The sequence below is a fragment of the Photorhabdus kayaii genome (assembly GCF_025384895.1).
Classification (GTDB): Bacteria; Pseudomonadota; Gammaproteobacteria; order Enterobacterales; family Enterobacteriaceae; genus Photorhabdus; species Photorhabdus kayaii.
Map to the genome: position 1 here is coordinate 1 of NZ_JAJAFZ010000032.1, position 52461 is coordinate 52461.

Genomic DNA, 52461 nt, shown 5'->3' on the forward strand with positions numbered 1-52461 from the left:
AAAACTAAATATGACCCGACCAGACAAATGATTCAGGAATTTCAGTGCCTGAAAGTGGCCTTTGATGGCTGGCGGCCAGCGTATTGTTTATTTCTAGAGGCCAAAGCGCGGTATGACCAGTTTTTTAAGGATAATAAACCTAAAAGATGGTGGAGAGGACGTTATTCAGCTAGAAATCAAGCAGAAAGGCATCAAACGGTTTGTGATGTACTAGAGGGGACACCTCACGTGGAATGGCACTTTTTGCAACCAATCAGTTATGGATATTTTAAGGTACTGTTTAGTAAACATAAAAATATTAATGTCCACTATACCCCCTGCGACAGTTTAGTTTAATCCGAGGTCAACATGGCGATAATCCGTTTAGAAATCAATGTGTATTACCAACAGCAGGAAACCATTACCGCGAATACGGTATTAATGGACTTGTTTAATATCACACGGCAAATTGATATCTTTTTTGGGCAGAAGAAGACTTGGTATTTAACAGGTTACTCTAGAAAACTAGCTCTGCAACATGTCGTGTTTGATGAGCAGGGGCCAACTGAAGCTGCTATAAAAAGTTTCGAAAAAGATTACAAAAAAAACTTTCCGGCGCTTATTACTGGCATATGGGATGGTGAAAAGGATGAATTATCTAGCGGCATAGATTATAGCAAAATGCCAAGTGTTCGTCCTAACTGGGTTTGGCTGCAATTGAGTCTAAATATTGACAGTCATCAACTTGATGTATTGCGGTTAATTAATTTGGTTAGCTATTTGGCCTTAAGCCGCAATTTACCCAATATTCAGGTAGAGTCGAATGAATATACCTTAAAAAGCAAACAGGTTTTCCCTGATCGCTTAAGCGTCGGTTGGATGCTTTACCAGCCCCGTATTATTGATAAATCTTACTTGCCTATGGCGGAAGATGTGCTTCCTGTGTATCAAAATAATGAACAGATAGGAACTCTGATTATTACCAAAAAAGGCATTTTTGATGGAAGAAATCAGGATGATATTGATAAGTCTAATGATGTTGAAATACAGTTGGTCAATTTGGGATTACTGCCATTAATTACCGAGGTTTAATGGGGATATTATTTACAATTGAAAAACGATGGAGAACTTTCATGTTAAAAGCAGTTATTCTGTTAGGTGATACGACAGATCATGGCGGTAAAGTTATTACCGCTATTGATGAATATACTCACAATGGTATTCCTATAGCAGGTAAAGAAGATTTGGTCGCGTGTCCCCAATGCAAAGGTGTTTTTCCTATTATTCAGGGTGCTGATTCTTTAAAATATAAAGGAAAACCTATTGCGCTTGAAGGAATGCAAACAGCTTGTAGAGCAAAATTGATTGCCAGTCAGAGTAACGGCCTATCCCAATAGGGCTATTTTATTTGCCATTTTGAACCTGGGCAGTGCTCAAAATCCTCACGTACTACGTGTACGCTCCGGTTTTTCCGCGCTGTCCGTGTTCAAACTGTCTGCAACAATTACTCCTATTGGGATAGGCGCTAAATTTACCCATGACTTTTGAAATCAATGGAGCTGACGTCCAATAAGACGGGCTCCACGATAAGCAAACTCCATAAGATCTCTAGAATAGTGATGAATTGGTTTTTTCAGTCACACTAATCACGTTCAATACACATGAATATTGAATATCGGAGCCCATAAATTAAAGATAGTGTCTGTTCAGTTCACTTTATTGGCTATTATCACCGTAATATGAAGTTGAAAATTTAAATCACTTTATGTGGGCCAAAACATTCATAGTGAATAAATTGTTCATCTATTCCCATATCCAATAACTGTTTCGCTACATATTGCATAAAGGGAACTGGACCACAGAAATAGAAGTGCATTCCTTCTGTTTTCAATGCCTCATTCAGAACTGCCAGATCCATAAAACCTTTGTATTGATAATGGATACCTTGTTGATCTTCATCCCTTGGTTCGCGATACCAAATTATGCTGTCGAAATTCGGCATTGCTTGCGCAATCGCGGCGACTTCATTACTAAACGCGTGATGGCCGCCGTGTTCTGCCGCATGTAACCAGTTAATTTGGCTATTATGGTTTTGCTGGTGGAGGTGATGCAACATGCTCATCATGGGAGTCAGGCCAACGCCCGCAGAAATCAAAGTAACCGGCATTTCTGATTTAATATCAAGGAAAAAATCGCCGCGTGGGGCGGCCAGCCAGACGGTATCGCCTTGTTGCATCTTATCGTGCATATGGTTGGAAACGATTCCTTGTGGCTCACGTTTAATCGCAATCCGGTAGCTGGAACCGTTTGGGGCTGCCGTCAGTGAATACTGGCGAATTTCTCGGTTAGCAAAACTATCATCTGCCAGATAAATGCTCAGATACTGACCAGGTTTGTAATCCATCACTTTCCCGCCATCCTGTGGCACAAATTCAAAGCTGCAAATTACCTCACTTTTTACCTCTTTCCGGCTGATACGGAATGGACGTAAGCCACGCCAGCCACCATCTGTTGATTCTCCGCTATGATAAATTTGCTCTTCACGATTGATAAAAACATCAGCGAGCACGCCGTAAGCTTTTCCCCAAGCATCCAGAATCTCATTTCCTGGCTGGAACATTTCATCCAGCGTTGCCAATAGGTGCGTACCGACAATCTGATAATGCGCTGGTTGGATATTCAAACTGGCGTGTTTATGAGCAATTTTTTCCACTGCCGGCAGTAGTACTTCTAGGTTATCAATATTGGCTGCATAGGCGCAGATCGCATTGAACAGAGCTTCACGTTGATCGCCATTAAGTTGATGACTCATATTAAAAATGTTTTTCAACTCAGGATTGTGTTTGAACATCCGCTCGTAAAAATGAGCAGTCAGTTTTGGGCCAGTAGCAGAAAGTAAGGGAATAGTGGATTTGACAGTGGCAATAGTTTGGCTATCCAGCATGGTGAAGCTCCTGAATTTCTTTCAAGTGGGTAATGAAATTTATAACATGTAATTTAAATGCAACTTATACCTTTTTGGGGATCTTGTAAATATAGAATGTGGTCTTTATGGTAAAAAAATAGTCATAATGGATATTTGTACTAAGGGAGGGACTTCTTTAGGCCGTAAATTCTGACAAAGAGGAAAAATGGAGCGTAATTTTCATTACCCTACTTTAGAGCAGATACTTTGCTTGCAATCGATATGCAATCGTTTGCGTAAAATATTTTGTCAAGACTATCTCATTAGGTGAAAAGGGTTTACACTGTGTGCCATTCGGCCCCTTGGGGTGTTGTTTGAAGAGAAGTTAGCTGAGTCAGGAGAACCCAATGTTAAAGCGTGAAATGAATATTGCTAGTTATGATCCCGAACTATGGCAGGCGATGGAGCAAGAAGTTGTTCGTCAAGAAGAACATATCGAATTAATTGCCTCTGAAAACTATACCAGCCCAAGAGTTATGCAGGCACAGGGCTCTCAACTCACTAACAAATATGCCGAAGGTTATCCGGGTAAACGCTATTACGGTGGTTGTGAATATGTAGACGTTGTTGAACAATTAGCTATCGATCGTGCTAAGGCGCTGTTTGGTGCTGATTATGCCAACGTTCAGCCACATTCTGGTTCTCAAGCAAATGCGGCAGTTTATATGGCTTTGTTGCAACCGGGCGATACGGTTCTGGGGATGAATTTGGCACATGGCGGTCATTTGACCCACGGCTCTCCGGTTAACTTCTCTGGTAAGTTATATAACGTTGTGCCTTACGGCATCGATGAAAACGGTAAAATCGATTATGACGATATCGCGGCACAAGCTCAAAAACATCAGCCAAAAATGATTATCGGCGGTTTCTCGGCTTATTCCGGTGTGGTTGACTGGGCAAAAATGCGTGAAATTGCAGACAGCATTGGTGCTTATTTGTTCGTTGATATGGCACACGTTGCCGGCCTGATTGCCGCAGGAGTATATCCTAACCCAGTTCCTCATGCTCACATCGTGACTACCACGACGCACAAAACATTGGCGGGTCCACGCGGTGGTTTGATCTTGGCGAAAGGCGGCGACGAAGATCTGTATAAGAAGCTGAACTCTTCAGTGTTCCCTGGCTGTCAGGGTGGGCCCCTGATGCATGTGATTGCAGGCAAAGCGGTGGCATTGAAAGAAGCAATGGAACCAGAGTTCAAAGCGTATCAACATCAGGTTGCTGATAACGCGAAAGCGATGGTTGAAGTGTTTTTGGCACGTGGTTACAAAGTCGTTTCTGGCGGTACAGAGAACCATTTGTTCCTGCTGGATCTGGTTGATAAAGACATCACTGGTAAAGATGCCGATGCTGCGTTGGGTCGAGCTAACATTACGGTAAACAAAAATAGCGTGCCTAATGATCCGAAGAGCCCATTTGTAACTTCTGGTGTGCGTATCGGTACGCCTGCGATTACCCGCCGTGGCTTTAAACAAGCAGAAGCGCGTGAATTGGCTGGCTGGATGTGTGATGTATTGGACAACATCAATGATGAAGCGACTATTGAAACAACTAAGCAGAAAGTTCTGTCTATTTGCGCAAGATATCCGGTTTACGCATAAATTAAAATTTCAATAAGTCTTACAAAACCTGCTCCGGCTAACATTGTTTGCTTAAGTGGGATATTGAGGAGTGATGCGTGGATTTTCCCCCGGGGAATATCTACTTCAAGATAACTCTCAGTATCTTAATTTCTTGAGCTAATCAAGTTAGGTAAGGGCGGGTTTTTTGCATTTTTTACCAGGGAGGACTAATGGTTATTCGATCGACGCGCTGGCTAGCGTTAGATTACTTCACATATTTCTTTTCTTACGGGATATTTTTACCTTTCTGGGCAACCTGGCTACAGGGTGAAGGTATAGAGCACGATATGATAGGGGTTCTATTGGGTGCAGGTTTGATTTCCCGTTTCTTGGGCAGTTTATTAATCGCACCTACAGTTAAAGATCCCGCAAAACTTATTTTTGCGCTACGTATATCAGCATTGATAACCTTTATTTTCATCGTTGGCTTTACATTAGGAAATCATTGGGCGTGGCTTCTGTTCGTCATGGTTGGCTTCAATCTATTTTTTTCGCCGATGATGCCATTGAGTGATGCGCTGGCGGGAACATGGCAAAAACAATTTCCTTTTGATTACGGCAAGATACGAGTTTGGGGTTCAATTGCCTTTATTATCAGCTCAGCATTAACCGGGGAATTGATCTCTGTCTGGGGACATCGTGCCATCCTCATCACGATATTGTTTAGCGTCTTCTCTACGTTGTTGGTGACATTACTTAGGCCCTCTATCATGCCTGTTGGTGAAGTCAAATCCGCCAAAGTGGATGTTGTGTCATTTAAGCAGTTGTTGTCTGAAAAACCGGTATGTCGGTTCCTGTTATGTGTCGCTTTATTGCAGGCGGCTCATGCGGGATATTACAGCTTCAGTGCGATTTACTGGAAAAATGCAGGCTATTCTGCCTCGGTAGTCGGTTATCTCTGGTCATTGGGCGTAGTGGCTGAAGTTATTATTTTTACTTTGAGTAATAAATTATTTCGGCGTTGGAATGCTCGTAATCTTTTGCTGCTTTCTGGTATATGTGGCGTTGTTCGCTGGGGATTGATGGGAACATTCACCTCATTACCGGTGTTAATTATCGTTCAAATTTTGCATTGTGGTACGTTCACTGTCTGCCATTTGGCAGCGATGCGTTTTATCGGTGCGAGAAGAGAAGGGGAAATTGTGCGTTTACAGGCGGCTTATTCTGCGTTGGCAATGGGGGGAGGTATCGCTGTCATGACGGTAATTGCTGGATTTATGTATGATTATCTGCACAGTGGCATTTTCTGGATGATGGCTTTGGTTGCTTTTCCTGCTATTTTCTTACGACCACAGGTTAAAGCTCATAATTATTAACAATATACATTTAGTTTCTTACAATATTTTTGTAAGAAACTAAATACCTCAATAAGATTTTTATGAGATATCATGTTGAATAAATTAACAATAAAAGATATCGCGCGCTTGGCTAATGTCAGTAAATCAACTGTCTCGCGAGTCTTAAACAATGAGAATAGTGTAAGCCCACAAGCACGTGAAAGAGTTGAAATGATTATCCAACAGAATAATTTTGTTCCATCTAAATCAGCAAGAGCGATGCGAATAAAGAGTGACAAAATCATTGCCTTAATTGTGTCGCGTCTGGGATCTTTCTCAGAGAATTTATCGATAAGTACCATGTTACCCTTGTTTTACCAGCGTGGTTACGACCCCATTATTATGGAAAGCAATTTTGATCCACAGCTTTTACAGGAACATCTACGTCAGTTGGCATTACGTCATGCAGATGGCATTATTTTGTTCGGTTTTACTGGATTGTCAGAAGAGTCCCTCTTCCCTTGGCGTGACAAAATAGTGGTATTTGCCCGTGAATATACAGGTTTTTCTTCTGTATGTTATGACGATATTGGAGCTGTCCGTTTATTGATGAATGAATTCTATCGGCGGGGGCACAGAGATATTAGTTTTCTTGGCGTAGATGATAGTGATACCACGACAGGTTTTCTTCGCCATCAATCTTATCTAACTTGTTGTGAACAGCAAGATTTGCGTCCGCTTGCTGTTCAATGTGATTTAAGCTATCAGAGTGGGTTTCAGCATGTTAATAAGGTATTGAGAGAGAAAACGACAGCTTTAATCTGTGCAACCGATAGTTTGGCATTAGGTGCATATAAATATTTGCAGCAAAATAATCGGGAAGATATACAAATAGGTAGCATTGGTAATACACCTTTATTGAAATTTTTATACCCTAACACGCTTTCTATTGATTTGGGTTATGGTGAGGCGGGTAAATATGCGGTTGGTCAATTAATTGCTCAAATAAATCGTCAATACCCAAAACAACAAGTAATCATTCCGAGTAAGTTGGCTTAAAAATAAGAAATATTTTCGTCTCAATGTGATCTTCAACCCACTTTTGGGAACGTTCCCATGACAAGCATAACCAAATGATATTAGGATAAAATTAGTTTACTAAGCATGCTAATTAGTAATTGATACTAACTTATGATGACTGGCTATTATGAAAAACAAAATAAATTCTAAAGATATAGAAAAACTAATTACATTAATCGGTGGTTGTGAAAATATAGCCAGTGTAACTCATTGTATTACCCGATTGAGGTTTATATTAGTTGAACCAGTTAAAGCCAAGCCGGATGAGATAAAGAATTTATCGATGGTTAAAGGCTGTTTTACCAATGCAGGGCAATTCCAGGTAGTGATAGGTACGAATGTTGGTGATTATTATCAGGTTTTAAATCGTTATCTTGGTCAATCTGAATTGAATAAAAAAGATAAACAGCAGGTTGAGAAGAAAAACATGAAATGGCAAGAGCGCTTCATTTCTAAGTTTGCGGAAATATTTTTTCCTCTCTTACCAGCATTAATTAGCGGTGGGCTTATTCTAGGTTTCCGTAACATTATTGGTGATATTCCTTTTAGTGAAGGCAAAACTTTAGCTCAAATATATCCTATTTGGAAAACGATATATGATTTTTTATGGCTGCTAGGAGAGGCAATATTTTTCTATCTGCCAGTGGGTATTTGTTGGTCGGCGGTTAGGATGATGGGTGGAACACCGATATTAGGCATTGTATTGGGAATAACACTGGTCTCGCCGCAATTAATGAACTCTTATTACTTAGGGCAACAAATCCCTGATATATGGAATTTCGGCCTGTTCACGATTGGAAAAGTGGGTTATCAGACGCAGGTTATTCCGTCACTTTTGGCGGGTATTACTTTGGGGTGGATTGAAATTCAGTTAAAACGGGTGGTTCCTAGTTATCTCTATTTGGTGATTGTTCCAGTAGTCTCGTTAATATTGGCAACCTTTTTAGCACATAGTCTTATTGGGCCATTTGGTCGGTTACTTGGTGATGGAGTAGCTTGGGTTGTTAAGGCGTTGATGACCGGAAGTTTTGCTCCTATTGGTGCAGCTTTATTTGGATTCCTTTACGCGCCGTTGGTGATTACCGGTATACATCAGACCACATTAGCCATAGATATGCAGATGGTTCAAAGTATAGGTGGAACACCGATCTGGCCTATTATTGCATTATCCAATATTGCTCAGGGATCGGCGGTTGTTGGTATTATTTTAGTCAGTAAGAAGCATAATGAACGTGAATTATCCGTACCTGCGGCTATCTCCGCTTATTTGGGCGTTACTGAGCCGGCAATGTACGGTATTAACATTAAATATCGATTTCCTATGTTCTGTGCCATGATTGGTTCCGGTTTAGCTGGGTTGATTTGTGGGTTGAGTGGTGTATTGGCAAACGGTATTGGCGTGGGTGGGCTGCCAGGTATTCTTTCGATCAAACCGCAATTTTGGCTAATTTACGCATTAGCTATGCTTGTCGCCATCATTGTTCCGTTGATTCTCACGACCGTTGTTTATCGAAAGAAGAATATGACCGGTATGTTAGCTGTTGAATAATGCTGTTAAATCTTCACAAGTAACAGATATAAAAATATACCCTATGGATTTCAAGATGGATCGCGACGGCAAGGGAGCGAATCCCCGGGAGCATAGAGAACTATGTGACCGGGGTGAGTGAGTGCAGCCAACAAAGAGGCAACTTGAAAGATGACGGGTATAACCATGTGGTTATTCAATTCAGGAAATATATTAATAAGGTGTTTTTGATGGACAAAATCATTCCGTGGTGGTTACAAGGCGTCATCTATCAGATATATCCTAAGAGTTTCCAGGATACTACGGGTAGCGGAACAGGCGATCTTAATGGCATTACTTACCGGCTTGATTATTTGAAGAAACTGGGCGTAGATGCTATTTGGGTGACGCCTTTTTACCTCTCACCACAGGTAGATAACGGTTATGATGTCGCTGATTATTATGCGATTGATCCGGCTTACGGCTCAATGGATGATTTTAAGCGTTTGGTTGATGAGGCACATCAACGTGATATCCGTGTCATCGTGGATATTGTTTTCAACCATACCTCGACTCAACATCCTTGGTTTAAACAAGCGCAAGATATTGATAGCCCTTATCGGCAATATTACATTTGGCGGGATGGGATACCTGGAACCCCGCCTAATAATTGGTTATCGAAATTTGGTGGTAATGCTTGGGCGTGGCATGAAGCAAGCAAGCAGTATTATTTGCACCTGTTTGCTGTTGAGCAGGCTGATCTAAACTGGGAACATGAACCCGTACGGGCTGAACTGAAAAAGATCTGCGAATTCTGGGCTGGCCTTGGTGTTGATGGTTTCCGTCTGGATGTCATTAACTTGGTTTCTAAGCAGCAAGACTTCCCTGAATCAACTCAGGGGGATGGGCGTCAGTTCTACACTGATGGCCCGCGTATTCATGAATTTCTGCAAGAAATGAACAGAGAGGTATTCCAGCCTGCCGGAGTGATGACCGTCGGGGAAATGTCTTCTACTTCACTGGAACATTGTCATCGCTATTCTTCATTAGATGGTGAAGAGTTGTCGATGGTTTTTGCTTTTCATCACTTAAAAATCGATTACCCTAATGGTGAAAAATGGGTTGCAGCGCCACCCGATTTTATTGAATTGAAGAAAATTTTTGCCAAGTGGCAGCAAGGCATGTACGAATGGGCATGGAATGCGCTGTTCTGGTGTAATCACGATCAACCCCGTATTGTTTCACGCTTTGGCGGTGAAGGTGTTTGGCGGGTGCCGTCCGCTAAAATGTTAGCAATGGTACTGCATGGTATGCAGGGAACCCCTTATATCTATCAAGGGGAAGAGCTGGGAATGACTAACCCTCACTTTTCTCATATTGAAGAGTACCGGGATATAGAAAGTTTAAATATTTATCAAGAGAAGATTGAGCAGGGCAATGATAAACAACAAATCTTATCGGTCTTAGCGAAGAAATCTCGTGATAATGGGCGAACGCCAATGCAGTGGGATACGACTGCTAATGCAGGGTTTACTCAAGGGGAGCCGTGGATAGCGCTGAATAGTGATTACCAGGATGTGAATGCTGAAAACGCTATGCAGGATGATGATTCAGTTTTTCATTGTTATGCCCGTTTAATCAAGCTGCGTAAGGAATATCCTGTATTGACTTATGGCAGCTATGAAGACTTATTACCATCTCATCCTTCTCTTTGGTGCTATGTGCGTCGTTGGGAAAATCAGACGTTGTTGGTTATTGCTAATCTCAGTGTTGAAGTGCAGGAATGGTCGCTGGACGCTTCTTTATCCGATTGCTCATGGGTTAAATTGATGGGGAACTATCCTGAAAACCATTTACCTGCAAAAGATATGCAGCTACAGCCTTATGAAGCTGTTTACTGGTTAGTGGAGTAACAACGGTCTTTGTTGCTATACCCGTCATCTTTCAAGTTGCCTCTTTGTTGGCTGCACTCGCTCACCCCGGTCACATAGTTTGCTATGCTCCCGGGGATTCGCTCCCTTGCCGTCGCGATGCATCTTGAAATCTTTAGGGTATAGAATTTACTGGAATTAACGTTTCAATGCTTCTGATAATTCATCACGCATTTCAGCCAGAATATCTTTAACAACGCGTGGATTACCTGCAACAATGTTGCCGGAATGAATATAATTATGACCGCCAACGAAATCAGTTACGATACCGCCAGATTCACGAACTAACAGTTCGCCACCCATAAAATCCCACGGTTTTAGGCCAATTTCAAAGTAACCATCCACCCGACCAGCCGCAACATAAGCCAGATCCAGTGCAGCGGAGCCTGTACGACGGAAGTCAGCACAACGAACAAATAATTTACCTAAGGTATTAATAAAAACAGTGGAATGATGTTTTGCTTTAAATGGGAAACCTGTTGCCAGAATGGTGCCATCCAGATCACGGGCATTGGTACCACGTAGACGGTAGCCATTCAACTGTGCCCCTTGACCGCGGGTTGTGGTGAAAAGCTCATTACGCATTGGGTCATAAACAACTGCAACTTCAGTACGGCCTTTAATGCGTACCGCAATAGAGACGGCGAAGTGAGGGAGGCGTTTGATAAAGTTAGTCGTGCCATCCAGTGGATCGATTACCCATTGAATATCAGCCTCTTCGCCTAAAAGCTCGCCACTCTCTTCGGTAATCATCGAGTGTTTAGGATAAGATTTGCGAATAACGTCGATAATGAGTGCTTCTGCGGCTTTGTCAACGTTGGTAACAAAGTCGTTACTGCCTTTTTGGCTAGCTTCAACCGCATCGGGAGTTTCATAATTTTTGGCAATTAAGTTGCCGGCTTTACGCGCTGCGCGTATAGCGATAGTCAGCATCGGATGCATGGGATATCTTCCACCAGGATGTTAAAGAACGGGTAATTAATCGGCGCATAGTATAGCAGTAATTCGGAAAAATGACTAATGCTGTGTTAAGATATTTGGCTCTTATAACTATCCAGACTATTCAGAAGTTGTCATGTTAGAAAATATCCGCATTATCCTGGTTGAAACTTCCCACACTGGAAATATGGGGTCAACCGCCCGGGCAATGAAAACAATGGGATTAACCAATCTTTATCTGGTTAATCCTTTGGTTCTGCCAGACTCTCATGCGATTGCGCTTTCTGCGGGTGCTAGTGATGTTATTGGTCATGCGACGATTGTCGATAGTTTGGATAAAGCGCTGGCGGGTTGCGGCTTGGTGATTGGTACCAGCGCCCGTTCCAGAACGTTATCATGGCCGGTGGTCGAGCCTCGTGAATGTGGTGAGCGTAGTGTTCAGGAGGCTGCACATGCGTCGGTTGCCATTGTTTTTGGCCGTGAGCGGGTAGGGTTGACCAATGAAGAATTGCAGAAGTGCCATTATCATCTGAATATTCCAACTAACCCGGAGTATGGTTCATTAAATCTGGCAATGGCGGTTCAACTTGTCAGTTATGAAATCCGTATGGCCTATTTGGCGCGTCAGGATAAAAATGAGCAAAAAACCGATGAAGTGGAATATCCATTAACTGATGATATGGAACGCTTTTATCATCATCTCGAATCTGTGTTAAATGATTCTGGTTTCATTCGAAAAGCACACCCAGGCCAAATAATGAATAGATTAAGGCGGCTTTTTACCCGTGCCCGGCCTGAAGCGCAGGAACTGAATATTTTGCGTGGTATTTTGTCTTCCGTTGAAAAATGGGCGAAGAAATAGTTGAGTAAATTACTAGGTTAAATAGTTGACTAAAACACTCAGGAATGACACAATTTCTTCATATTTCACCACGGGGTAATTCATTTATGAGATTGACATCTAAAGGGCGTTATGCGGTAACTGCTATGCTTGATGTGGCGTTGCACTCACAAGAAGGCCCGGTACCATTGGCCGACATTTCTGAACGTCAGGGTATTTCCCTCTCCTATCTTGAACAGTTATTTTCTCGCCTGCGCAAAAATGGTCTGGTTTCAAGTGTCCGTGGTCCGGGTGGCGGTTATTTATTGGGCAAAGATTCCAGTGAAATTGTTGTTTCCGAAGTGATTTTTGCTGTTGATGAATCGGTAGATGCTACCCGTTGTCAGGGTAGGGAAGGGTGTCAGGGCGGCGATCGTTGTCTGACTCATACTTTATGGCGCGATTTAAGTGATCGTATTACCGGTTTCCTGAGCAGTATCAGTTTAGAAGAATTAGTCAATAACCAAGAAGTATTGGACGTTGCTGATCGCCAGGATAACGATAAACGCCGTGCACCTAACGGCAGAGCACAAGAAACAATTAATGTCAATCTGCGCCCATAAGCAGAACTTGTGATGAATTGAAGTATTAGAAGTAGGGAGCATGTGAGTAATGAAATTACCAATTTATTTAGACTACTCAGCAACGACACCGGTTGATCCGTGTGTTGCTGAAAAGATGATGAACTATCTGACTAGGGACGGGATATTTGGTAACCCCGCTTCTCGTTCACACCGTTTTGGCTGGCAGGCTGAAGAAGCGGTTGATATTGCCCGTAATCAGATAGCTGATTTAGTGGGGGCGGATCCGCGAGAAATTGTTTTTACTTCTGGCGCAACGGAATCTGACAATCTTGCCATTAAAGGGGCGGCTAATTTTTACCAGAAAAAGGGTAAACACATCATTACCAGCAAAACCGAACATAAAGCGGTGCTGGATACTTGCCGTCAATTGGAACGTGAAGGATTTGAAGTCACTTATTTGGCACCTCAGAGCAACGGGTTGATTGATTTAAACGATCTGGAAGCCGCGGTGCGTGATGACACCATTCTGATTTCTATCATGCATGTTAACAATGAAATTGGCGTGGTACAGGATATTACCGCTATCGGTGAAATGTGTCGCAGCCGCGGAATCATTTTCCATGTTGATGCCACTCAGAGCGTAGGCAAACTGCCAATTGACTTAACCAAACTGAAAGTTGATTTGATGTCTTTCTCGGCCCATAAGATTTATGGGCCGATGGGGATTGGCGCACTGTACGTTCGCCGTAAACCCCGCATTCGCATTGAAGCACAACAACATGGTGGCGGTCATGAACGTGGGATGCGTTCTGGTACTTTGCCTGTTCATCAAATTGTGGGTATGGGTGAAGCTTACCGTATTGCCAAGCAGGAAATGGAGAGTGAATCTCAGCGTCTGCGTGGTCTGCGGTTGCGTCTGTGGCAGGGTATCAAAGATATCGAAGAGGTCTTCCTTAACGGAGATTTAGAGCACGGTGCACCGCATATTCTGAATGTCAGCTTCAACTATGTTGAAGGTGAATCACTGATGATGTCATTAAAAGATCTGGCGGTTTCTTCGGGTTCTGCATGTACTTCTGCCAGCTTGGAGCCTTCCTACGTATTGCGTGCGTTGGGGATGAATGACGAACTGGCTCACAGCTCTATCCGTTTCTCTTTAGGGCGCTTTACGACAGAAGAAGAGATCGACTACGCCATTGAATTGATTCACAAATCTATTGGCCGCCTGCGTGAACTTTCTCCACTGTGGGAAATGTTTAGACAAGGTGTGGATCTAAATAGTATCGAATGGTCTCATCATTAATCAGAGGGTTTCAGGAGTAATAACATGGCTTACAGCGAAAAAGTAATTGATCACTATGAAAATCCACGTAACGTCGGTTCTTTCGATAGTGAAGATCCAATGGTTGGCAGCGGCATGGTCGGTGCCCCTGCGTGTGGTGATGTGATGAAACTGCAAATCAAAGTCAATAATGAAGGCATTATTGAAGATGCGCGTTTCAAAACTTACGGTTGCGGTTCTGCGATTGCTTCCAGCTCTTTAGTCACTGAATGGATGAAGGGCAAATCCCTGGAGCAGGCAGAAGCGATTAAAAATACTGAAATTGCAGATGAATTAGAACTGCCGCCAGTGAAAATCCACTGTTCTATTCTGGCAGAAGATGCGATTAAAGCAGCGATTGCGGATTACAAAAGTAAATGCCAGGGCAAATAATTGCCCTTGATAATAAGAAAATAGAAAAAAATTTGGTGGATACGGGCTGTTACATACCATCCGGTATCCGCCTTTGCTGGTTTTAATAAGTGAGGTTGTTGTATGTCAATTTCCCTTACAGAAAGTGCCGCACAACGCGTTTCGTCATTCCTGAGTCACCGTGGAAAAGGTGTTGGTTTGCGTCTGGGCGTCAGAACATCAGGCTGCTCAGGTATGGCCTATCTGCTTGAATTTGCCGATATGATTAACGAAGATGACACCGTGTTTGAAGATAAGGGTGTCAAAGTTATCATAGATGGCAAGAGCATGGTCTATCTCGACGGTACGGAACTGGATTTTGTTAAAGAGGGCCTTAATGAAGGCTTTAAATTCAACAACCCAAATGTTTCCAGCGAATGTGGTTGTGGAGAGAGTTTTAACGTTTAATTCCGTTTTTCGGCCAAATCCAGAGTAAGTTTAGATTATGGACTATTTCACTTTATTTGGGCTGCCGGCTCGTTATGCTGTTGATCGAGAACAACTGGCAAGCTGTTATCAAGAATTGCAGCGTCAGTTTCATCCGGATCGCTTTGCTAGTCAGCCAGAGCGTGAAAAAACGCTGGCATTGCAGCAGGCAGTGACTATCAATGACGGTTATCAAACGCTTAAACATCCACTGAAACGCGCTGAATATATGCTCTCTCTGCATGGTTTTGATTTAGCCAATGAACAGCACACCATGAATGACAATGCTTTCCTGATGGAACAGCTTATGTTGCGGGAAGAATTGGAATGTATTGCCAGTGAAACCAATGCAGAAGTGGCATTGGCTGATTTTGCTACTCGCCTGAATGGGATGATTAAAACCCGTAATCAGCTAATGGTGCAGCAATTGGATGAACAGCAGTGGGAGCAAGCAGCCGATACGGTGCGTAAATTACGTTTTTTGGATAAATTGCAACAGCAGGTTGAGCAACTAGAAGAACGTTTATTGGACGACTTTTAAGGAAAGCGTATATGGCTTTATTACAAATTAGCGAGCCGGGTTTATCCGCTGCACCACATCAACGTCGTTTAGCTGTTGGTATTGATTTAGGCACGACACATTCATTAGTTGCCACTGTTCGCGGTGGGCAAGCGAAAACATTGACGGATAGTGAAGATCGTGACCTGCTTCCTTCGGTTGTTCGCTACCATGAAAAGGGCCTTGAAATTGGTTGGCAGGCCCGTCAACAGGCTGCGTGTGATCCTGCGAATACCATCAGCTCAGTAAAACGTATGATGGGACGCTCTCTGGCTGACATTCAGCAACGTTATCCAAATCTTCCTTATCAATTTCAAGCGAGTGAAAACGGGTTGCCGTTAATCAACACCGCAACGGGTTTGGTCGATCCTATTCAGGTTTCTTCTGAAATTCTTAAATCGTTGGCGCAGCGTGCAGAAGAAACACTGGATGGTAAGCTTGACGGTGTTGTGATCACGGTTCCTGCCTACTTTGATGATGCACAGCGTCAGGGAACAAAAGATGCGGCGCGTTTAGCCGGATTGCACGTTCTGCGTTTGCTTAATGAACCGACTGCGGCTGCGATTGCTTATGGACTGGATTCTGGTCAAGAAGGTGTGATTGCGGTTTATGATTTAGGCGGCGGAACATTTGACATTTCTATTCTTCGGTTAAGCCGTGGTGTCTTTGAAGTACTGGCAACCGGTGGTGACACCGCACTGGGTGGTGATGATTTCGATTTGATACTGGCTGACTGGATACGTGAACAGGCAGGGATTGATAATCGAGATGACCATAGTCTGCAACGTCAGCTACTGGATATGGCTACTCAGGTAAAAATCGCCTTGAGTGATGCTGATATTGCAGAGATAAACATTGCCGGTTGGCAGGGTAAAATCACCCGTTGCGAATTTGAAGCCCTGATAACCCCATTGATAAAACGGACTTTACTGGCAAGCCGCCGGGCATTGAAAGATGCAGAAGTCTCTGCGGATGAAGTTTTACAGGTGGTTATGGTGGGTGGTTCAACCCGTGTACCGCTGGTTCGTCATAGAGTTAGCGAATTTTTTGGCCGCGAACCGCTGACTTCCATTGATCCAGATAAAGTGGTGGCTGTGGGGGCTTCGATTCAGGCGGATATTCTGGTGGGTAACAAGCCAGATAGCGACATGTTGTTGTTGGATGTGATTCCTCTTTCACTTGGGTTGGAAACGATGGGGAGCTTGGTTGAAAAAGTTATCCCACGTAACACGACCATTCCGGTTGCTAAAGCGCAGGAATTCACCACCTTCAAAGACGGCCAGAGTGCAATGAGTATTCATGTAGTGCAAGGGGAAAGAGAATTGGTAAGTGATTGCCGTTCACTGGCCCGTTTTACCCTACGTGGTATTCCGCCATTACCGGCTGGTGGGGCCCATATCCGGGTCACTTTCCAGGTCGATGCTGATGGCTTGCTGAATGTCAGTGCGTTGGAGAAATCCACTGGCGTCGAAGCTTCTATTCAGGTGAAGCCTTCCTATGGCTTATCTGATGAAGAAATTGCTCGTATGATAAAAGATTCTATGGCAAATGCTCAGGAAGATATCAGTGCGCGCCAACTGGCAGAACAAAAAGTGGAAGCGGCACGGGTACTGGAAAGTGTCACCAGTGCGTTAGAAAAAGATGCTGATCTACTGAATGAACAAGAACAGGCGGCAATTGATGCGGCCGTAGAAACACTTATAAAAAGCGTTCAGGGCAATGATCCTGAAATTATTGAAAACGCAATTAAACAACTGGATAAGCAAACGCAGGAATTCGCTGCACGCCGGATGGATTCATCTATTCGTCGGGCGTTGGCGGGCCATTCTGTGGACGAGATTTAATTATGCCGAAAATTGTATTTTTACCTCATAACGATCTTTGCCCTGATGGCGCAGTTCTGGAAGCCAAAGAGGGGGAATCCATTCTGAATGTTGCATTGCGCAATGGAATTGAAATTGAGCATGCTTGTGAAAAATCCTGTGCTTGCACAACTTGCCATTGCATTGTTCGTGAAGGTTTCGATTCACTGGAAGAGAGCTCTGAACTGGAAGATGACATGCTGGATAAAGCTTGGGGGCTAGAGCCGGAAAGTCGTCTGAGTTGTCAAGCTAGAGTCTCTGATGAAGATTTAGTGGTAGAAATTCCCAAATACACCATTAACCATGCCCGTGAGCACTGATTGGCAGGAGAAAAATAAATGAGCCTGAAATGGTCCAATAGCCGTGAAATCGGTGAAGCGCTATATGACAAATTTCCTGAGGTAGATCCAAAAACGGTTCGCTTTACTGATATGCACCAGTGGGTTTGCGAGCTGGACGATTTTGATGATGTGCCTGAGAAATCCAATGAAAAGATTTTAGAAGCGATTCTGCTCGTTTGGTTGGATGAATTTGAATAACAAATAGCATTAATTTGTTATTTATCTGTCATCGTTTTAAGTTAGGCTGAACTTCTGAAAAACTGGCTTTGGCCGGTTTTTTTGTAGGATGAATATCGGGCAGGCGAAGAATTATGTAGGTAATACCCAATGGATTTCAAGATGGATCGCGACGGCAAGGGAGCGAATCCCCGGGAGCATAGGTAACTATGTGACCGGGGTGAGTGAGTGCAGCCAACAAAGAGGCAACTTGAAAGATAACGGGTATAGAAGCTTGAATAAGCTCCTTACTGCCATTAAGCGGTAATAATAAGAGGTGAGAAAAGAATGACCAAACAAATCATGCCAATAACACTGTCTTATGAACCAGCAGCAGCTTGCTGGGGTGAAAAAGCGCTGATTAGTTCCAGTGAGCAAGGGGTGATGATTCACCTGGTTGGTAAAGGTAAATTAGGGGCGGTTCAATGTGCCGGGCGTAAAATTGACGGGCAGGGAATTCGTCATGTGGCTCTGGTTGGCGAAGGTTGGGACTTGGAGAAAAGTTGGGCTTTCTGGCAAGGGTTCCGTGCGCCAAAAGGTAATCGCTCTATCGAATGGCCTCAATTGCCCGCGGCTGAAAAACAGGAGCTGGAAAGCAGAATTAAAATTATTGATTGGGTGCGTGACACCATCAATATGTCAGCGGAAGAGCTTGGGCCGGAACAATTGGCGAAGCGTGCGATTGATCTGATGTGTGGTATGGCTGGTGAGTCAGTCAGTTATCGCATCATTAAAGGCGAAGATTTACGTGAACAGGGTTATATGGGTATTCACACCGTTGGCCGTGGTTCTTCTCGTGATCCGATCTTATTGGCGTTGGATTACAACCCAACTGACAACCCACAAGCGCCGGTATTTGCCTGCCTGGTAGGTAAAGGCGTCACATTTGATACTGGCGGCTACAGCCTGAAACAATCTTCCTTTATGGATTCCATGAAATCGGATATGGGGGGAGCAGCCACTCTGACAGGTGCATTGGCACTGGCAATCAGTCGTGGCTTGAAACAACGGGTTAAACTGTTCCTCTGCATAGCGGATAACATGGTCAGTGGTAACGCCTTTAAACTGGGTGATATTATTCGTTACCGCAATGGCAAATCTGTTGAAGTGATGAATACCGATGCAGAAGGTCGTCTGGTGTTGGCTGATGGTTTAATTGATGCCAGCAGAGAAAAAGCGAAGTTAATCATTGATGCGGCAACCTTGACCGGAGCGGCGAAAACGGCTGTGGGTAATGACTACCACTCTGTACTCAGCTTTGATGACAAACTGGCGGCTGATCTGTTGACGGCGGCTGCATCTGAGAATGAACTATTCTGGCGTTTACCATTGGCTGAATTCCATCGTAGCCAACTGCCATCGAATTTTGCTGACTTGAACAACGTTGCTGGGTCATCGCATACTGCGGGTGCCAGTACTGCGGCGGCTTTCCTGTCTCATTTTGTGGAAGAATACCAAAAAGGTTGGATTCACATTGATTGCTCGGCAACTTATCGTAAATCTGCGGTAGAACATTGGTCCGCTGGTGCAACGGGTTATGGGGTTCGTTCGATTGCTAATTTGCTGTTGGCGAAGGCGAAATAAATTTATTTTATCTAAAAAACTGATTGGAGATTTTTATGGGTTCATTAAGTGAATTAGTTTCGGTTGAGATTGATGTTCCAAGTGGTAGTAAAATAACACTTAGCCAACCGGAAGAATATCCTTCGCAGCTCATTGAAGCTTTGGTCAGTTTATTTAGCCAACGTAAACCTGTTCGCCGTGCTTTTATCATACAAACTCATGATAAAAATGTGGATGAAAACCCCAATTTATTAATTGGACTGGAAATAAATGGCACCGCAGACGAAATTGAACAACTGATCCATGAAGCGGGCACTATTGCTTGTGAATACACATCGGAAGAAGAGCCGATTGACTTCTGTTTGGTTGATGAAAAAGAGCGTGGCATCAGCCATTATTTGATTCAGCATACGCAGCCATTTTACCAGCGTAAATTAGGCAGTTGGTTACGTGGAAGCATTCCGGTTATGAATAAGTGACTATTTAGCGAGTGATAATATACCCGTCATCTTTCAAGTTGCCTCTTTGTTGGCTGCACTCACTCACCCCGGTCACATCGTTATCTATGCTCCCGGGGATTCGTTCCCTTGCCGTCGCGATGCATCTTGAAATCCATAGGGTATAAATAGTAATTTTAGCTAACAACTGAGTTTATTGTTTATATCTAGATATTACCACAACCATTACTGATTCAAGTAAAAATTAGAGAGTCTGAGTCCAGTAAAATACAGGGCTCAGACCTTGATGATCGCGTGATTTAATTACTCTTATTAAATATTTTTTTGCAAAAAATAATTTTAATAATTACTTTATAAATTTTTCTTTTAACTCGAATGGATAAAATAAACTAAAAATCATAAAGATATAATTACAATCTAGTTTTATTTTTTATATATAATAAGACAATATTAAATCGGTAATTGCAAATAATAAACTAAAAATCAAAAGAATAATATGAAATAGAGATATTTTTTATAAAGAAAATGATAGTAAAATTCAATACCAAAGATAATAACGAAACAAATAAACTCAAATCCTGATAACCTGTAAATAACTCAGTGCCTCCATCATATATTAACTTCTTGTCTTTTAAATAAATCAAATTATTCTCAATTGACATTTCCATTTTTTACAATAAATATAATTTAATTCTCTCAGGGAAAAACTTTACATAATAGATAAAGTATTATCTGATAATACTTGTTTTCTTTGTTTTCTTTGTTTTCTTTGTTTTCTTTGTTTTCTTTGTTTTCTTTGTTTTCTTTGTTTTCGACTTGTTCCAATAGTTACTTAATAAAATTATTAATAAATGATTTTATAAAATTTTTGAAATTCACCACATAAATAGTTAAATAGATAATAATTTTAAAAGAAAATATTGTTAAAAATTAGCAATATTTTCTGTCTTAAATAGCTATGTTATATAAAACAATTGTTTATTTGTTTTATGCTATTTTTATCACGTTTATATTAAAAAAATATGTTAATTATTTTTTACGTAATTAGCTTTAGTGTTACTTTTATGGGTAGGGATTTTTAATTGCGTGGCCGGGATAGCCCATTGTGTATAGGTTTTATTGACAGGTGTTTAATTAAATAGAAAGGTTTTATACCCTATGGATTTCAAGATGCATCGCGACGGCAAGGGAGCGAATCCTAGGGAGCATAGGTAATTATGTGACCGGGGTGAGCGAGTGCAGCCAACAAAGAGGCAACTTGAAGGATAACGGGTATATATCTAAGCTTTGAACTTATGGAGAAATATATGTCTGTAAAGAGGAAAGTTTCATATTTGGAAGAAGTTAGTGGTTCAGCAAAGGTAAACGAGGTATTGACCTGGCTACAGGCTTATATTCCAGGTAAAGATCCTAATATTGTCGTTAGGCATGAGCCCAGTAAAGATGCGGCGAAAGAATTAATCCGCAGTGATTACCGTTGGGGGCATCAGAGTGATGACAAATCTGAAACTTTCCAATTAACGTATAACTTCCTGGAGAGTGAACCAGATGATATGCCGTGGATTATTTCTGGATTTTCAGCATTTAATGAAGAACAGAAAGCTGCTGCAAAGCTGTCAATTCAATCTTGGGCTGATGTCGCGAATATTAAATTCACCGAAACCTATGATATCAAGGAAGCGAATATCACTTTTGGTTTCTTTGATTTTAGTTTAACAGATGATTATGCGTTTGCTGAGATGCCGAATTCAGGTTTTAAACAAGTAGGAACTTGGTATAACGCGGAAAGCCGTACTTTCTTAAAAAATGATATTGGAGTGAATGGTTATGGTCGCCATACATTTACTCATGAGATCGGCCATACACTGGGGTTGGATCATCCGGCTGATTATGATGCATCTGATAAGATAATTCCGACTTACAAGAAAAGCGCTACCTATTTTGAAGATAGTAGTGCTTATACCGTCATGGGTTATTTCAGTGAAAAAAATACCGGGCAAGATTTTAAAGGTATTTATTCCGCCACGCCATTACTTAACGATATTTCTGCCATTCAGTCGGTGTATGGCGTGAATAATACTACCCGTACCGATGACACGGTATATGGTTTTAATTCCAACACAGATCGCGATTTCTTTACGGCAAAAGATGCCAATAGCAAACTCGTGTTCACTGCCTGGGATGCGGGTGGTAATGATACCTTTGATTTCTCTGGTTTTACTCAAGATCAACGTATTAACTTGAATGAAGCCTCTTTCTCGGATGTGGGTGGTCTGAAAGGAAACATCTCTGTCGCCCGTGGTGTCACGATTGAAAATGCGATGGGTGGCAGTGGTAATGACATTCTGATAGGGAATGATGCCAATAATACTCTGAAGGGTGGTGCAGGTGATGACATCATCTACGGTGGGCTGGGAGCAGATCATCTTTGGGGTGGGGAAGGCAAAGATACATTTGTCTACTTGAACGCCAAGGAGTCACCTTTCCTTGAGCGTGATTGGATTCATGACTTTGTTTCCGGTGAGGACAAGATTGATGTGTCATTGTTCGATCTGGATGAAGTAGGAAAAGGCACTATTAAGTTTGTCGAGGAATTCACTGGCGCTATTGGGGAAGCCGTGATCAGCTATGATAGCGTTAACAAGGTAAATGATTTCGTTATTAATATGGGGGGAGAATTATCTCAAGATGGTTTTGGGGTGAAGATCGTTGGAGAGCCGCTGACAGAGGCTGATTTCATCCTTTCATAACACAAAAACACAACCGCATCTGACTGGATGCGGTTATTCGTTCAATGTGCACTTTCCTCTCTTCTGGTTGACGTCAAACCCTTTCAAGCTGGCGATAGATATTGTGAGAAATATCGTCAGTATCCGGGATCAGGATATGTTGGCAATATTTTTGGAAATAAATTTGGCATTAATGGCAATATTAGTTTTACGAATAACCTGATTTTTGGGGAAACCATATCAGTCTGAGCTGATTTAACTAGTGGTTGGAGTTCCTAATTTACTATTTTTCTATTATACCCGTCATCTTTCAAGTTGCCTCTTTGTTGGCTGTACTCGCTCACCCCGGTCACATAGTTACCTATGCTCCCGGGGATTCACTCCCTTGCCGTCGCGATGCATCTTGAAATCCATAGGGTATATATAATAAGTCAAATACATTTGAATAAGTAATTAATGGTGTGATTTTTTTATTTTGGAACAATAAACAAATAATCTATTTTTAATTTAAAATTATTTATTGATGATATTGGGTGTAATTAATGTATACATTGTTCGTATTATTTCATTATGACAAAACAATATATGTGGAAGTTAGTTTTGGTTTGAAATTGTTTCATGTCGGTGTTAAATGTAATTAACGTTTACATTAGTTGTATAATATGATTATTATAAAATAATATGTAATCAGACTAGTTGATAGTTTTTATGTGTATAAATATACATTAATCAATGTAACCAAATGATAAATAATGTCTTTTTATGGTGAAATCTGTTTCCTATTGGAATGCGGATAGGTCCATTTTTCAAAGAATTATCAAAGTAAATTCGGTGTTAATTGGGGAACAGGAGGTTTAGTTTGTCTTGCTAATTACTTAATTATTTGTGAAATAATTTACATTGGATATTAATTCAAAATGGACAAAATACAGCAGGGATTTAGCATTCATGCCAGTGAATATATTCAATAAATCCATTTTCATTTAGTTGTGAAATTCAGTGTAGGCCAATAAAAAATTGCACAAAATCAAAGGCGCTTATTAAAAAACAGGAACAAAAATGGAATATCTTTTGCCGGTTCACTTGGTGAATCGTTTATTCCGTTATCAGGAAAATAATTGTCGAAGAATTGCTAATTATACGGCTATTAACCGGGCTATTACCGCCGGCGTCCAAGAGAATGTGCTGTCTGAGGATTTTAATTGATGCTTGGTGTGTGCCCGTTTTTATTTCTTGGAGGGAAGAAATAAGGGCAAAACATTTGTGATGACTGTTGAGAATGACAGTTTTCAAATAACTAACAGATTCGTTGAGGTAGTAAGTAGATGAAAGATAGCATGGCTAAAAAGGAAATTATCTTTGACGCTGGATTAGTGCAAGTACCGTCAGACAAGGTCGGTGACGACATATCTGCTCAGAAACTTAATTTGTTATCAGAGGCTGAACGTACACTGTTGTTGGAAACTTGGAATGCCACTGAAACCGTCTATCCTGACCAGTTAGGTATCCATCAATTGTTTGAACGACAAGTGGAGAAAACCCCGACCGCGACGGCGTTAATCGCAGGAGATAAGACCCTGAGTTATGCGGAATTGAATGCTTGTGCTAACCGACTGACTCATCAACTGATTAAACAGGGGATTTGCCAGAATGATCATGTGGCAATCCTGTTAGAGCGATCTATCGAATTGGTGGTAGCTCAATTGGCTATTCTCAAGGCGGGGGCGGTTTATGTTCCTATCGATACCGGCATGCCGGACGAGAGAAAAAATGGGTTGATAAACGATTGCTTAGCCAAATTGTTGCTCACCGACGCACAAGCGAATATCCCGACTAATCTGGATGTCCCGCTAATTCGTCTCTCTGATGAGACAGGCGCGAACAAGGCGGAAGAGAGTTTCAATCCTGACTTACTTTATTCCAGTACTGCGCCAGCGTATATCATGTACACCTCCGGCTCGACTGGCACCCCAAAAGGGGTGATCGTGCCTCACCGCGCTGTGGTCCGACTCGTTATTAATAATGGTTATGTTGAAATTGAACCCAATGATCGGGTTGCTTTCGCGGCTAACCCGGCTTTCGATGCCAGTACTTTTGAAGTGTGGGCACCTTTACTCAATGGCGGGGCATTGGTGGTTATCGACCACACCACTTTGTTGACGCCGCCGGAATTTGTACAGGCATTAGACCGTTATCAAATTAATCTCTTATGGTTAAGCGTCGGCCTGTTTAACCGGCTAGCGGCGGAATTGTCCCCAGTGTTGCCACAGTTGAAAAATCTGATTATCGGCGGCGATATTCTTGACTCCCATGTGATTTCCCAGGTTTTACGCAAGAACCCGCCTCAGCAGTTATTGAATGCCTATGGGCCGACCGAGGGCACCACCTTTACCACCACATACCGGATTGAAACGTTATCCCCAGGAACAACCAACATTCCTATTGGTCGACCCATTGCCAATACGCGGGTTTACTTACTGGATGAGCAGGGCCAGCCCGTGCCATTGGGGAGGATGGGCGAGATTTATGTTGGTGGCGACGGGGTGGCCTGTGGTTATCTCAATCGCCCTGAATTGACCACTGAACGCTTTTTGGTTGATCCATTTAGTGATGCACCGGATGCGCGAATGTACCGGACCGGCGATTTAGCTCGCTACCTGCCGGATGGCAATCTGGAATTTTTGGGCCGCAACGATCAGCAAGTGAAAATCCGCGGGTTTCGGATTGAACCGGGAGAAATTGAAGCCCGATTGGTGGAGTATTCCGCAGTACGTGAAGCGGTGGTATTAGCGTTAGGTGAGGGGCAGGACAAGCAGTTAGTTGCTTATGTGTTGGCAGAGTCGGATAACGAATTGCCTACCCACTTGCGTGAACACCTAAGTGCGCGGTTGCCTGATTATATGGTGCCGGTGGCCTTTGTGCGGTTGGATGAATTCCCGTTAACTCCTAATGGCAAACTGGATCGTCGGGCATTACCGGCACCGGGGGAAGACGCCTTTGCTCGTCAGGTTTACGCCGCACCGCAAGGGGAGCGGGAAATTGCATTGGCGACTATCTGGCGTGAGTTACTGGGTATTGAGCAGATAAGTCGGCATGACAGCTTCTTTGCCTTGGGCGGCCATTCACTGCTCGGCGTGCGCATGATTGAACAGCTACGCCATTTAGGGCTGACATTGGCTGCCCGCGACCTGTTTCAATTGCCAATACTGGCAGAGTTGGCCCAAACATTGGGGCAGCATCAGATTGTGACAGTGCCGCCGAATGTCATTACCCCGGCGACCATTGAATTGACGCCAGCGATGTTGCCGTTAATTGATTTGACTCAGCCTGATATTGATTACATCGTCGGGCAGGTACCGGGTGGAGTGGTCAATATTCAGGATATTTATGCGCTGTCACCGTTGCAGGACGGTATCTTGTTTCACCATCTACTGGCGAAAGAAGGTGATCCTTACTTGCTGGCCTATCCAATGATCTTTGCTGACCGTGGTTTGCTAGACCGCTATTTATTTGCGGTACAACAGGTGGTTGACCGTCATGATATTTTGCGTACCGCTTTTATCTGGCAAGGATTATCCGTTCCGGCGCAGGTGGTTTGGCGTCAGGCCCCATTGTCAGTCACTGAACTGACGCTGAACCCGGCTGACGGACCGGTTGGTGATCAACTGGCGCAACGTTTTGATCCGCGGCAATACCGTTTCGATTTAAGTCAGGCACCGTTGTTACGCTTTGTGATAGCACAGGAAGAAGATGGCCGCTGGTACGTACTGCAATTACAACATCACCTGATTGGCGACCATACCACGCTGGAAGTCATGAACCTCGAAGTTCGGGCCTATCTTGAGGGACAGGGCGATAACCTGCCGACACCGGTACCGTTCCGTAATCTGGTGGCTCAGGCTCGGCAAGGGGTTGACCAGACAGAACATCACCGATTCTTTACCGACATGTTGGCAGAAGTGGATGAACCGACGTTACCGTTTGGGCTGACCGAGGTACATCGTGATGGTTCTCAGGTCACACAAGCGCACCGGATGTTGTCTCCCATGCTGAATGATCGTTTACGTGCTCAGGCGAGACGTATAGGTGTCAGTCTGGCAACCCTGTGCCATCTGGCTTGGGCACAGGTGCTGTCGCGTACCAGCGGACAAGAGAAAGTGGTGTTCGGCACCGTGCTATTTGGGCGTATGGCCGCCGGGGAAGGGGCCGACAGCGGTATGGGGCTGTTTATCAATACATTACCATTGCGGCTGGATATCGATGATACCCCGGTACACAATAGCGTCAGGGTAGCGCATACCCGGTTAGCCGGATTACTGGATTATGAGCATGCTTCATTGGCGTTGGCTCAACGTTGCAGTGGGGTACAGGGCGGCACACCGCTTTTTAGTGCCCTGTTGAATTACCGGCATAATGAGCAACCGATGGTCCCGCATGAGATGGTGCCGGGTATTGAATTTCTCGGCGAACAGGAGCGGACCAACTACCCGTTTGTGCTGTCGGTGGAGGATGGTGGCGATACACTGGGGCTGACTGCTCAGGTAGTACAACCGTTTGATTCAGAACGAGTATGCGGTTACATGCAACAGGCGCTGGAAAGTCTGGCGGATGCCCTTGAACAGGCGCCGGAAACGCCGGTACGGGCGCTAAACGTTTTGCCTGCATCGGAACGCACGTTATTGCTGGAAAACTGGAACGCGACTGAAACACCGTATCCTGAGCAACTCTGTATTCATCAGTTGATTGAACATCAGGTGGAAAAAAAACCGGAAGCCACGGCGCTGGTGTATGAAAATCAAACGCTCAGCTATGGACAATTGAATATCAGCGCTAACCGGCTTGCTCATCAACTGATTGCCTTGGGCGTCGTGCCAGATCAACCAGTGGCGATTTGCATGGCAAGTTCACTGGCGCGGGTAATAGCGGTGCTGGCGGTGCTGAAAGCGGGCGGAGCCTATGTGCCGTTGGACCCGGCTTATCCGGGAGAACGACTGTCACATATCCTGACCGATGTAGCCCCGGCTAGGGGGTTGAAGGTAATGGAGGTGAGGACAATAGTGCTGGCGGATAGTACCGGGCGGGCTGCATTGGGTGAGCAAACGCTTGCGGGACTGACGGTACTAGACCCGAATATCTTACCTGACCAGCCGGACAACAATCCGCAGGTTTCTGCCTTAACTTCTCGCCATCTGGCCTACGTGATTTACACTTCTGGATCGACCGGGATACCCAAAGGGGTAATGATTGAGCATCGTGGGCTAGTCAATCTTATCCGGGATAAAATCACCCAATTCGACATTCGCCCTGTTAGCCGGATGTTACAGTTTGCTTCATTTGGCTTTGATGCCGGTGTCTGGGAAACCATGATGGCATTAGGCAGTGGAGCCTGTCTGGTTATTCCGGCCGAAACTGTTCGTCAAGATCCGAGTCGCCTCTGGCATTACCTGGAAGAACAATCGGTGACGCACGCCTGCTTGACCCCGGCTTTGTTACGAGAAGGGTCCGATTTGCCAACGATAGCAATAAAACCGACATTAATATTGGGCGGTGAAGCGCCCAGTCCCGTGCTACTACGGGCGTTAAGTCATCAAGCAATCCTATTTAATGCCTATGGCCCGACAGAAATTACCGTCTGTGCCACCAGTTGGCGTTGTCCATCACACTATACTGATGTGTTGGTTCCCATTGGGCGCCCGACAGCGAATACACGTATTTATCTACTGGATAACCGCGGCCAGCCAGTTCCATTGGGCGCAGTGGGGGAACTCTATATTGGTGGGGATGGTGTCGCTCGTGGCTATTTCAATCAGCCAGATCTGACTGACGAACGTTTTCTAGCTGATCCATTTAGTGATGCTGCCGATGCCAGGATGTACCGGACCGGGGATTTGGTGCGCTACTTACCGGACGGCAATCTGGTGTTTGTTGGCCGTAACGACCAGCAGATTAAAATCCGTGGTTTCCGCATTGAGCCGGGAGAAATTGAAGCTCGGTTGGCAGAACACCCTATGGTGCGTGAAGCGCGGGTCGTGGCCTTGGGAGATGGGCAGGATAAACGTTTAGTTGCCTATGTTGTAGCCGATGCGGATAGTGGACTGGCGGCCAGTTTGCACACTCATTTGAGCGCTATATTGCCTGATTATATGGTGCCGGCGGCCTTTGTGCGTTTGGCGGCCTTCCCGCTGACGCCAAACGGTAAATTGGATCATCAGGCATTACCGGCACCGGGAGAAGATGCCTTCGCCCGCCAGATTTATGTCGCGCCACAAGGGGAAATGGAAATCGCAGTAGCGGCTATCTGGTGCGAATTATTGGGCGTTGAGCAGATAGGCCGACACGATAATTTCTTTGCCTTGGGCGGACATTCCCTGTTGGCAGTGCGGATGATGAACCGGATAGCCGCTTTCAGTGTTGACCTGCCGTTGGCCGCGTTGTTTATGTCTCCGTCATTGGCGACATTTACCGGGAAGATTTGCGCACAACGTAATACGGGCAGTGATAAATTGCCTGAAATTAGGCCAATATCCCGTGATAGTGTTTTGCCGTTATCGTTTGGTCAGCAGCGTATGTGGTTTCTGGCGCAATTTGAGGGGGTTAGTGATACCTACCATATTCCGACAGCCCTGCGTTTACGTGGACGGCTAAATCTTTCTGCTTGGCAGCAGGCCCTGAATCGACTGTTTGCTCGCCACGAGGCGCTCCGTTCTGTTTTTATCACCGTTGATGGTCAGCCTCAGGTTGAACTGTTACCAGCGGAATTTGGTCTACCGGTGAAAAAATACGATTTGCGTAAAGCATCTAACGTGAACGAACAATTTAAGCGCTTGTGTGTACAGGAAGCTGAAACGCCGTTTTATCTTGCTCGTGGCCCCCTAATTCGTTGCGCACTGATCCAACTGGCCGATGAAGAGCATATATTCTTACTGACTCAGCATCATATTATCTCCGATGCTTGGTCTTTAAAGATACTTGAATCAGAACTGGCTGCACTTTACGCTGCTTGTCTAAATCAACAGCCTGATCCGTTGCCGCGATTGACCATTCAATATCCTGATTATGCGGCCTGGCAGCGGCAGGTATTTTCTGGTGAAGGAGTACAGGCACAGCGTGATTACTGGCGTCGGACGTTGGCAGATGCACCGGTATTGCTTGAGTTGCCGATAGACAAACCTCGACCCTCCCAGCAATCATTTACCGGAGGTCGGGTCGCGGTGCACATTGATGCCACGTTGGTACAGGCGCTAAAACATCTGGGACAACAGCACGGTACCACACTGTTTATGACAGTGTTGACCGCTTGGGCTGTGTTGCTGTCGCGTTTGTCCGGGCAGGATGATGTCGTTATTGGTATACCGAGCGCTAACCGTAATCGGCGGGAAATTGAACCGCTGATTGGTTTCTTTGTTAACACATTGGCGTTGCGTATCGATTTATCCGATATGCCGGATGTGGTCACTCTACTGCGGCGTGTACGGCAGACGACACTAGAAGCGCAGGATCATCAGGACCTGCCTTTCGAGCAGGTGGTAGAAATTGTTCAACCGCCACGCAGACCGGAGCATACGCCACTGTTCCAGGTAATGTTTGCCTGGCAGGAGAATGAAACAGAGGAATGGCAATTACCGGAATTGGCGGTAACGTCATTCGAGCTAGGATACGATATAGCGAAATTCGATCTGCAACTGGAATTAACGGAAAAGGCAGGCGAAATTGTTGGAGAACTGAACTACTCTTCGGCCCTGTTCGACCATGAAACCATCGAAAGACAGGTTGGTTATTTGCAGGCCATATTGCGGGCAATGGTGAACCAATCTCAGCAACCTGTCACGGCTATCGATATTTTGTCATCCGCTGAACGGCAGTTATTGCTGGAGAATTGGAATACGACCGAAGAACCATACCCTACTCAGGTGTGTGTTCATCAGTTGTTTGAACAACAGGCAGAGAAGACCCCGGATGCCATAGCGGTGGTGTATGAAAATCAGACGCTTAGCTATGCAGAACTGAATGCCCGCGCCAACCGGCTAGCCCACCAGCTTATCGCCTTAGGCGTAACGCCGGATCAGCGGGTAGCGATTTGTGTGACACGCTCACTCGCGAGGGTCATCGGGTTGTTGGCGGTGATGAAAGCGGGCGGGGCCTATGTGCCGTTAGATCCAGCCTATCCCGGTGAACGTCTGGCTTATATGCTCACTGATGCGACACCGGTTATTTTACTGGCGGATAATGTTGGGCAGGCCGCGCTAGGTGAGGACGTTTTGGCGACGTTGATTGTGCTCGATCCGAATACCTTGCTGGAGCAGCCAGACCATAATCCGCAAGTATTTGGACTGACCCCACAGCATCTGGCCTATGTGATTTACACTTCCGGCTCAACGGGCAGACCAAAAGGTGTGATGATTGAACATCGTAGCGTGGTTAATTTGACGCTGACACAAATTACTCAGTTTGATGTTTGTGCCACCAGCCGAATGTTGCAGTTTGCTTCATTTGGGTTCGATGCCAGTGTCTGGGAAATCATGATGGCGCTGAGCTGTGGGGCCATGCTGGTTATTCCTACAGAAACCGTGCGGCGAGATCCACAGCGCCTTTGGCGTTACCTGGAAGAACAGGCAGTGACCCATGCCTGTTTGACGCCGGCTATGTTTCATGATGGAGCCGATTTACCGGCGATAGCGATCAAGCCAACATTAATATTTGCAGGAGAAGCACCGAGTACTGCGTTATTTCAGGCACTGTGCAGCCGGGCCGATTTGTTTAACGCTTATGGGCCGACGGAAATTACCGTGTGTGCGACCACCTGGAATTGCCCGTCAAATTATACCGGGGGATTAATCCCCATCGGCAGCCCGACCGCCAACAAACGCCTTTATCTGCTGGATGAACACGGCCAGCCAGTCCCATTGGGCACCGTGGGGGAATTGTATATTGGTGGCGTTGGGGTAGCGCGTGGCTATCTCAATCGCCCTGAATTGACGGCTGAACGTTTCCTGCATGATCCGTTTAGAGATGAAGCGGATGCCCGAATGTACCGTACCGGGGATTTGGCCCGCTACTTGCCGGACGGCAATCTGGTATTTGTTGGTCGTAATGACCAACAGGTTAAAATCCGTGGTTTCCGCATTGAGCCGGGAGAAATTGAGGAACGATTGATTGAACACTCTGAGGTAAGTGAAGCGCTGGTATTGGTGTTGGGTGACGGGCAGGATAAACGACTGGTGGCTTATGTGGTGGCGCCAGCGGATGACGGACTGGCGGCCAGATTGCGTGAGCACCTGAGTGATATTTTGCCTGACTATATGATACCGGCGGCTTTTGTGCGTTTGGATGCCTTTCCGCTGACCCCTAACGGTAAGCTGGATCGCCGGTCGCTGCCAGCACCGGGGGAGAACGCCTTTGCTCGCCAAGCTTACCAAGCGCCACAAGGGGAAATGGAGATAGCATTAGCCACTATCTGGCGCGAATTGCTGAATGTTGAACAGGTTGGCCGACATGACAGTTTCTTTGCCTTGGGCGGTCACTCGCTGTTGGCAGTCAGGATGATTGAGCGTTTACGGCGTATAGGATTGGGCCTGTCGGTGCAAACACTATTCCAGCATCCGACATTAAGTGTATTGGCCCAATCTTTGGTGCCGCATCGTGAAATTAGCGTGCCTGATAACGGTATTACCGCGGATACGACTGTGCTGACGCCAGCCATGTTGCCGCTGATTGATCTGACTCAAGCTGAAATTGATCGTATTGTTGAGCAAGTACCGGGTGGAATTGCCAATATTCAGGATATCTATGCGCTGTCACCGTTACAGGATGGCATTTTATTCCACCATCTATTGGCAAATGAGGGTGATCCCTATCTACTGATTACTCAACAGGCTTTTGCTGATCGACCCTTACTTGACCGCTATCTGGCTGCGGTTCAACAGGTGGTTGACCGCCATGATATCTTGCGTACCGCCTTTATCTGGGAAGGGTTGTCTGTGCCGGCTCAGGTAATTTGCCGTCAGGCGCCTTTGTCCGTAACGGAATTGACGCTCGACCCGGCTGATGGGCCGATCAGTAACCAACTGGCTCAACGTTTTGACCCGCGCCGGCATCGAATTGACCTGAATCAGGCGCCGTTATTACGTTTTGTTGTGGCGCCGGAGAGCGATGGTCGTTGGATTGTGTTGCAATTGCTGCATCACCTCATTGGCGACCATACCACGTTGGAGGTGATGAACAGCGAAGTGCAAGCTTTTCTCTCTGGGCGAATAGACACCGGGCGAATAGACAGCTTGCCTACGCCGGTCCCATTCCGCAATCTAGTGGCGCAGGCTCGTTTGGGTGTCAGCCAGACAGAGCATACCCGTTTCTTTACCGACATGCTGGCTGAGGTGGATGAGCCGACACTGCCATTTGGGTTGGCGGAAGCACATCATGATGGTTCACAAGTGACGGAATCTCACCGGATGCTGACAGCAGGACTGAACAAGCGCTTACGTGGTCAGGCGCGGCGGTTAGGCGTCAGTGTAGCGGCGCTATGTCATCTGGCTTGGGCACAGGTGCTATCGCGTACCAGTGGGCAAACGCAAGTGGTGTTCGGTACGGTGCTGTTTGGACGTATGCAAGCGAGAGAAGGATCTGATAGTGGCATGGGGCTATTTATTAACACCTTGCCGTTGCGATTGGATATCGATAATACCCCGGTGCGGGACAGTGTACGCGCCGCACATAGCCGACTGGCGGGATTGTTGGAACATGAGCACGCTTCACTGGCGCTGGCGCAACGTTGCAGTGGCGTAGACAGTGGAACGCCACTTTTTAATGCGCTGTTGAACTACCGACATAATACCCAGCCGGTCACACCAGATGAAATTGTGAGTGGCATCGAATTCCTTGGCGCACAGGAGCGGACCAACTATCCATTTGTGTTGTCGGTAGAGGATGGTGGCTCTGATCTAGGGCTGACGGCTCAAGTGGTGCAACCATTCGATCCAGAACGGATATGTGACTATATGCAACAGACGTTGACAAGTCTGGTGCAGGCGCTTGAGCAGGCGTCCGATATGCCGGTACAGCAGTTAGAAATTCTGCCGACAACTGAACGCACATTATTGTTAAAAACCTGGAACACCACTGAAACGGCGTACCCTGAGCGGTTGTGCATTCATCAACTGTTTGAACAGCAAGTGGAGAAGACCCCGGATGCCACGGCGCTGATACATGAAAACCAATCCCTTAGTTATGTGGAATTGAATGCTGATGCTAACCGATTGGCTCACCAACTTATTGCGCTGGGTGTCGCGCCGGATCAGCGGGTGGCGATTTGCGTAGCAAGTTCACCGGCGCGGATAGTGGCGCTGTTGGCGGTGTTGAAAGCGGGAGGCGCTTACGTGCCATTGGACCCGGCCTATCCGGGTGAACGTCTGGCCCATATTTTGACTGATGCTGAACCGATTATTTTATTGGCAGATAGTGTTGGACGTTCAGCTTTAGGTGAGCAAATGCTTGTGGGGCAGACAGTGATTGATCCGCATTTATTGCCTGATCAATCGGATAACAACCCACAACTATCTACATTGACCTCCCGTCATCTGGCTTATGTGATTTACACCTCTGGTTCGACCGGCACGCCAAAAGGGGTGATGGTGGAGCATCGTGGGTTAGTCAACCTTATTCAGGATAAAATCGCTCGATTTGACATTTTCCCCGCTAGCCGGATGTTGCAGTTTGCTTCATTTGGTTTTGATGCGGGTGTCTGGGAAATGATGATGGCGCTATGCGGTGGTGCCGCTCTGGTTATTCCTGATGAGTCTGTTCGCCAGGACCCACACCGCCTTTGGCATTATCTGCAAGAGCAGTCAGTGACGCACGCTTGTTTGACTCCGGCTTTGCTGCGGGATGGGGCTGATTTGCCGGTGATAACGGTAAAACCTACCTTGATATTGGGCGGTGAAGCGCCCAGCGTGGCGTTGCTTAAAGCGTTGCGCAACAAGGCTACGGTATTCAATGCTTATGGTCCAACGGAAATCACCGTTTGTGCAACCAGTTGGCGTTGCCCACTAAACTATACCAATGTGTTAATTCCCATCGGGCGCCCAACAGCCAACACCCGTCTCTATCTGCTAGATGCCCTCGGTCAGCCCGTGCCGCTAGGGGCAGTGGGTGAACTCTATATTGGTGGCATCGGTGTGGCGCGTGGCTATCTCAATCGTCCTGAACTGACCGACGAACGTTTCCTTGCAGACCCATTTAGTCATATTGCTGATGCCCGGATGTATCGAACTGGGGACTTAGTTCGCTATCTGCCGGATGGCAATCTGGTGTTTGTTGGTCGTAACGACCAGCAGATTAAAATCCGCGGTTTCCGCATTGAACCGGGAGAAATCGAAGCCCGGCTGACAGAATACTCCGGGGTGCGTGAAGCGCTGGTACTGGCCTTAGGCGATGGGCCGGATAAACGGCTGGTGGCTTATGTGGCGGCGGAAGCAGATGACGGGTTGGTTAACCGTCTGCGTGAACATCTGAGTGGGTTGTTACCTGATTACATGGTACCGGCGGCCTTTGTGCGGTTGGATGCTTTTCCGTTGACGCCTAACGGCAAGCTGGATCGCCGGGCGTTACCCGCACCGGGGGAAGATGCTTTTGCCCACCAGATTTACGCTGCGCCGCAAGGAGAAACCGAAACCGCATTGGCTGCTATCTGGCGTGAATTACTGGGCGTTGAACAGATTAGCCGGTACGACAGCTTCTTTGCCTTGGGGGGCCATTCGTTGCTTGCGGTACGGATGGTTGAACGTTTGCGTAATTTGGGTTTAACGCTGGCAGTACGTGATCTGTTCCAATCCCCGATACTGTCTGAACTGGCGCAAACATTGAGGCTGAATCAGACCGAAAAAGTGCCGGCCAACATGATTACACCGGCCACCACGGTGTTAACGCCAGAAATGTTACCGCTGATTGATCTCACTCAGTCTGAAATTGATCACATCGTCGAACAGGTACCGGGCGGGATAGCCAATATTCAGGATATCTATGCGTTGTCGCCGTTACAGGACGGTATCCTGTTCCACCATTTGCTGGCAAACGAAGGCGATCCCTATCTGTTGGCAGGTCAAATGGCTTTTGCTGACCGGCCTCTGCTGGATCGTTATCTGGCGGCGGTTCAGCAGGTGATTAACCGTCATGACATCCTACGGACCGCCTTTATCTGGCAAGGAATATCCGTTCCGGCGCAGGTCGTTTGCCGTCAGGTGTCGTTGTCGGTGATGGAATTGCCATTAGATCCGGCTGACGGACCGATCAGCGAACAATTAGCACAACGGTTTAACCCACGTCAATATCGTCTCGATTTGGGGCAGGCGCCGCTGTTGCGCTTTGTGGTGGCACAGGAGAGTGATGGTCGTTGGATTGTTTTGCAACTGATGCATCATTTGATTGGCGACCATACCGCGCTGGATGTGATGAGCCACGAAGTTCAGGCGTACCTTGACGGGCAGGACGGCAACCTGCCAGCCCCAGCGCCATTCCGTAATCTGGTGGCGCAGTCCCGATTAGGGATAAGTCAGGAAGAACATACCCGTTTCTTTACCGAGATGTTGGCTGAGGTTGATGAACCGACGTTACCGTTTGGGCTGGCGGAAGTTCGCCATGATGGCTCGCAGATGACCGAATCGCACCGGATGTTGACCCCTGAGTTAAATAACAGTTTACGTGGTCAGGCTCGGCGATTGGGGGTGAGCTTGGCTGCCCTATGTCATCTGGCCTGGGCACAGGTGTTATCACGTACCAGCGGACAGCAGCAGGTAGTATTTGGCACCGTCTTATTTGGGCGCATGGCGGCGGGTGAAGGGGCTGAAAATGGCATGGGGCTGTTTATCAATACCTTGCCGCTACGGTTGGATATGGATGATACCTCGGTACGAGACAGCGTACAGGTAGCACATCACCGGCTGGCGGGATTATTGGAACACGAATATGCCTCGTTGGCACTGGCTCAACGTTGTAGCGGGGTGCAGGGAGGAACGCCTCTATTTAGTACCTTGCTGAACTACCGACACAATATAGCTTCGGTGGAATCGAATGAGATCATGAGCGGTGTTGAATTTCTCGGTGCACAGGAGCGGACTAACTATCCGTTTACGCTGTCAGTAGAAGATTTTGGTGATGCACTGGGGCTGACAGCGCAAATCGTCCAGCCGTTTGATGCCGAGCGGGTGTGTGGCTATATGCAACAGGCGTTGGAAAGTCTGGTGGGTGCACTGGAGCACGCCTCGGAAACCCCGGTTCAGCGGTTGGAAATTTTATCGGCAGTAGAAAGGAAACGGCTACTGAAAGTCGGCAATGGCCCGCAAACGACATATTCCAACTCGTTGTGTATTCATCATCTGTTTGAACAGCAAGTGGCGAAAAATCCTGAGGCAACGGCACTGGTCTATGAAGAGCAGACTCTTAGCTATGCAGAATTGAATGCATATGCTAACCGACTGGCTCATCAGTTAATTGAACTCGGAGTGGAACCCGATCAACGGGTGGCGATTTGTGTCACGCGTTCACCGTCAAGAGTGGTGGCGCTACTGGCGGTACTCAAAGCGGGTGGGGCTTATGTTCCCTTAGATCCAGCCTACCCGGGTGACCGGCTAGCTTATATGCTCACGGATGCGACACCGTCGGTGGTACTGGCAGATAATGTGGGCCGTACTGCGCTAGGTGAACAGGCGCTGACGGCGTTAACGGTACTTGATCCGAATGTTCTGCCTGATCAGCCGGATAATAATCCGCACGTCCCGGCGCTAACCTCACGACATCTGGCGTATGTGATTTACACTTCTGGTTCCACCGGTACACCAAAAGGGGTGATGGTCGAACATCATGGCTTGGTCAATTTAATTTGGGAGAAAATCACCCAATTTGACATTTGCTCGGATAGCCGGATGTTACAGTTTGCTTCATTTGGTTTCGATGCCAGTGTCTGGGAAATCATGGTGGCACTGTGTGGGGGAGCTACCCTAGACATTCCGGTTGATAGCGTTCGTCAAGACCCGCTGCGCCTGTGGCGTTATCTGGAAGAACGGCGGGTAACACACGCCTGTTTGACCCCGGCTCTGTTACGGGATGGGACCGATTTACCGGCGATAACGATAAAGCCCACCTTGATACTGGGCGGAGAAGCACCCAGTGCGGCGTTGTTGCAAGCATTACGTGGTCGGGCAACACTGTTTAATGCTTATGGCCCGACAGAAATCACCGTCTGTGCAACCTGCTGGCGTTGCCCGCCAGACTATACTGATATGCTGATCCCTATTGGGCGTCCGACAGCGAATACCTCTATTTATCTCTTGGATAATCACGGCCAGCCAGTGCCATTTGGGGCAGTGGGGGAATTGTACATTGGTGGTGCCGGTGTCGCGCGTGGCTATCTCAACCGCTCTGATTTGACGACTGAACGTTTCCTGACAGATCCGTTCAGTGATCAACCGGATGCTCGTATGTACCGAACCGGGGATTTAGCCCGCTATCTGCCAGATGGCAATCTGGTCTTCGTTGGTCGTAATGATCAACAGATTAAAATCCGGGGTTTCCGCATTGAACCGGGTGAAATCGAAGCGCGGTTGATGGAGTACCCTGCTGTGCGTGAGGCGATTGTATTGGCACTGGGAAATGGTCAGGATAAACGTCTGGTGGCTTATGTCGCAGCTGAGGCGGATGACGGACTGGCTAGCCAATTACATCGTCATTTAAGAGCTTTATTGCCTGACTATATGGTGCCGTCAGCCTTTGTGCGTCTGGACGCCTTTCCGTTGACTCCGAACGGCAAATTAGATCACCGGGCATTGCCGGCGCCTGATCAGAACGCGTTTGCCCGTCAGATCTATGAAGCGCCACAAGGCGAAACAGAGATCGCCTTGGCGGCTGTCTGGCGTGAATTACTGGGGGTTGAGCGAATTGGCCGGCATGACAACTTCTTTACCTTGGGTGGACACTCGCTGCTTGCTATGCGGATGATCAATCTGGCCGCAGAACGAGGGTTGATTTGCTCATTGAATAATCTGTTCCAATTCCCGGTGCTAGCGGAACTGGTGGCAGAGATCACCTCAGATCCGTTGTCTCAATTGCAAAACAGCGCCATACCGGTGCGACCGGATGGAACCGAACCGCCGCTCTTCTTCGTGCCGAGTGGCATGGATGACTATTCCTATGTTTTTGGGCTGGCTCAGCATATTCAGGCGGATTACCCGATTTATGCGCTACCTTGGCCGTCTATCAATGAGGAACAGGCATCGACCATTGAAGCTCTGGCGACCAGAATGATCACCTTTATGAAGGCAGTGCAACCAGAAGGCCCGTATCGGATATACGGCTACTCTTCTGGCGGTATACTGGCTTATGCCATTGCTCAGCAGCTGTTGTATGCCGGAGAGACCGTTAATTTCTTGGGGCTAATTGATACACCGGCTCCGCACTGTTTCAAGACACGAGTCGATCAACCTAAACTTCAGTTCCTTGCTGAATTGGCAAGGCAGTCAGTGGATGAGCATCCTCAAGAGATTGCTGCATTGCATCAGAAAATGGACGAACTGAATTTAGTGCAATTTATTGCAGCAGCGCAGAAGTTGGAATTATACCCATCAAATCTGCGCCCTGACTTAATTGCCAAACGTTGGGTACAGATGGGAAATTATGTCCAGATGGTTAAGGATTATGAGCCGAAAGCGCTGGCGATAACGCTACATCAATTCTATGCGATGGAATCTTATCCACAGATTCCATTTGTTACCGATGTTGCGCTACAGTCCGTAACGATGGAACCGTCGTTAGGTTGGGAACAGATAGTTCCTGACTCTTCGCTACAGTTAACCTCGGTTCCGGGGGATCATTTTAGTCTGATGGAAGATAGTGAAAATAAAACTATTTTGGCTAAGACCTTAAGCAGGGCGTTGGCAATGAATTGTGAGGCGGAGGCGCTGTAATGCCAGAAGGCTATACTTAAATAAAAATAGTTAAAAATCAATTTGTCCGGTGAGCGGTTTTTATAATAGCCGGACAATCTTGCTGAATATATACCCGTCATCTTTCAAGTTGCCTCTTTGTTGGCTGCGCTAACTCACCCCGGTCACATAGTTACCTATGCTCCCGGGGATTCACTCCCTTGCCGTCGCGATGCATCTTGAAATCCATTGGGTATAAATGAGGAAATAGCGTAATCGTTAACTGTTTTTGTTAACAGAATAGCTGTCAGAATAAATATCACCACAGATATTCCGATTAAAACATTTGGCTATATGGGTGAGAGCCATGATTATACTTTTCTCAGTGAAGAGGGAATGTTGCTATGGGGTTATCTTGATGTTATTAAATATTTTGTTCAACATGCTGTTATATCGGTGGTGACAATGGGGGGCATTAAAAAATTGTATTTTTTTGAAAAAAAGAGTTGATCTTTATCAGCACCCGTTAAGAAGATAGAAAAATTCAGAAATCGCTTATCCTGTTTATGCATGATGTTATGCAGCGGCTTTTGCAGTAGATGCTCCTTTGAAAGTAGCTAGTCCCAGTTTACCGAAGGATTTACGTATTGATATAGGGAGAATAATGGAAGTAAGTTTACAACGTGAATTCATTATTGCCGCTGAACTAGTCAATCGCTACGCCAACGGCATGCTGCTCAGTACGCTGTTTTTTCATGAAGCTCTCAACCGTGATGCGAAAAAAGATAGGCACTTATATTCTGTGGCAGTGATATTTCTCTGCCCATTATTATCCCGTTTTAACCTAAAAAGGAAAAGAGAAGGAAAAGAGAATGAAAACTGAAATATTAGCCAATATGCAGACTCGTTGTATCGGGCGTTATCTGATTGATATTCCCTTGGCATTTGAAAACATCATCAACAATGAGATATTTATTGATGATGCAAAAATAGAAACCAAGCGTATGCATCTATCCGCATTTGAACAGCGCATAGAGATAAGAGAGCAAAAATTAAGGACGACTAAAACTGCCGATCCGAAAGATCTGCCCTTTTTAAAGAAAGTTTATCATCTCCAGGGAAAATTATATGGCGTGATTTTTGATAGAAATAATAGTGTCAGTGAACCCGGTTTTTCCAGAATATTAGAAGCCCATTTATATGATAATGAGGTTGCTTTTATTATAGAAATGAAATTTATAGAGATATCAGATGATAAATATAGTTATTCAAGAAACCTTTATATAAACTCTGGATTGAATGAAAGCCAATATAAAATGTTTTCTCAAACTCTGGACAAAATGCAAAGGCTAATTGCCAGAATCAGTGGCAGAAAGGATAGTGATATTCCGATAGAGGCAGGAATCTGTATCCCTGATGGTTTTATTGCCGACTATAATAATGAAAAAGAAAATATAAAGTTTGTCTATCAAGGAAATCAGGATGATAATTTCACATTCAGTCTTGAAATTATTAATGACTTTAAAGGGGAAGGCACTTTACTTGAACGTATTAGTGCGATTGAAAGGGATTGGTTTATTAACTATGGCAAGATAATAAGAAAGGGGGAAAGAGAAATAAATGGGATTCATGGGGATGAGTTATTAGCAGTAGATATGCAATCTCTTGACAATAATCCGCGTTATCAATTTGATTTTATTGCAAATGATATGGTATTGAATGATAAAAAAATCTGTGTTGTTATTATGTTAATGAATTACCAGTTACCTGCAACGCCATATACCGAAGATGAATTGATCGCGTTTTGGGATGCAATCACGAAAACCTTTCGTAGAGGACCGGATGCTTTCGAATAGCGATGAAGTGAGAGGGATAGTGTTTTAAATAATTCACTAATGGGATCATCCGTCCATCAAAGCGCTTTCGACGGGACAGATTATATTGGAATTGAAAATCAGAAATCCATGTTGATATTAATATAAAATGAATTTTCTCCCTTGTTTGTAAATTTCTGGTGCTATTATCTCGGTGTCGAAGTAAATAAATTTTTAAATAAGAAAAAAATAGAAAAATTATTTTAATTCGTTTTGCCATAATAGCGTTAATAATGTTGTTTCAGCGGTAGCCTTATTAATATACCCGTCATCTTTCAAGTTGCCTCTTTGTTGGCTGCACTCACTCACCCCGGTCACATAGTTCGCTATGCTCCCGGGGATTCGTTCCCTTGCCGTCGCGATGCATCTTGAAATCCATAGGGTATAGATCAAGGCTACCGCTATTTATTCTGGTACGTCCAGATTGAATATTATTGTCATGAACAGAATAGTTTAATAATAAAATTGTTATGACAATAAGAATTTTTCTGGTACATAATGATGAAAATTATTCGCTAAACAGTATTCTTCCAGTTGTTGGCTGGAATGAATCCCTATCTTGTTATATATCTGGGCCATATAGGTTTCAATGGTACGATAAGCAATATTTAATATCTGTCTAATTTGTTGTCTGGTGTATTTTTGTAAAAAGAAAAAAATGATATCCCATTCACGTGGCGTAAAAATATCGCTTGGGGGTTGAAGTATAATGGATGCGGGTAGTTTTTTATAATATTGATGTAGGCTGGCTAATGAGTAGCTTTTGGCTTCCCAACAATGATACATGACGCCAATACAATTTCCATCTTCATGATAAAAAGGCAATTTTTCACAGAAGTAAGATGATAACATTTGATCTTGTCCGAATATATGTGTTTCAACTGAACATATTCTCTGTCCTTTTGCCATGACCATACTATCTTGAATAATAAATTCCTTAGCAAATTCAGCGCCGTCCCAAGGGAGTTCATGATCATAAAGTCCATCATAATTAAATGATGCTTTAAAATTATGAATATATTTCTTTGTTGCTGAGTTACCATAAATGAAATTTGAAGAACTATCTTTTATTCCCCACGGCTCATTGCTGATTTCCATCGTGTTGATAATTTGAGGTGATATCGTATAGTTCTTCATAAAGACTCCTTGAAAATTTTCAGCTTAAATAAACGTTCTACTTCTGGATTCCCTAGCGCTTTCTGGGATATAGCGATAAAATTGATGTTTTTCATAAGAATTTTCTAGTGTTATATATTATGGCAGAATGAATTGTTGCTTGTTATTTGACTTATTGTTTTGGTTGCCTGTTTATTATATTTAAAACAATGAGTTATGTAGTAAGGCTTCTTGCAATCAAATAATTTATTAATATTATGAATGAATTATTTTGTTGCTGGATTGCCGTAAATAAAGCATGAAGAACTATCTTTTACTTCCCTACAGTTCATTACCTAATCTGAGGTGATATTGCATAGTTCTTCTTCATAATAAAAATTTTATTGTGATTTAGGGCCTAAGGAAATATTCTGCTTTTCGGTTTCACAAATCTCTCTGGCACGTAGAGGTCATAGTCATTCATGCGACAATAGTCTTCTAATTGACGACTGGAATGAACACCAATTCGTTTATATATTCGTGAGAAATGGCTTTCAACCGTACGATAGGAAATATTCAGTATTCTACCTATTTGCTTACTGGTATATTTATGTAACATGAGGAAAATAACATCCCATTCCCGTTGCGTAAATATATCGGTTGGTGGAGAGAACAGAATAGATGATGGTAGTTTTCCATAAAATAGACGGGTAAATGAGAAATCCTGAGCTTTCCATGCGTGGAGCATGGTACCGACACATTCGTTATCATCATTATAGAATGGATATTTTTCACAAAAATAAGATGATAAAAAATTATCTTTCCCATGAATATGTGTTTCAAGTGAACATACTCTTGCGCCTTTCTCCATTACAGTTTTATCATGAATAACAAATTCTTTTGCAAATTCAGCGCCATCCCAGGGAATTTCATCATCATACCGGCCTTCATAATCAAATGAATCTGAAAGATTATTGAGATGCTTAAGTGCTAAATTACCATAAATAATACATGAATTTTTATCTTTGATCCCCCAGGGGTCATTACTTTGCTTCAGGGTGTTAATGACTTGAGATGAAATATTGAGCTTATTAAATTTTCTCATAATGAGATCCTACTGTGTAATTAATATTTTATAAATTTACAATTCCTTACTACCAATAGTGATAAAACGTTCAGGAATATAAAGATGATAGTTATTTTTCTGACAGAAATCCGCTAATTCTATCTGTAGTGGTAAATTAAATTTCTGGTAAATTGACTGAATATGATTAACAACATCTTCTGTGCTCATGGTTAATTCTTCACCGATGCTCTCTTCATCCTGTGAACGCAGGGTTAGAAAAAGCACTTCCCACTCAGTTTGCGTCAATAGATTATTTGGTGGCGTAAATTGCAGGTTTGATGGCAATGTTTTGTCATAATAGTAAGAAACAGAAAAATCTTGAGGTTGATACATATGAAAGAAGATCCCAATGCAATCATTATTCTCATCATAAAGGGGAAATTTATCACAAATATAGCTTTGTTTGACGTTATTTTCTCCAAACAGATGTGTTTCTAGTGAAGTGATGCGTTGCATAGTTTGGATGGCTTTTTGATCCTGACGGTGGACTTCTTCTGCATATTCGGCGATAGGCGTGGGCAATTCACCCATGGTCAGCCCGATAATATCGAAATCTTCAGGAAGGTTGAGTAGTTGATAGAAAGCAGGGTTAGCATAAATAAATCTTGACTGATGATCTCTGGCGCCCCAAGGTTCATTGCTTTTGTCCCACATCAGGGTTAATTGTGGTGTAATGAGAGTGGATTTGTTTCGTATGTTTGACATAGTAACTCCTAAATTCCTATTTAAATCATTATCTGAATGGTTGCTTTTTCGATTATATCTTAAGTGGACAGCCATATAATAGAATATAATGCTTTTCTCGTCAAAAAGCGTATGTTTATTAATTTAATTTTTACTATTTAATAATGAAACTTTAAATGGCAAGAAATATAACCATATATACTATTTTAGATGAAGATTATTTAAATGATTTATTGAAAGAGTAGGTAGAGGCTGTTGCTGTGCTCGCTGCTGTGCCTGATATCAGCTATTTTAGCTGAAAAATAGCTACTGTTAATGGTAAATAATTGCAGATTATAGTTGAAATTATCAGCATCCTCATTGTTGTCAGTTGTTAAATAATTATTTGTCCTAATGCTTAAGAGCTATTCTGTTAAACGATTTGATTTATTCGTCTTTGTAATAAAGAACAAATCTGAACAGCGGCGTGAAAAAAATAGTGGTTTTTGGTCATATTTTTGATGTGGCATTAAGATTGAACTAAATAGATTACGCCTATTGGGATAGGCTCTAAGTATATGCTCTTGGTTTTTTACCTTGTTTGTGCTCATTACCCTTTTAAAAGGGGTGTTGACAATAGTGACTCTCTTGGGATTAAGTAGTAAATACTTAATGAACAATGCTAGCATAAATTTGGTTTTTTATTGGAATTTAATTTTTTCTTGATGCTATACCCTATGGATTTCAAGATGCATCGCGGCGGTAAGGGAACGAATCCCCGGGAGCATAGATAACGATGTGACCGGGGTGAGTGAGTGCAGCCAACAAAGAGGCAGCTTGAAAGATGACGGGTATAACACGCAAGTTTAATGGGAAGTAAAAAGATCGGCAAAGATGAGCTTGATATGACAAAAGGCACGGAGGTACGTTCTTATGATGCCTTTTAGGTCGTGGAAGATATCAACAGTGGATGGAACAGTAGAAACGCAACCATTGTTGTTGAACTTAGGGTTCAATATGGCTACCATCGATCGAAGGTACAGTTATCAATTTGATATACCCTATGGATTTCAAGATGGATCGCGACGGCAAGGGAGAGAATCCCCGGGAGCATAGATAACGATGTGACCGGGGTGAGCGAGTGCAGCCAACAAAGAAGCAATTTGAAAGATGACGGGTATAACTCGTCCTTTTTAGATGATTAGCGGGGAATAGGAGGAGGTTATATGCCAGCAAGATTGGTAAATCCTGAAAAGGTTAATGAGGTTTTCGCTCATCTGAATGAAAGCTCAGATAATCATACCCTCTATACTGCGTTGATGAATGGGGTTGATATTACTGATCAGATAAAAGGGTTGTTGCTTTCGCCTGGTTCGTGTTGATGGTCGATTTGGTAATCGTATCAGTCAATCCCACTTCGAGCTGGCGTTGGTTAACGATGTGTCTCAAGAAGTCGTCTACTATAACAGAGTTATTATACAGCCTGATGTAGTATTAAATCGCCGCCCTGTAACACAAATTCTTGTTTGGCGTATTCTGAAACGTGAACATCGAACGGTTTTGCATGAACTGGCTGGTCAGGTGTTCTTCGGTTACTTGCTCGAATCTTATAATGTGATTGTGTCAGATATGAACCAGACTTATGACGGTATTTCTTTTTGGCAGGCCCGTATGTATGACGCGCTGGCGTATAATATGCATGTTTATGCTTATGATATGATTACCTGTGAGTTGCGTAAGATTTTGACCCAGAATGATGTTAGTCGCCAAGAGTCTTGGTTATGGGGAGATCCTGAACATCATCAGAATAGATTGGCAATTATTTCGAAAAGTGAATTACCCATCCAATAGACCCACTTTGTGTTGAGGGTCCCCACAAATCATCGCTAATAAACCAACACCATATTTCGGTAGGTTTTAGCGAGGTGTTTTAATACATTTTTAAGTGTTATTTCTATTAAAATGAACGGAGAGTGTTGTAAGACATTCTCTGCTAACGTTAAATATGAAATGACTCGCCTTGATTTAACGCTATTTGCCTGATATCTCAAGTGTATACCCTATGAATTTCAAGATGCATCGCTACGGTAAGGGAACGAATCCCCGGGAGAATAGGTAACTATGTGACCGAGGTGAGTGAGCGCAGCTAACAAAGAGACAACTTGAAAGATAACGGGTATAAATAGTTATAGATATTTACATCTATAGTTAATTCATATAACAATTTGATTTAAATCAACAAAAAGGCTTTTATTTATTTTTTATTGTTAATAAGATGTGTTACATTTCAACCAGTGTTCTATAGAATTAAAAAGTGAGCAAGTTTATATGGTGAGTATATAAGGAATTATTGTTGTTTCCTTATATTGTCATTTCGATAGAAATGAAAAAAGAAAGGAAATATTAATATGCAGCTTGTAAATATAATAAAACCAACACATAGATGTAATTTGGCATGTAAATACTGTTATAATGAAGATGAAAGACAGCCTATTATGTCATTGGAAATATTGGAAAAAACAATTAAAGATACGTTTGAATATGCCAATAAAATAAAGGTTTTTACTTATGTCCATTTTATATGGCATGGTGGTGAACCGATGTTTCCAGGTATTAAGTTTTATGAAAATGTTATTGCATTTCAAAAAAATATAGTAACGGCATAAAGTATTTAAATGCCTTACAAACAAATGGAACATTTATAACTCAAAGATGGTGTGATTTCATTAAGGAAAATAATTTCTTTATGTCCATATCCATTGATGGACCAAAAGAAATAAATGATAAAAATAGAGTAACTCACAAAAATATTGGAAGTTTTGATAAGGTCTTTGAGGGTGTGAAAAAATTAAGAAGAAATAAAATTGAAGTTGGCTGCGCACTAGTAATTAGCAAATCAAGTCTAGGTTATATAGATGAAATATACAATTTCATGCTAAAAAATAATTTGCCATTTAATGTTATCCCATTAAATAAATCAGGAAACGCTGTAGATAATTATACAGATCTAGGATTAGATCCTGATGAATACTATATACCTTGGAGTAAATTATACGACAAATGGTTTTATGCAGCCCCTGAGAACTATATATTTATTTCTGATTTTGTAAGAAAAACTCAGGCAATATTAGCAGGAAGAGCAGCAGATTGTTTAGGAATGTCTCAATGCGGTAACACTACTTTCTCTGTTGATCCTATAGGCGATGTATATCCATGTGCAAGCCTTTCCGCTCAACCCGATATGAAATATGGCAATCTTCAGAATAACTCTATTCTAGAATTAATGACTGGGCCACGGGCCACTTTGTATAGAACACGGGAGAGTTTCGATTCATGTCAAAAATGTAAGTGGCAACATGTATGTCACGGTGGTTGCCCTGCAAGGGCATATAAATATAACGAGAATAATATATATAATAAAGACTATTATTGCCCAAGCTTATATAAGATATATGAGCACATAGAAAGAAGACTAAATGAAAAAGGTTTAACAGCAAGTAAGCTATATGATAAACACATGAGTGACGGTCTGCTTGGAACTGATGCTTTCTTAGAAGTCAAAAAGCATAAATCCAAGTTAATAGAAGTAGTAAACATTAACTAATTGATAATAAGGAACTAACTATGAAAGACTTAAAAAAGAGTAGCTCTTGGAATAAAGCATTGTTAGATTGCGTAGGGGGGCAGGAAAGGATGTCGGAAAAACCGTAGAGCCTAAAGAAGTGAATAAACTTGTGAAAAAGGCTGCAAGTCCTGGTTGGGATGGTAATATATATAAATATAGTTTTTAATTAGTGAAAAGGAGGGGGTAATTCCCCTCCTACTGTTAAAGAGAGGATTGTATGGTAAACAAAGAGAAAAAATTAATATTTCTTATTATTCTAATCGTATCTATACTGACTTCTTGTGTAGGTTTTGTGATTCATGTTATCAACTCCGAGTGGGTAGTTCCTTATATAAGGCATGAAGTAAGCAATATAACTGTAGCCCCGTCTTGGGATGTTAGATATCTTGCTGCATTAACAAGTTTAGAGACAGGATTGGGTATAACATTTTTATATATTCTCATAAAAAAGAGTCTTCCTACATATACCCCTATCACAAGAGGTATCCTTATGTGGTTAATTGAATTAGCAATCATGGGACGGCTTGTTAGGCAACCATTGATGGACTATGCTATAGGAAATCCATTTATAATATCTGTTTTACAGAATTCAGTATCATGGATTAACTGGTTTTTTATTTGCCTTATAACCACTTGTTTATATGACTATCTAATTAAAATTTGGTGCCAAAATAATAATGAGTGATAGTATTTTTAGAAATTTAAATAAAGAGAAAGATGAAAATAGGTGGGTTGCTAATACAATAATTAAAATTTACCCATCTTCTCTTTTTTTATATTCAATAGTATTTTTTTTGATATTTTTTCTTTTTATTTTAATATTTGCATTAAAAATAAATAATAGGGTTTTGATTGAAGGTGAGATCCATTCATTTCCCTCCACTATAATCATAAGGTCACCAATAAAAGGTTATATAGAATCTTCTACTTTTGATGTGCTAAAACCAGAAAAAGTATTGGAAGGGGATATTATTTTTAGAATAAAAAATATTGATGAGGATATTAATGGTGATCTTAAATTGCAAAAGATAAAACAATTAAATTCAATGGCTGACAAAGTAAATGGCAATATAATCAAAAAAAAAGAACTAAAAATTAAGGTTATAGAATTTTATGAGAGAAGCATAAAATTTACTGAGAAAGAAATACAAAAATTAAGTAAAGAATTAGAAGAATCAAACAGATTGATTCAGGATTATAATAAAACAAGAAAAAAATTTGAAGATTACTTGAAGAAAGGACATGTAACTATAGAACAGCTTAATTCAATAAACAACAATTATACTCAAAATAAGATTAGCTATATAAGCATGTATCAACAATTAAATTCTTTACAAGAAAAAAATAGTCAGCTTATTATAGATAGAGATAATAAATTAAGCGATATTGAAAATTCGATAGCATTGTTACAAGAAAAAGAAAATGATATTAATTTGAAAAAGATTGATATAAATTCTGATTCTACTCGTGTCATAACCTCACCTATTAATGGAGTATTGGATTATCAATATAAAACTTTAGGTCAGGAAGTGACTAAAAATGATGTTTTGGTAAAAATCTCACCGAAAAAGGTAGATTCATATTTTATTATATTTAATATTAGAAGCGACAGCTATCCTTATATAAAAATAGGCAGTAAGGTAAATATTAGATTTAGTTCATACCCGTTTCAAAAATATGGTTCATTTGAAGGAATAATAGAAACAATTTCACAATCAACAGTGAGTAATGAAAACAATATGCTGCAAAATCCAGAAAAAAACATTAGAATAGATCACGATAACTTTTATTCTATAAAGGTTAGGTTGACAGACAAAAATATAAATCAACTAAGATTGGTAGCAGGAATGAAAGCAGAAACTTCTTTAATAGTTGAAAGTAAGAGCATTTATAATTTAATAGTAGATAAAGCTAAGCATTATTTGAAAAAACACACGGAGTAAGTCATGAAGGATAATAATTCTCTGTTTGATTTTATCCCTGATTTATTTTTTAGAAAAAAAATAAATATTATTTATCAAGAGAGTATTGCCGATTGCGGACTAGCATGTATATCCATGATACTTTGCTATTATGGGTGTGACACAACGCTGAAAGAACTAAAAGGGAACAATAATTTTCACTCTAGAGGATTACGGTTAAAAGATTTATTAGAGATTTCAGAAAACAATAAGTTAAATACAAATGTATATTCTTTGGATGTTGATGAAATTAACCTTTTAAAAAAACCTTGCATACTCCATTGGGATATGAATCACTTCGTTATTTTAGAAAAAGTCAATAAAAACAAATTTTTTATATTAGATCCAGAGAAAGGAGAAAGGATCTTATCTATTAATGAAATATCAAAACATTTCACTGGAGTCGCAATAGAACTAACGCCAACACCGGAGTTTAAGAAAAGGTCTTCTTTTAATAAAAAAACAATTAAATTAATAGATCTTTTCAAAAGCTCCAAAGGACTGTCGAGTGCTCTTTTAAAAATATTTGCAATATCTATACTAATAGAGAGCATTACTCTTACTATACCAATAGGAATCCAATTAATAATGGACCATGTTATAGTAACAAAAGATACGCTACTATTGTCATCAATATGTATTTTTCTTATTTTTTTTACTTTAGTAAAAACTTTTTCCGATATCATAAGATCCTATATGTCTCTTTCTATAAATATTCTTTTGGATATACAATGGAAAAACAGTCTTTTTAGTCATTTATTAAGAATACCAATTCACTATTTTTCTAGTAGAAAACTAGGTGATATCCAATCTAGGTTTAACTCAATTGAAAACATAAGGGAAACATTTTGCAATAACATTGTTGATTTAATCATTGATTTCCTAATGATAATTGGACTGTTGAGCATGATGATTATTTATGGTGGTAGCCTAACGATTGTTGTCATCTTATTTTCGGTATTGTATTTTTTAGTTAAAATAATTGTTTATAAAATTTATAAGAATGCTTCTGATAAAAAAATTCAAGATGAAGCTACTATAAACTCTTTTTTTATGGAAAGTCTTTATAGCATGCCGACAATTAAGATTCTCGGCATTCTTAACAATAGACAAAGGATCTATAGTGATAAAGTAAAAACTTTAAACAAATCTGAAGTAAAGAAAAAGAAAATAGAAATTATTACAATCGCTCTCAGTTCAATTATTATTGCACTTGATCAAATAGTTATACTTTGGGTTGGTTCATACTTAGTAATAAACAGTACAATTACTATAGGAATGTTTATCGCGTTCAATACCTACCGAGGTCAATTCTCGGATCGTATCACGAATATAATCAATAAATCAGTAGAGCTGAAATTATTATCATTACATAACGAAAGATTATCTGGAATTGCTTTGCAAGAAAAAGAAATATTTAAAAAAAATATTAATTCTGAAAGTTATGATATAGCATCTTTAGAGTTATCACATGTTTCTTATACATATAATGAATCAAATTATACAATATCAGACTTCTCAATAAAAATTGAGGGCGGTGAATCTGTTGCAATAGTAGGACCTTCAGGCGCGGGAAAATCTACTCTTATTAAAATAATGAGTGGTCTCATTAAGCCTCAATCAGGTGAAGTTTTATTTAATAATCTTGATATTTATAGTTTAGGTGTAAATAATTACAGAAAAAATATTTCTTGTATTTTACAGGAAGACAAGCTTTTTTCTGGTACAATTGCTGAAAATATTTCAGGATTTGATGATGATATTGATATGGAGTACGTTACTGAATGTGCAATTAAAGCTAACATACATAATGAAATAGTTAGTTTCCCAATGGGGTATTATACACAGTTGAGTGAACTGGGTGGAAGTATCTCAGGAGGGCAGAAACAGAGAATAATGATTGCCAGAGCGCTCTATAAAAAACCAAAAATTATATTTATGGATGAAGCAACAAGTCATCTTGATACAAACAATGAATCTATTGTTAACAAATCTATTGCAAATTTAAACGTGACTAGAATCATTGTTGCTCATAGAGAATCCACTATTCAAAGTGCTGATAGAGTTATTCATTTAAATTCTGAACCTAAATGATAAATGCAGAACTAAAGGCTGCATAATATTAATCTGGTGGCGATTTCGATCTAGTATAAATTCAGTAATCCTACTCCCTTAGGAGTTATATGAACAGATATAAACTATCGCTGGATTAATAACTAAGAGATGTAACATTTGGTAAAGACATTTGGGTAGTAAGTATAATGGGTAAAATGAAATTACAGCTATCAAGTGTTACAAACGGGATTTTCTAATATGGGTAATATTTAAGCATTCATGCGGTTGCCCTGGTGAATTACCCATCCAATAGACCCACTTTGTGGGTTTTTTCATAATCGATCTGAATGATTCCATTATAATTAACTTGCGATATACCCAATGGATTTCAAGATGGATCGCGACGGCAAGGGAGCGAATCCCCGGGAGCATAGATAACTATGTGACCGGGGTGAGTGAGTGCAGCCAACAAAGAGGCAACTTGAAAGATGACGGGTATATATCAATCCTCACCCAACGCGCTATCCCTCATTGTAAAGTCTATAAATTTCCAGAACAGTGTTTG

At 42.8% G+C, this 52461-nt stretch carries 37 protein-coding genes and 4 pseudogenes; 33 read left to right on the forward strand and 8 right to left on the reverse strand.

The features are described from left to right. From LGZ98_RS13055 to LGZ98_RS13065, 3 genes are all read left to right on the forward strand, one after another. Positions 1 to 336, forward strand: a 336-nt coding sequence (locus LGZ98_RS13055; protein ID WP_262978160.1) for a Tox-REase-5 domain-containing protein, incomplete at its 5' end; no start/stop codon positions are given. 12 nt (positions 337 to 348) lie between these two features. Continuing rightward, the gene (locus tag LGZ98_RS13060) at positions 349 to 1071 is read left to right on the forward strand and encodes an Imm52 family immunity protein (RefSeq protein ID WP_113041698.1); all 723 of its coding nucleotides are present in this window, start codon (positions 349 to 351) and stop codon (positions 1069 to 1071) included. A 41-nt stretch (positions 1072 to 1112) separates the two neighbouring features. Next, on the forward strand, positions 1113 to 1376 hold the full coding sequence (locus LGZ98_RS13065; protein ID WP_113041699.1) for a PAAR domain-containing protein: 264 nt from the start codon (positions 1113 to 1115) through the stop codon (positions 1374 to 1376). A 356-nt stretch (positions 1377 to 1732) separates the two neighbouring features. Here LGZ98_RS13065 and hmpA read toward each other — a convergent pair. Further along, positions 1733 to 2926: pseudogene (gene hmpA, locus LGZ98_RS13070) on the reverse strand (NO-inducible flavohemoprotein); the annotation flags it as partial. A gap of 365 nt (positions 2927 to 3291) precedes the next feature. On the opposite strand from hmpA, the gene glyA reads away from it, so the two are divergent. The 5 genes from glyA (at position 3292) to treC (ending at position 10343) form a co-directional block, all read left to right on the forward strand. Next, entirely contained in the window at positions 3292 to 4545 is a 1254-nt protein-coding gene (gene glyA, locus LGZ98_RS13075; protein WP_113041701.1) for a serine hydroxymethyltransferase, read from the forward strand. A gap of 191 nt (positions 4546 to 4736) precedes the next feature. Next, positions 4737 to 5882 carry a 3-phenylpropionate MFS transporter gene (locus tag LGZ98_RS13080; protein ID WP_113041702.1) on the forward strand — a complete coding sequence of 382 codons (1146 nt, stop codon included), beginning with the start codon at positions 4737 to 4739 and terminating at the stop codon, positions 5880 to 5882. 72 nt (positions 5883 to 5954) lie between these two features. Beyond that, positions 5955 to 6902, forward strand: a complete 948-nt coding sequence (treR, locus tag LGZ98_RS13085; protein ID WP_228900779.1) for a trehalose operon repressor TreR — start codon at positions 5955 to 5957, stop codon at positions 6900 to 6902. A gap of 148 nt (positions 6903 to 7050) precedes the next feature. Next, positions 7051 to 8472, forward strand: coding sequence for a PTS trehalose transporter subunit IIBC (gene treB / locus LGZ98_RS13090; protein ID WP_262978161.1), 1422 nt, complete (start codon positions 7051 to 7053; stop codon positions 8470 to 8472). A gap of 209 nt (positions 8473 to 8681) precedes the next feature. Continuing rightward, positions 8682 to 10343: an alpha,alpha-phosphotrehalase gene (treC, locus tag LGZ98_RS13095; RefSeq protein WP_262978167.1), complete on the forward strand. Its 1662-nt coding sequence runs from the start codon at positions 8682 to 8684 to the stop codon at positions 10341 to 10343. Between the two features lie 156 nt (positions 10344 to 10499). Here treC and suhB read toward each other — a convergent pair whose 3' ends face one another. Continuing rightward, positions 10500 to 11303: an inositol-1-monophosphatase gene (gene suhB / locus LGZ98_RS13100; protein ID WP_262978162.1), complete on the reverse strand. Its 804-nt coding sequence runs from the start codon at positions 11301 to 11303 to the stop codon at positions 10500 to 10502. A gap of 133 nt (positions 11304 to 11436) precedes the next feature. On the opposite strand from suhB, the gene trmJ reads away from it, so the two are divergent. From trmJ to LGZ98_RS13160, 12 genes and pseudogenes are all read left to right on the forward strand, one after another. Next, positions 11437 to 12162 (forward strand): tRNA (cytosine(32)/uridine(32)-2'-O)-methyltransferase TrmJ, encoded by a 726-nt coding sequence (gene trmJ / locus LGZ98_RS13105; RefSeq protein ID WP_262978163.1) that lies wholly within the window; start codon positions 11437 to 11439, stop codon positions 12160 to 12162. Between the two features lie 86 nt (positions 12163 to 12248). Next, positions 12249 to 12743: a Fe-S cluster assembly transcriptional regulator IscR gene (gene iscR, locus LGZ98_RS13110; RefSeq protein ID WP_113041708.1), complete on the forward strand. Its 495-nt coding sequence runs from the start codon at positions 12249 to 12251 to the stop codon at positions 12741 to 12743. 49 nt (positions 12744 to 12792) lie between these two features. After that, positions 12793 to 14007, forward strand: a complete 1215-nt coding sequence (locus tag LGZ98_RS13115) for an IscS subfamily cysteine desulfurase (protein ID WP_113041709.1) — start codon at positions 12793 to 12795, stop codon at positions 14005 to 14007. A gap of 24 nt (positions 14008 to 14031) precedes the next feature. Next, positions 14032 to 14418, forward strand: a complete 387-nt coding sequence (iscU, locus tag LGZ98_RS13120) for a Fe-S cluster assembly scaffold IscU (protein WP_112876332.1) — start codon at positions 14032 to 14034, stop codon at positions 14416 to 14418. A gap of 102 nt (positions 14419 to 14520) precedes the next feature. Next, on the forward strand, positions 14521 to 14844 hold the full coding sequence (gene iscA / locus LGZ98_RS13125; RefSeq protein WP_113041710.1) for an iron-sulfur cluster assembly protein IscA: 324 nt from the start codon (positions 14521 to 14523) through the stop codon (positions 14842 to 14844). A 37-nt stretch (positions 14845 to 14881) separates the two neighbouring features. Beyond that, positions 14882 to 15403: a co-chaperone HscB gene (hscB, locus tag LGZ98_RS13130; RefSeq protein WP_113041711.1), complete on the forward strand. Its 522-nt coding sequence runs from the start codon at positions 14882 to 14884 to the stop codon at positions 15401 to 15403. Positions 15404 to 15414: 11 nt separating this feature from the next. Continuing rightward, the gene (gene hscA / locus LGZ98_RS13135) at positions 15415 to 17265 is read left to right on the forward strand and encodes a Fe-S protein assembly chaperone HscA (protein WP_113041712.1); all 1851 of its coding nucleotides are present in this window, start codon (positions 15415 to 15417) and stop codon (positions 17263 to 17265) included. A gap of 2 nt (positions 17266 to 17267) precedes the next feature. Next, positions 17268 to 17603 carry an ISC system 2Fe-2S type ferredoxin gene (gene fdx / locus LGZ98_RS13140; protein ID WP_036779209.1) on the forward strand — a complete coding sequence of 112 codons (336 nt, stop codon included), beginning with the start codon at positions 17268 to 17270 and terminating at the stop codon, positions 17601 to 17603. A gap of 18 nt (positions 17604 to 17621) precedes the next feature. Next, positions 17622 to 17822, forward strand: coding sequence for a Fe-S cluster assembly protein IscX (gene iscX, locus LGZ98_RS13145; RefSeq protein WP_113041713.1), 201 nt, complete (start codon positions 17622 to 17624; stop codon positions 17820 to 17822). Positions 17823 to 17910: 88 nt separating this feature from the next. Then, on the forward strand, positions 17911 to 18108 hold the full coding sequence (locus LGZ98_RS13150; protein ID WP_146748067.1) for a hypothetical protein: 198 nt from the start codon (positions 17911 to 17913) through the stop codon (positions 18106 to 18108). Between the two features lie 20 nt (positions 18109 to 18128). Continuing rightward, positions 18129 to 19424, forward strand: coding sequence for an aminopeptidase PepB (pepB, locus tag LGZ98_RS13155; protein WP_113041714.1), 1296 nt, complete (start codon positions 18129 to 18131; stop codon positions 19422 to 19424). Between the two features lie 65 nt (positions 19425 to 19489). Further along, positions 19490 to 19882: pseudogene (locus tag LGZ98_RS13160) on the forward strand (enhanced serine sensitivity protein SseB C-terminal domain-containing protein); the annotation flags it as partial. 4 nt (positions 19883 to 19886) lie between these two features. On the opposite strand, the gene LGZ98_RS13165 reads toward LGZ98_RS13160, so the two are convergent. Continuing rightward, the gene (locus tag LGZ98_RS13165) at positions 19887 to 20048 is read right to left on the reverse strand and encodes a hypothetical protein (protein ID WP_228900769.1); all 162 of its coding nucleotides are present in this window, start codon (positions 20046 to 20048) and stop codon (positions 19887 to 19889) included. A gap of 1120 nt (positions 20049 to 21168) precedes the next feature. Between LGZ98_RS13165 and prtA the strand changes: the two genes are divergently transcribed. The 5 genes from prtA to LGZ98_RS13190 all read left to right on the forward strand — a co-directional run bounded on the left by prtA (position 21169) and on the right by LGZ98_RS13190 (position 41353). Continuing rightward, on the forward strand, positions 21169 to 22611 hold the full coding sequence (prtA, locus tag LGZ98_RS13170; RefSeq protein WP_262978164.1) for a serralysin: 1443 nt from the start codon (positions 21169 to 21171) through the stop codon (positions 22609 to 22611). Between the two features lie 1038 nt (positions 22612 to 23649). Continuing rightward, a complete protein-coding gene (locus LGZ98_RS13175) occupies positions 23650 to 23796 on the forward strand; it encodes a hypothetical protein (RefSeq protein WP_158536515.1) in 147 nt (48 codons plus the stop codon). A 119-nt stretch (positions 23797 to 23915) separates the two neighbouring features. Beyond that, a complete protein-coding gene (locus LGZ98_RS13180) occupies positions 23916 to 39539 on the forward strand; it encodes a non-ribosomal peptide synthetase (protein ID WP_262978165.1) in 15624 nt (5207 codons plus the stop codon). Between the two features lie 622 nt (positions 39540 to 40161). Continuing rightward, a complete protein-coding gene (locus LGZ98_RS13185; protein ID WP_228901679.1) occupies positions 40162 to 40380 on the forward strand; it encodes a hypothetical protein in 219 nt (72 codons plus the stop codon). Beyond that, entirely contained in the window at positions 40370 to 41353 is a 984-nt protein-coding gene (locus LGZ98_RS13190; protein ID WP_113041720.1) for a Tli4 family immunity protein, read from the forward strand. The genes LGZ98_RS13185 and LGZ98_RS13190 overlap by 11 nt, the downstream gene beginning before the upstream one ends. Positions 41354 to 41569: 216 nt before the next feature. Here the strand turns inward: LGZ98_RS13190 and LGZ98_RS13195 are convergent, their stop codons facing one another. The 4 genes from LGZ98_RS13195 to LGZ98_RS13210 form a co-directional block, all read right to left on the reverse strand. After that, positions 41570 to 41764, reverse strand: a complete 195-nt coding sequence (locus tag LGZ98_RS13195) for a hypothetical protein (RefSeq protein WP_146748068.1) — start codon at positions 41762 to 41764, stop codon at positions 41570 to 41572. Between the two features lie 75 nt (positions 41765 to 41839). Then, positions 41840 to 42508: a LuxR C-terminal-related transcriptional regulator gene (locus tag LGZ98_RS13200; RefSeq protein WP_113041721.1), complete on the reverse strand. Its 669-nt coding sequence runs from the start codon at positions 42506 to 42508 to the stop codon at positions 41840 to 41842. Between the two features lie 376 nt (positions 42509 to 42884). Beyond that, positions 42885 to 43571 (reverse strand): helix-turn-helix transcriptional regulator, encoded by a 687-nt coding sequence (locus LGZ98_RS13205; RefSeq protein ID WP_228901678.1) that lies wholly within the window; start codon positions 43569 to 43571, stop codon positions 42885 to 42887. Between the two features lie 36 nt (positions 43572 to 43607). Then, positions 43608 to 44297, reverse strand: coding sequence for a PAS domain-containing protein (locus tag LGZ98_RS13210; protein ID WP_113041723.1), 690 nt, complete (start codon positions 44295 to 44297; stop codon positions 43608 to 43610). 1184 nt (positions 44298 to 45481) lie between these two features. On the opposite strand from LGZ98_RS13210, the pseudogene LGZ98_RS13215 reads away from it, so the two are divergent. Continuing rightward, positions 45482 to 46106: pseudogene (locus tag LGZ98_RS13215) on the forward strand (hypothetical protein). 35 nt (positions 46107 to 46141) lie between these two features. On the opposite strand, the pseudogene LGZ98_RS13220 reads toward LGZ98_RS13215, so the two are convergent. After that, positions 46142 to 46315, reverse strand: a pseudogene (locus LGZ98_RS13220) (IS4 family transposase); the annotation flags it as partial. Between the two features lie 348 nt (positions 46316 to 46663). Here LGZ98_RS13220 and LGZ98_RS13225 point away from each other — a divergent pair. From LGZ98_RS13225 to LGZ98_RS13250, 7 genes are all read left to right on the forward strand, one after another. Continuing rightward, positions 46664 to 46921, forward strand: a complete 258-nt coding sequence (locus LGZ98_RS13225; protein WP_113041724.1) for a radical SAM protein — start codon at positions 46664 to 46666, stop codon at positions 46919 to 46921. Positions 46922 to 47001: 80 nt separating this feature from the next. Continuing rightward, complete coding sequence (locus LGZ98_RS13230; RefSeq protein ID WP_113041725.1) at positions 47002 to 47859, forward strand: radical SAM protein; 858 nt, start codon at positions 47002 to 47004, stop codon at positions 47857 to 47859. A gap of 67 nt (positions 47860 to 47926) precedes the next feature. Next, on the forward strand, positions 47927 to 48046 hold the full coding sequence (gene dynB / locus LGZ98_RS24275; protein WP_390904686.1) for a dynobactin A family peptide antibiotic: 120 nt from the start codon (positions 47927 to 47929) through the stop codon (positions 48044 to 48046). A gap of 51 nt (positions 48047 to 48097) precedes the next feature. After that, positions 48098 to 48565, forward strand: coding sequence for a hypothetical protein (locus LGZ98_RS13235; RefSeq protein WP_113041726.1), 468 nt, complete (start codon positions 48098 to 48100; stop codon positions 48563 to 48565). Then, positions 48558 to 49823, forward strand: a complete 1266-nt coding sequence (locus LGZ98_RS13240) for an HlyD family secretion protein (RefSeq protein ID WP_113041727.1) — start codon at positions 48558 to 48560, stop codon at positions 49821 to 49823. Before LGZ98_RS13235 ends, LGZ98_RS13240 begins: the two co-directional genes overlap by 8 nt. Positions 49824 to 49826: 3 nt before the next feature. After that, positions 49827 to 51935: a peptidase domain-containing ABC transporter gene (locus LGZ98_RS13245; RefSeq protein ID WP_113041728.1), complete on the forward strand. Its 2109-nt coding sequence runs from the start codon at positions 49827 to 49829 to the stop codon at positions 51933 to 51935. Positions 51936 to 52218: 283 nt separating this feature from the next. Continuing rightward, positions 52219 to 52461: hypothetical protein (locus LGZ98_RS13250; protein WP_262978166.1), on the forward strand; the 243-nt coding region annotated here is incomplete at its 3' end.

Excerpts from the sequence above, each read along its gene's own strand:
- hscB (WP_113041711.1), top strand. The coding sequence starts at position 14,882 with ATGGACTATTTCACTTTATTTGGGCTGCCGGCTCGTTATGCTGTTGAT.
- LGZ98_RS13190 (WP_113041720.1), top strand. The coding sequence starts at position 40,370 with ATGAAAACTGAAATATTAGCCAATATGCAGACTCGTTGTATCGGGCGT.
- LGZ98_RS13210 (WP_113041723.1), bottom strand. The coding sequence starts at position 44,297 with ATGTCAAACATACGAAACAAATCCACTCTCATTACACCACAATTAACC.
- LGZ98_RS13230 (WP_113041725.1), top strand. The coding sequence starts at position 47,002 with ATGTCCATATCCATTGATGGACCAAAAGAAATAAATGATAAAAATAGA.
- treR (WP_228900779.1), top strand. The coding sequence starts at position 5,955 with ATGTTGAATAAATTAACAATAAAAGATATCGCGCGCTTGGCTAATGTC.
- LGZ98_RS13205 (WP_228901678.1), bottom strand. The coding sequence starts at position 43,571 with ATGAGAAAATTTAATAAGCTCAATATTTCATCTCAAGTCATTAACACC.
- prtA (WP_262978164.1), top strand. The coding sequence starts at position 21,169 with ATGTCTGTAAAGAGGAAAGTTTCATATTTGGAAGAAGTTAGTGGTTCA.
- LGZ98_RS13225 (WP_113041724.1), top strand. The coding sequence starts at position 46,664 with ATGCAGCTTGTAAATATAATAAAACCAACACATAGATGTAATTTGGCA.
- LGZ98_RS13245 (WP_113041728.1), top strand. The coding sequence starts at position 49,827 with ATGAAGGATAATAATTCTCTGTTTGATTTTATCCCTGATTTATTTTTT.
- pepB (WP_113041714.1), top strand. The coding sequence starts at position 18,129 with ATGACCAAACAAATCATGCCAATAACACTGTCTTATGAACCAGCAGCA.
- iscU (WP_112876332.1), top strand. The coding sequence starts at position 14,032 with ATGGCTTACAGCGAAAAAGTAATTGATCACTATGAAAATCCACGTAAC.
- fdx (WP_036779209.1), top strand. The coding sequence starts at position 17,268 with ATGCCGAAAATTGTATTTTTACCTCATAACGATCTTTGCCCTGATGGC.
- iscX (WP_113041713.1), top strand. The coding sequence starts at position 17,622 with ATGAGCCTGAAATGGTCCAATAGCCGTGAAATCGGTGAAGCGCTATAT.
- trmJ (WP_262978163.1), top strand. The coding sequence starts at position 11,437 with ATGTTAGAAAATATCCGCATTATCCTGGTTGAAACTTCCCACACTGGA.
- LGZ98_RS13080 (WP_113041702.1), top strand. The coding sequence starts at position 4,737 with ATGGTTATTCGATCGACGCGCTGGCTAGCGTTAGATTACTTCACATAT.
- LGZ98_RS13065 (WP_113041699.1), top strand. The coding sequence starts at position 1,113 with ATGTTAAAAGCAGTTATTCTGTTAGGTGATACGACAGATCATGGCGGT.
- LGZ98_RS13185 (WP_228901679.1), top strand. The coding sequence starts at position 40,162 with ATGGAAGTAAGTTTACAACGTGAATTCATTATTGCCGCTGAACTAGTC.
- glyA (WP_113041701.1), top strand. The coding sequence starts at position 3,292 with ATGTTAAAGCGTGAAATGAATATTGCTAGTTATGATCCCGAACTATGG.
- treB (WP_262978161.1), top strand. The coding sequence starts at position 7,051 with ATGAAAAACAAAATAAATTCTAAAGATATAGAAAAACTAATTACATTA.
- suhB (WP_262978162.1), bottom strand. The coding sequence starts at position 11,303 with ATGCATCCGATGCTGACTATCGCTATACGCGCAGCGCGTAAAGCCGGC.
- hscA (WP_113041712.1), top strand. The coding sequence starts at position 15,415 with ATGGCTTTATTACAAATTAGCGAGCCGGGTTTATCCGCTGCACCACAT.
- iscA (WP_113041710.1), top strand. The coding sequence starts at position 14,521 with ATGTCAATTTCCCTTACAGAAAGTGCCGCACAACGCGTTTCGTCATTC.
- iscR (WP_113041708.1), top strand. The coding sequence starts at position 12,249 with ATGAGATTGACATCTAAAGGGCGTTATGCGGTAACTGCTATGCTTGAT.
- LGZ98_RS13240 (WP_113041727.1), top strand. The coding sequence starts at position 48,558 with ATGAGTGATAGTATTTTTAGAAATTTAAATAAAGAGAAAGATGAAAAT.
- LGZ98_RS13060 (WP_113041698.1), top strand. The coding sequence starts at position 349 with ATGGCGATAATCCGTTTAGAAATCAATGTGTATTACCAACAGCAGGAA.
- LGZ98_RS13200 (WP_113041721.1), bottom strand. The coding sequence starts at position 42,508 with ATGAAGAACTATACGATATCACCTCAAATTATCAACACGATGGAAATC.
- treC (WP_262978167.1), top strand. The coding sequence starts at position 8,682 with ATGGACAAAATCATTCCGTGGTGGTTACAAGGCGTCATCTATCAGATA.
- LGZ98_RS13175 (WP_158536515.1), top strand. The coding sequence starts at position 23,650 with ATGGAATATCTTTTGCCGGTTCACTTGGTGAATCGTTTATTCCGTTAT.
- LGZ98_RS13150 (WP_146748067.1), top strand. The coding sequence starts at position 17,911 with ATGAATATCGGGCAGGCGAAGAATTATGTAGGTAATACCCAATGGATT.
- LGZ98_RS13235 (WP_113041726.1), top strand. The coding sequence starts at position 48,098 with ATGGTAAACAAAGAGAAAAAATTAATATTTCTTATTATTCTAATCGTA.
- LGZ98_RS13180 (WP_262978165.1), top strand. The coding sequence starts at position 23,916 with ATGAAAGATAGCATGGCTAAAAAGGAAATTATCTTTGACGCTGGATTA.
- LGZ98_RS13115 (WP_113041709.1), top strand. The coding sequence starts at position 12,793 with ATGAAATTACCAATTTATTTAGACTACTCAGCAACGACACCGGTTGAT.